Here is a 54,948-nt window from a genome sequence, read left to right as displayed (position 1 = left end):
GTCGATGGCCTGCTGAAACTGCTCAACGGCTGCTAATGTAAGAGGGACCGTTCGAGGCATGGTGTTCTTGGTTTCCAGCAAGGTAACTATGCGCTTTTTCAGATTGACCTGGCCCAGTGTCAGAGATGTGATCTCTGAGGAACGCATACCGGTCTCTATGGCGATTCTGACGATCCAGCCAAGCATCGGGTTGGAGTGAGCATCAACGGCGCTGAGAAGGCGCTGCTCTTCCTCTGAGGAAATGCGACGGTTACGGCCTGCGCCTGGGGCAGGGCGGCGTACATTAGTCACCGGGTTGTAGGTGAGGCCAATCCCCCATTCCTTGATAGCAGTGGTGAAGAGGTGGCCCAGCAACGCCATTTCCAAGCGGACTGTGCTCGCAGAGCGGGGGCGAGGATTGGCGTCTTTGTCCAGGCGGTCTTCACCTGCCAAACGTTTATCGCGGTACTCGGCGACCAATTCTGCGCTAATTGTGGCAAGTGAGTATTTGCCGAAAAATGCTTTTAGCGGCGTGGCACGAGTGCGCTCGGCTTGTTGGGTTTTGGGGCGTTTGGTGGGTGTGACTTCGCTCAGGTATCGATCCAGTGCAGCGTTGAAGGTCATCTTCTCAGCGGGTGCTCGTTGGATATAGATACCGCGCACCATTTCATCTTCTGTGCGGCGTGCCCAGTCTTCGGCGTCACGTTTGGTTCTGAAGGTTTTGACAGTGGTGGGAAAGCCTTTCTTCCGAATCATGGCTTTCCAGGTTTTGGACTCTGTTCTGACAATCGTTGCCATACTGTTTCCTCACACTTTCCCTGTACCTGACTGTACTGCTTGCGCATTGCCAGTGTACCGAAATTGTACCGAATGAGAATCCAGAGGTGACGCGGAACAAAATCCCTTTGGGTGTTTCAGCATAACTTGCTGAATCTAATGGGTTTTTGAGGGGTTTGTTGGTGGGCCCAGCAGGACTTGAACCTGCGACCAATGGATTATGAGTCCACTGCTCTGACCAACTGAGCTATAGGCCCTGAGAGGAGGCGCCAATGATAGCATGTCCTATCATTGGCGCAATATGATGAAAATAAACGATTATTCGTCGATGAAGGTGCGCAGGTGGTCAGAGCGGCTCGGGTGACGCAGCTTGCGCAGGGCCTTGGCTTCGATCTGACGGATACGCTCACGGGTCACGTCGAACTGCTTGCCCACTTCCTCAAGGGTGTGGTCGGTGTTCATGTCGATACCGAAACGCATGCGCAGTACCTTGGCCTCACGGGCAGTCAGGCCGGAGAGAATTTCGCGAGTCGCTTCGCGCAGGCCTTCGCCGGTTGCGGTATCCACCGGTGAGGACAGGGTGGTGTCCTCGATGAAATCGCCCAGGCTGGAGTCTTCGTCATCACCGATAGGTGTTTCCATGGAGATCGGTTCCTTGGCGATCTTCAGCACCTTGCGGATCTTGTCTTCTGGCATTTCCATGCGTTCGGCCAGTTCTTCCGGTGTGGCTTCACGGCCCATCTCCTGCAGCATCTGGCGTGAGATGCGGTTGAGCTTGTTGATCGTTTCGATCATGTGAACCGGAATACGGATGGTACGGGCCTGGTCCGCGATGGAGCGGGTGATCGCCTGTCGAATCCACCAGGTGGCGTACGTGGAGAACTTGTAACCACGGCGGTATTCAAACTTGTCCACGGCTTTCATCAGACCGATGTTGCCTTCCTGAATCAGGTCCAGGAACTGCAGGCCGCGGTTGGTGTATTTCTTGGCGATGGAGATAACCAGACGCAGGTTGGCTTCCACCATCTCTTTCTTGGCGCGACGGGCACGGGCTTCGCCGATGGAGAGGTTACGGTTGACCTCTTTGATATCCGCCAGGCTCAGGCCGACGTTTTCTTCGATCATGCGAAGGCGGCGCTGGGCGCGCTGCAGGTCGGGCATGCTGCGTTTGATAGCCGCTGAATAGGGCTTGTCGCTGTTGGCCAGACTGTCCAGCCATTCCTGGCTGGTTTCGTTGCCCGGGAAGGTCTTGATAAAGACCGGACGCGGCATTTTTGCGCGCTGGGTGCAGATGCGCATGATGGTGCGCTCCTGCTTGCGGATGCTGTCGATGCAGTCGCGTACTCGGTCAACCAGCAGGTCATAGAAGCGGGGTGAGAGTTTGATCGGCGCAAAAGCGCTGGCCAGAGACATGGCTGCAAACTCGATTTCATCCGCCGAACCGCCACGCTGTACGGTTGCGTACAGGTTTTCCAGGCTGTCCTGAATCAGGCCAAAACGCTGACGGGCTTCTTCGGGGTCAGGTCCGCGCTCCTTCTCGTCGCTGGAGTCGTCATCACTCTTGTTGTCGTCATCATCCTCGTCGTCGTCTTCGTCATCTTCGTCGTCCACGTCGACAGGAGCTTCCGTTTCTTCTTCCGGCACGTCTGCATCGGGGTCGATGTAGCCACTGAAGATGTCACTCAGGCGACCTTCTTCCTGCAGCACCTGGTTGTAGGCGTCCAGAATGATTTCGACGCTGCCCGGGAAGCGGGACAGGGCCATCATCACTTCGCGAATGCCTTCCTCGATGCGCTTGGCAATGTCGATTTCGCCTTCACGGGTCAGCAGCTCCACCGTGCCCATCTCGCGCATGTACATGCGAACAGGGTCAGTGGTACGGCCGGCATCGGACTCAACCGCAGCCAGTGCCGCAACGGCTTCTTCGTCGGCTTCTTCAGCAGAGTCGCCGCCGGTCAGCAACAGGTCTTCGGCATCGGGCGCTTCTTCAGCAACGCGAATGCCCATGTCGTTGATCATGCGGATGATGTCTTCGACCTGATCGGGATCGGCGATATCTTCCGGCAGATGATCGTTAACCTCGGCGTAAGTTAGATAGCCCTGCTCTTTACCTCGGGCGATCAGTTCCTTAAGTCGAGACTGCTGTTGGGATTTATCTGACATAGAGCCCCTGCAACGAATGAAAGCTGATGTGACTGGTGGCGGAAAAGTGAGCGCGATATTATACCGAATTAGGGTACTAACGGCTACTGCCGTGGGTATCGGATAAGCTCAAAAGCCGTATGTAGATACGAGAATAGACCAGAAATCAGATGTTTGCCGAAGATTCAGCGCTGGTTTCATCTGTGTCTGTCCAGCAGTAGCTGTTGCAGATCCCGCTTTTCCTCATCGGTTAATGGGGTCTGTCGTGATTTTTTCAACAGCTGGTCCAATTTTGCTTCCTGCCGTCGAGTCAGCAGGCGCTTGAGGGTGTCCTGAAGTAGTGCGCCTGCATCTACATCGCCCAGGATAGGATCCAGGTGGGCGATCTCGTTCAGCAGCATCAAGTCGGCCCGCCTTGCCGGGTCATCCTGCCAGTCTACCAGCAGTGTTCCCAGGGAGCTGTCGGGTGTTTGCTGCAGGTATTCCAGTACGTGGATGAGCACTTCGATGTTGGGCTCGTCCACCAGTGCAAACTGGCTGGCTTCCGGTGCAGCACTGGCCAGTGCCGGGCGGTGCAGCAGAATCGAAATGGCCTGGTTGACCAGGTTGCGAGAGGCGCGCTGGCCGCTCTGGCTGCTCCGGGGGGCGGGCATCGGAGAACGGTGCTCGGGAGCGGGTGGGGGTGCCTCCATCGGGCTGGGTTCGGAAGCCGTGTGGGTGACCTGGTGCAGGTCGATAACGCTGCCCAGTTGTTCCATGGACAGGCCGGTGATCTCGCAGATCCGGTCCATCATCATCTGTTTCAGCAGGCCGGGCTGCATGGCCTGTATCAGTGGCAGGGCGGTGTTGCTGAACCGGGCGCGCCCATCCATGCTGCTGAGGTCGGCGTCTTCTGTCAGAGACTTGAAGAAAAATTCGCTCAGGGGCAGTGCCTGACTGACGCGCTCGCTGAAGGCGGTTTCCCCTTCCTGGCGCACAAGCGTGTCAGGGTCTTCGCCGTCGGGCAGGAACAGGAAGCGCGCTTCCTGGCCATCCTTGATGACCGGGAGGGTCGTGTGCAGCGCGCGCAGCGCCGCCGTGCGGCCGGCCTGATCGCCATCGAAGCAGAAGATGACTTCCGGTACCAGCTTGAAAAGCCGCTCCAGGTGCTGGGCAGTGGTGGCGGTCCCGAGGGTGGCGACGGACCAGTGGATGCCATGCTGGGCCAGGCTGACCACGTCCATATAACCTTCTACGATCAGCAGGCGGTCAAGGTGGTTGCTGTGCTTGCGTGCTTCATACAGTCCGTACAGCTCACGCCCCTTGTGGAACGTGGGTGTCTCCGGTGAATTCAGGTATTTGGGCTTGTCATCCCCCAGTACGCGCCCGCCAAAGCCCAGTACACGTCCGCGTACATCACGGATCGGAAACATGATACGGTCACGAAAACGGTCGTAATGGCTCTGCTTCTCTTCGTTATGAATCACCATGCCGGCCTGTTCCAGTAGCTCGGTGGCGTTCTCGACATCATTGAAGTGGGTCAGGAGGTTGTCCCAGCCGGGGGGGGCGTAACCGATGCCGAATGCGGCGGCTATCTGGCCACTGAGGCCGCGCTGCTTCAGGTAGTTGACCGCTCTGTCGCGCTGAGGGGCGTGGCGCAGCTGTTGTTGGAAAAAGGCGTTGGCCTGCTCAAGTGCTTCAAACTGGCGCTTGATGCGCTGTTCCCGCTGGTGGTCGATCGGCCGGCCTTCATCACGGGGGACTTCCATGCCGGCGAGCTTGGCCAGCTCTTCAACGGCTTCGGGAAAATTGAGGCGGTCATACTCCATCAGGAAGCCAACGGCATTGCCTCCGGCACCACAGCCAAAACAGTAGTAGAACTGCTTGTCAGGGCTGACCGAGAATGACGGGCTTTTTTCCTTGTGGAAGGGGCAGAGGCCAGAGTAGTTCTTGCCTGCGCGCTTGAGCTTGACGCGACCGTCAATGACATCAACGATGTTGATGCGGGCCAGAAGGTCGTCAATAAAGTGTTGCGGTATTCGACCTGCCATCTTCGCTCCGTTGCGGACAGGTCTGCGTGGCGCGGACCCTTAGAGTTTCTGCTTCACCAGTCCCGAGATCCTGCCCATGTCGGCACGACCCTGAACCTGAGGTTTGACCAATGCCATCACTTTACCCATGTCCTGCATGGATGAGGCGCCGGATTCGGCGATGGCGGCGTCAATAATCTGAGCGATCTCAGCATCGCTGAGTGGCTGCGGCAGGAAAGTTTTAATCACCTCCAGCTCCTGCTGCTCCTTATCTGCCAGTTCCGGGCGCTCAGCCGCCTCGTACTGGGTAATGGAGTCTCGTCTCTGTTTGACCATCTTGTCCAGCACCGTCAGGATGCGGGCGTCATCGAGTTCGATGCGCTCGTCCACTTCAATGCGCTTCAATTCGGCCTGGATCAGGCGAATGGTGCCAAGACGGACTTTGTCCTTGGCGCGCATGGCATCTTTCATCTGTTCTGTAATGGTTGCTTTCAGATCAGACATGGGATGCTCCTTGGCAAGTGCTGCAGGTCAGATGTGCAGAGTCTTCAGATTAGTACAGGCGTACGCGGCGAGACTGCTCACGCTGCAGTTTCTTGGCGTGACGCTTTACGGCAGCAGCTGCTTTGCGCTTGCGAACAGCAGTCGGCTTTTCGTAGTGCTCACGACGACGAACTTCAGCCAGAATGCCGGCTTTTTCGCAGGAACGCTTGAAGCGACGCAGAGCAACGTCAAACGGCTCGTTATCTTTTACTTTTACCTGAGGCATGAAATGCTCCCTTAAGGTTGGTGAATGACCTCTATCACGAGGATAAAGAACAAGGCCGCATATTTTAGTGAGGCCCCTGCGTCATGTAAAGCGAAGAAGGCTGTATTTTGTGTGCTGCTGCAGGGATAATGTGCCCAGTTTTAATGGTGTTGAATTGAAGGGGCCGCTATGCGAGTGCTGGGCATTGAAACTTCCTGCGATGAAACCGGCGTAGCGCTGTATGACAGTGAGCAGGGGCTGCTGTCAGATGCGCTGTACAGCCAGGTGAAAATGCATGCCGAATACGGCGGTGTGGTGCCCGAACTGGCATCACGGGATCACGTGCGCAAGCTGTTGCCGCTGATCAGGGAAGTGATGGCCGAAGCCGGGCTGGAGCTGTCTGATGTGGATGCCGTTGCCTACACCTCGGGGCCGGGACTGATCGGTGCCTTGATGGTGGGCGCTTCCACTGGCCGTGCACTGGCGCTGGGGCTGGGAGTTCCTGCCGTGGGGGTGCACCACATGGAAGGGCACCTGTTGGCCCCCATGCTGGAGGAGAACCCGCCGTCGTTTCCTTTTGTTGCCCTGCTGGTATCCGGTGGCCACACCCAGCTGGTTCGCGTGGACGGCATCGGTCAGTATGAGTTGCTCGGCGAGTCACTGGATGATGCGGCGGGTGAGGCCTTTGACAAGGCGGCCAAAATGCTGGGACTGGACTATCCGGGAGGCCCCCTGATTGCGCGCCTGGCCGAGAATGGAACGCCGGGCCGTTATCGTTTTCCGCGTCCGATGACGGACCGCCCGGGGCTGGATTTCAGCTTCTCGGGGCTCAAGACCTTTACCTTGAATACGGCCAATGCCGAGCGCGACGAGGCGGGCCGGATTGACCCGCAGACAATGGCGGATATCGCATTTGCCTTTGAAGAAGCGGTTGTGGAAACGCTTGCGATCAAGTGCCGCCGTGCGCTCCAGCAAACCGGTCTCAAGCAGCTGGTGATTGCCGGGGGCGTCAGCGCCAATAAACGGCTGCGGGCCCGGTTGGATGAGGTAGTGCGCAAGGAGCGCTCGGGCCTGTTCTATGCGCGGCCCCAATTCTGTACCGACAATGGCGCAATGATTGCCTACGCGGGCTGCCAGCGCCTGATGGCGGGGCAGTCGGATGAGTTGGTGATTTCGGCGCGCCCACGCTGGCCTATGGATACACTTGAGTCGATCTGACCGGCTCAGAAGCGGTGTTCGCGACCGGCCAGCAGTTTGCGGATGTTGCTGCTGTGCCGAAGCACCAGCAGCACGGCCGTGATGGCAAAGGGCAGCAGCAGGTGCGGAATGAGCAGGTAGCAAAACAGCGGGGTGACGGCTGCCGTGGCAATGGATGCCAGGGATGAGATGCGGCCCAGCAGGAAGACCAGCCCCCAGAAAAGGAGCTGGCACAGTGCCAGTGGCCAGCTCAGCAGCAGGGTACAGCCCAGTGTCGTCGCCACCCCCTTGCCGCCGCGCAAACTGGAAAAGAAGGGAAACAGGTGGCCACAAACCGCTGCCAGCATGGTCCAGCCCTGCACCTCGGGCTCGGCTGAAACCAGAATCGCCAGCAGAATGGCGGCTGCGCCTTTGCTCAGGTCGCCCAGCAGTGTGAGCAGCGCTGCCTGGCGTCCCCCCAGCCGCATCACGTTGGTGGCGCCCGGGTTGCGTGAGCCGTTCAGCCGCGGGTCACCCAGGTTCATGGCCTTGCACACGATGATCGCACTGGGGATTGAGCCCAGCAGATAGGCGATCAGTAACAGCATCCATTCGGGCATAGTGAAGTCCGGGCCGTGCGCATGCCATGGCAGGCGTGATAAATTAATGACTCTGAAACAAGCATATACAAGCTGGGACCGGGTCACAATTGACCCTTACTGGAGGCAGGATGGATATCGTCTACATTCGTGAGTTGCAGGTTGAAACCGTCATCGGCATTTATGACTGGGAGCGTGAGGTACGCCAGACCGTCAGCCTGGACCTGGAAATGGGCACGGACATCCGCGCTGCAGCCTCCACTGAAGACATCGAGCAGACGCTGAATTACAAGTCGGTTGCCAAGCGCCTGATCGCCTTTATCAGCGAGAGCGAATTTCTGCTGGTGGAAACCATGGCCGAAGAAATTGCACAGATTGTGATGACCGAGTTTGATGTGCCCTGGCTGCGTTTGCGCCTGAGCAAGCCCGGTGCCGTCCGGGGAGCCAAGGACGTGGGAGTCGTGATTGAGCGCGGGGAGCGTGCCTGATGCCGCACGTGTACCTGAGCCTGGGCAGCAACCAGTCGCGGGAGCGGCATATCCGTGCCGCGCTGGATGCTTTGGCAGACCGCTTTGGAGAGCTGGAGATTTCCTCGGTCTATGAGAGCGAAGCGGTCGGGTTTGATGGCAGCAACTTCTACAATCTGGTGGTCGGGCTGGAGTGCTCAGTCTCGCTGGCCGAGCTGTCAGCCTGTTTAAAGCAGATTGAAGACGAAAACGGACGTGACCGGTCGGGACCCCGTTTCAGCGGGCGAACACTGGATATCGATATTCTGACCTATGGCGATCTGGATCATCCTCGAGACGGAGTGCAGGTGCCCCGGGATGAAATTACGCAGAACGCCTTTGTACTGCTGCCGTTGGCCGAGGTTGCGCCTGACGTTCAGCATCCTGTCCTCAAGCAGTCGTATGCCCATCTCTGGGATACCTACGACCGGTCGCAGAAGCTGTGGCCGATCGACTTCGAGTGGCGTGGCCGCTTAATCTCTTCAGCTGAACACTGAACGCCCCCCATCGACGGCCAGTACCTGTCCGGTCACATAAGGTGCCGTTGCCAGAAACAGTACGGCCTGGGCAATGTCGTCCGGCGTGCCGGTGCGTTTGAGCGGTATCTTGTCCACGATAGATCGACGCTCGGCGTCATCCAGCGCTGCATCGGCCTCCGGCCACAGAATGGCGCCGGGTGATACGCCATTCACTCTGACGTCCGGCGCCAGTTCGCGGGCCAGGCTCAGTGTCATCATTTTTACGCCAGCCTTGGCGATGGAGTAGACAGGGTAGCCCGCCAGGCCGCGTTCAGCATGAATATCAACCAGGTTGACGATGTTGCCACTGCTTTGGCGCAGCAGTGGCGCCATGCCCTGAGTCAGGAAGAAAGGCCCGCGCAGGTTGCTGTTGATCAGCAGGTCCCAGTCCTGTTGCGAGGCGTCGTCCAGTGGCGTGGGATAAAAGGTGGACGCATTGTTGACCAGCAGGTCCAGCCGCTCTGTGTACTGACCGATCTCGCTGATGAGTCGTTCAACATCGGCCGCCTGATTCAGGTCGGCCTGCAGCAGCAGGCAGCTGTCTGGCCTGGCCCGGTTCAGTTCGTCCGCAAGGCTGCTGGCCTCGGTGAGTGACTGTCGATAGTGCAGCAGAATACGATAACCCTGTGCGTGCAAGAGGCGTGCGATAGTGGCACCGATTCGACGGGCACCGCCGGTGATCAGGGCGCAGGGTGTAGCTGTTCCGCTCATAAAGGCGTCTCCCGATAGTACTCGCAGCAGACCAGTTGTTGCGCCCGGATGGCGTCGCCCAGTGCCTTGCCGCTGAACCCCTGCGCTTGCAGGGCGCGGTTGTCGACGGCGCCGATCCGGTCCAGCAGGGTGCGGGTGGCCTGAGCCAGCGCTGCCGTATCACGCTCAGGGGCAACAGCCGAGACCAGTGGCAACAGATGGTCCAGTCGGTCAGGCTGGCGCAGCAGGCTCAGGTTCTTGAGTACCTCCAGACGCCGCTCAGCCTCAAGCCCATCCATATCAACCAGCGCATCCAGCTCACTGCGGGTGTTCAAGGCCAGGTCGCGGTAACGGTTGGGCGTACGCCAGTGGGTGCAGAGCTCACGAATCTGTTTGAGCGCAGCTTCGGTCGACAGCTGCTCGGTCAGGGTGTAGGTCAGCAGGGCAAAGCCCTGTTCGCTGTCCAGCGTGTCGGCTGCCTCAAAGCGGGACTCGAGCCGGGTCAGGTCAAGCAGTTCAGATGCAGGCATCAACCGGGCCAGAGCGCCCACCTCCCGCAGCAGTCTGAAAAAACACACGGGCGAGCGGGTGCACAGTGCGCGTTCGCATTCCTGCCAGACACGCTCCGGTGTCAGGTGCTCCAGCTCATCGCCGGCACTGATTTCTTCCAGCAGCTGCCGGGTTTCGGGCGCCAATGTGAATCCCAGATGGGCAAAGCGGGCATAAAACCGCGCTACTCGCAGCACGCGCAGCGGGTCTTCCACGAACGCCGGTGAGACGTGACGCAGAATGCGCGCGTCAAGGTCGGCGCGGCCTTGGCAGGGATCGTGTATCCGGCCCTGCAGATCCTGGGCGATGGCGTTGATGGTCAGGTCGCGGCGCTGCAGGTCCTGCTCCAGGGTCACGTCCGGGCTGGCATGAAAGGTGAACCCCGTGTACCCCCTGCCGCTCTTGCGCTCGGTGCGGGCCAGCGCATATTCCTCGCCGGTATCGGGGTGCAGGAAAACAGGGAAATCACTGCCCACCGCCTTGAAGCCTTGTGCCTTCATCGCTTCAGGCGTGGCGCCCACCACGACCCAGTCACGGTCTTTGACATCCAGCCCCAGCAGCTGGTCACGGACAGCGCCGCCGACCAGATAGGTCTCCATCAGGACTCGCAGCGGTCAGGGCACTGGGCACGCCAGGCCTCAAAGCCGCCGTCCAGGCTGTAGACCTCCTCGAATCCTTGGTGCGCCAGGTAGTCTGCTGCGGACTGGCTGCTGATACCGTGGTAACAGCACACGATCAGGGGCGCATCGAAGTCGGCTGCGGCTACATAGTCGGGGAGGTTGTGGTTGTTCAGGTTGTAGGCATCGCGGATGTGCAGCGCTTGATAGCTGCCTTCGTCACGAATATCGACCACCTGGGCGCCCTGGTCGATCAGCTCGCAGGCCTGATCAATATTGATGCAGCGATAATCTGACATGGTTACTCTCCCGCTGTCGGCTTTGGCAGGCAAGCTTGCGTGAAAACGGCACCGTCTTCAAGCCGATAAGCTGTAAGGGTATTACCCCAAACGCAGCCGCTGTCGAGCCCAATGGCGTGGCCTTCCTGGTGAAAGCCCAGTGCTGCCCAGTGGCCGAACAGTTGGGTGCGTTTCATGGGCTGCTGGCGCGAATGGCGAAACCAGGGGGCAAAGCCCTTGGGTGCGTCGTCGGGCGGGCCGTTCCCCTTGAACTCCAGCTGGCCGTCTTCCGTTATAAAGCGCATCCGTGTGAAGTAATTGGTGATGGCGCGAAGCCTGTCTATCCCCGTCAGCCGGTTGTCCCAGCGGTCGGGGTGGTTGCCGTACATCTGGTGTAGAAACTGACTGCATTGAGTGCTCTGCAGTACCTGTTCCAGCTCGGCTGCAAGGGTGCGGGCCTGTTTGAGTGACCAGATATGGGGAATGCCGGCATGTGTCATGACAAAGCCCAGCGTCTTGTCGTCATGCAACAAGGGGCGGTGGCGCAGCCAGTGCATCAGTTCAGCTCGGTCCGGTGCGTCCAGAACCGGGTCCAGCGTTGGGTGGGACTTGCGGTTTACACCCGCGTCCAGCGCCAGCAGGTGCAGGTCATGATTGCCCAGTACGGTTATTGCCTGATCGCCCAGGCTGCGAATAAACCTGAGTGTTTCCAGTGAGGCGGGGCCACGGTTGACCAGGTCGCCGGTCAGCCAGAGGCGGTCCCCCGGGCCGAAGCTGATCTGTTCCAGCAGTAGTTGCAGTTCGTCATGGCAGCCTTGAAGGTCGCCAACAGCATAGGTCGCCATAAAGGGTCCTGAGTCGCGAATGTAATTGAATGATAACGAATCAGGCCGGGGCTGTTCTATTGGCGCAGGCGTAAAAAGAGGCTCCGGAGAGCCTCAAATCTTAGTATGTATGGAGCGAAGTGGAGCTTGATCAGAGATCGAACGTTTTGCTGATGGTGAAGACGAGTTCGGAGTCCTTCTCGCCGTCGCCATCCAGTTCTGTGTCCAGCTGCTTGATGTAGGCCAGGCTCATGTCCAGTCCCTGGAAGCTGGTGCCGTAACCCGCTTCTACATAATCCCCTTCGTAATCTTCACCGAATACACCGTAGGTCAGGTAGGCGCCTTCGTATTCGCCGCTCAGGCTGAAGAAGGTGTAGTCGGCATCATTGGCTGAGTCATCCGCGTCTTCGGTGCCCAGCACAAAGTCCGCACTCAGGAACTTGTAGCCAGCACTGAAAATCAGTTCGTGGTAAGTGGAAACGTCGCTGTCGGTGTAGAAGTAACCGGCATAGCCGACGCCGTAGCTGAGGTCTTCGTAGCTGCCGCTGTAACCACCATAGAGATCGTACTCAAGCTCGGCATCATCCAGCTGGGCTCCCCAGGTACCGACGTAGAAGCCGTTACCGAAATCGTAATCGGCACCGGCCATCAGACTGGCATTGTTTTCCGTCTGGTCGATGCCTCGGAACCAGTAGTCGCTCATGGCCCCTACGTTCAGTGACAGCTCGGCAGACGCGCTTGCTGAGGCGGCCAGTAGAGTGACAGCGATGGCGTTTTTAGTCAGTTTTTTCATCATCTATTCCCCTTCAGTGTCTTGATTGCCGTGTCCAACGGCAGCCATGTATCGGGACAGCTAAAAATGTGCCCAAAATGGATTTTTCTTTTAATTACAGATGCTTGTGATTATTGCGAGTCGAGCCGGTCAAAAACGTGCACCGCTTTGGGATCGGTAGTCACCGTTTTGGAGCACTACAGGCAGCCTGCAAACGAGGTGTGATGGGACGTCTGGCTTATTCGGGTATGAACTGAATCCTGGCCTGTAACGTAAATATCACTACTTTTCGTAAGGCTGTTGTCTGGATGGCAATACTAGAGTAATGTCGAAAACAGCCGTTTAAATAGTATTCGGTGGTTCAAAGTCGAGGGATCGAAATGAAGATCAATGAGCCGGTTACACAACAAGAACAAAACGTCTCTGACCACGCCAACATTTTATCCACAACCGACTTGAAGGGCGCGATTACCTACGTCAATCGTGACTTCATCGATATCTGTGGCTTTGAGCCTGACGAGCTCATGGGGCGCAACCACAACGTCGTGCGTCATCCTGATATGCCGCCTGCTGCTTTCGAAACATTGTGGGGGCGTGTGAAATCGGGCCAGCCCTGGATGGGGGTGGTGAAGAATCGCTGCAAGAACGGTGATCACTACTGGGTCGATGCGTTTGTTACCCCGATTGAAAAGAACGGTCAGGTCTGTGAATACCAGTCCGTCCGTCGTAAGCCTGAGTCAGACGTTGTGGCGCGTGCTGAATCCGTCTATGACCGCTTGAGTGCCAACCGCAAGCCGATGCCGAGTGCACTTCTGGGCCGGCTCGGACTGAGCGCACGTCTGCTGTTGTCTGTTCTTGTTCCTGGTGGCGCCGCACTGCTGGCCAGCAGCATGCAACCCCAATGGGCTCTGCCGCTGATGGCCTTGTCAATGCTGGTGATGCTGGCAGGCGTCCTGTTTTCTCTGCAGCCCTGGCGTCGTCTGGTACAGGATTGCGAACAGCAGATTGCAGACCCTGTGGCACGCTACGTCTATACAGGCCGTCAGGATGATATTGGGCAGGTGCGTCTTGTCATGCGGTTGCTGCGGGCAGAGCGTGACGGGCTTGTAGGGCGCATGCGGGACTCGGCTGGCCATTTGAAAGATGAAGCCTCTGCCCTGAGTGCCGCGGTCAATCAGTCACAGCATGGTGTGCGGCAGCAAACGGGCGAGCTCAACCAGTCGGCTGCGGCGGTCAGTGAAATGTCTGCCTCCGTTCAAGAGGTTGCCGGCAATGCACACAGCAGCTCTGATGCGGCTGAGGCAGCGGTTGAAGAAGTTGCCCATGGCAAACGAACCGTTGAAGCGACTACTACGGCGGTACATCACCTGCAGGAGCACATGGGCTCAACGGAATCCGTTATTGCCAAACTCGATGAAAGCAGCCGGGGTATCGCCAACATTCTGGATGTCATTACTGATATTTCCGAGCAGACCAACCTGTTGGCACTGAACGCGGCAATCGAGGCGGCGCGCGCCGGCGAAGCGGGACGCGGCTTTGCCGTTGTGGCGGACGAAGTGCGCTCACTGTCTCTGCGCACGCAAGACTCCACGGAGAAAGTGCGCAACATGATCGAGCAGTTGCAGACCTGTGCCAACGATGCGGTTGAGACGATCAACAGGGGACGTAACCAGGCTGATCGTTGTGTGGAGCTGAGTGACGAAACAGTGGTCGCACTGGACAATATTCTGAACTCAATTCGCCGCATTACGGATATGAGTGTGCAAACTGCCTCGGCCGTAGAGCAGCAAAGCAGTGTGGCCTCGGAGATTGACCGCAGCATCGTCTCCATTCAATCTATGTCCGAAGAGAACCTGGATGCCGCTGAGCAAAGTTCCACCGCCGGGCAGCATGTGCTGACGGTCGCAACGGAGCTTAGTGCGCTTGCCGATCAGTTCTGGAGTCGGAAGTCAGCGTAATTGTCAGCAAATGGATTGAATATGGACAGACAGCGTCAGTTTCTGGATTTGACCGGCGACTTCGTTGCCAGCCTGGATCGGAACCATCGTATCGAGTTCATGAACAGCTCTGGCCGTCGGATGCTGGATGTTCCGGCCAATCATGACTTCAATGTCACGCCCATGTATGTGCATCAGTTCCATGATGAGCATAATCTCGCCCTGCTCAGGGATGAGGTCTTCCCCAAGGTACTGTCGGAAGGCTACTGGCATGGCTCGATACATTTTCAAACGCTCAATGGTGAATCAGTGCCTGTCAGCCTGCGGGTGCTGGCGCACATGGATGAAAGTGGCCAGGTAACAGGTCTGACTGGCATTGGTCAGGACCTGAGGCTGCAGCATGCGTTGCAGGCGCAGGAAGCCATGGCCGAGCGCATTCTGGACAGTACCATCGAAGGGATAATGGTCACGGATGCTCATGCACGCATCCAAAGGGTCAACCCGGCCTTTACGCAGATCACTGGCTATAGCGCGGATGAGGTGAAGGGGAGAACTCCACGTTTCCTGCGCTCCAACCACCACGGCCAGGCTTTCTACGATGAGATGAATGCTGCGTTGGGGAATGACGGTATCTGGAAAGGGGAGGTCTGGAACCGGCGTAAGTCCGGCGAGGTTTACCTGCAATGGATGTCCATCAGTGCCCTGCGCGACGCGAAAGGGGAGATGACCCATTATGTCTCCGTTCTGCATGATTTGACCGAAATGCGAGCCAAGGAAGCGGAGATCGAGCAGTTGGCGTTTACGGACCCGCTGACCGGCATGGGTAACCGCCATAAGCTGATGCAGACACTTGCCGAGAAGCTGGGGCGTAACCCGCCTGCTCCCCTCGCGCTGATGTGTGTAGACCTTGGCCAGTTATCGCCCATTAACGACCGCTTTGGCATGCGCGGCGGCGATACGCTGATCAGGTGTCTTAGTAGACGCCTGCGACAACTGTCGGGTAGTGGGCAGCTGTTGTTCCGGTTGACCGGAGACGAATTTGTTATTTTGCTGACCAGTGCAGGCGACTTGACAGAGATTGCAAGGCACGCCGATCGCTGTATCCGTCTGTTGCACGAGCCAATGATCCTGGACGGCGATACCATCCGCATGAGTCCTTCCATTGGCATCTCACTGTCTCCCAAGGATGCTATGGACGCCGATACTCTGTTGTCCTCCGCTCAAACGGCGATGACCGCAGCCAAGCAATCTGGCCGAGAAAACTATCGCTTTTATGATGAAACCATCAGCAATGAGATGCGTCAGCGCCTGATGCTGGAGCAGCAGCTGATTCTGGCAACAGAGCCCAACGCGGACCTGGGGCTGCAACTCTATCTGCAGCCCAAAGTGGCGCTTTCAGACAGCCGGGTTATCGGTGCTGAAGTGCTTTTGCGCTGGGAACATCCGGAAAAAGGGCTGATTTCACCCGCTGACTTTATTCCGCTGGCAGAGGAGAGCCGGTTGATTGTGGCGCTTGACCGATGGGTCTTTGCGCGCAGCTGTCGCCTTTTGCGAGACTGTCGACGTGAAGGACGCCCAATGCCCAGAATCAGCATCAACCTCTCGGCGCGACAGTTTCAGGAACCTGATCTGGTGAGCTGGTGCCTTGAGACGGTCAAACGTTTTGGGGTTGAGCCGGGTGAGCTGGAGCTGGAAATAACGGAAACCGCGTTTATAGACTTTGCTGACTGTGTATTGGAGCGTTTGCATGGACTTCGTGAGGCGGGCTTCAATCTGGCGCTGGATGACTTCGGGACCGGCTACTCCAGTTTGACCTATCTGCGTCGCCTGCCGTTGGACGTTGTAAAAATTGATCGAGACTTCGTGGCGGACCTGTGCCGCGACGGCAAGGCGTCGACGCTTCTGCAGGGGCTAATTCAGCTGCTGGACAAGCTTGAGTTTGATGTCATCGCCGAAGGGATTGAGCAGGTCGAGCAGGTGGCGCTGCTGCAAGGCATTGGGTGCAAGAGCGGGCAGGGCTTCCTGTTTCACAGGCCGATGCCTGCAGAGTCTTTTGTGGCGCTGTATCAGTCCGAGCAGTAGGCTGTGCAAGGACGCAGTCTCTATGACCGCTCGCCCCGTTTCTGGCCCGGGGTTCAGAAACGAAAAAACCGGCACCTTTCGGTAACCGGTTTTTTCTGAATTTGTAGCGTGTGTTGGATTTGCACCAGCGATCTTCGCCCGGGGTTATGAAGAGCTGAGCCCGACGAGCTGCTCGTCAGCTCTCAATTTTTACCCATGTACATAAACGAAAAAACCGGCACCTTTCGGTAACCGGTTTTTTCTAAATTTGGTAGCGGGGGCTGGATTTGAACCAACGACCTTCGGGTTATGAGCCCGACGAGCTACCAGACTGCTCCACCCCGCATCAGATTGTGTGCGTATATTACGGACGCATTATGCTAACGTCAAGACTTTATTAAACTTTCTTCTTGGCGCGGCGGATGGCACGTGTTTGGCACCAGGTGATGAACTCTGACAGCAGCTTATGTTCTCGGGCCGAGAGTCCATCAATATCGGCACACCAGACCTGGCCGACCTTCCGAACCAGTATGAGCTGGCATTCGAGCATAATCGTACGACTATCAATACGAAACTTGATATGCGCCGGCACACGGGTGTCGGTCAGCGCCTGATCGGTGATAAAGGCGAGGCCCGTTTCGGACAGGTCACGTATGTTAACTTCAATATCACCAATATGAACCTCGATGGGGTCATCTTCGTCAACATGCAGACGATAGGCACGTCGGCCGCTGTCCTTAAGCTCCGGTATTTGGATATTCGGCTTCATGGTTCGACGGCTCGCTTCTCCAGTACGAATTCAATACGTCGGTTGATGGCTCGGTTTTCCGGGCTGATATTGGGTACCAGCGGGATGGCCGAGCCATAACCTGTTGCAGTCAGGCGTTTGGGGTTGATGCCGGCATCTACCAGGTAGCGCAGTACGGTGGTGGCACGCACGGCAGACAGCTCCCAGTTGGAGGGGAACTGGGCGGTACTGATCGGGATATCATCCGTATGTCCCTGTATTTCGAGCTTGTAACCCGGATTGACGATCAGGGACTCAAGCAGGGCATCAAGCATGGGGAGCATGGCCGGATTGAATTCGGCCGAGCCCGAGGTAAACAGGGCAGCGCCCTTGACGCGCAGGGACAGCTTGCCATCGCGCGGTGTGCCGATCTCGATGGCATCCTGCATCTGCATCAATTGAAAGGCGCGCTCCAGGTCCTGCGTCAGCTGTTGCCACTCCAGTGCCGCCACCTCCGATTCTGCCGCATCCTCGGCGTCATTCTCTTCAGCCGGCTGGCTTTGCTCGGGCGCTTGCATGATGGCGTCATTCACGGCTGAGGGCGTGCCCTGAGTACTTTCAAGGGGAACCAGTCTGTCGGGGGCACCGGAAACCGCCTGCTGGAAAGCACTCTTGAAAGACTGCATGGCCTCGGCAAAGCGCTCTTTCTCCAGATTGGACATGGAGAACAGCAGTACGAAAAACACCAGCAGGAGTGTCATCAGGTCTGCATAGGTCATCAGCCAGCCCGGCGCACCCGATTCCTGAGTCAATTCCCGTCGACGGCTGCTCATACTCACCCCCGTGGTGCCGACTGGGCCTTGGCGTTTTCGGTGGCTTTGCCCTTGCCGTCCTTCTTGCCTGCTTCATCCGCTTTGGGCTTGCCAATGCGAACAGGCTTGCGCTGAGCTTCGGGCAGGTAGGACGCCAGCTGCTCGTAGACATGCATGTAGTGGTCATTGGTCAGGATGCTGATGCAGCCCTCACGAATGATCTCCAGATTGGTCACTTCCGACAGGGTGCGAGCATGGAGCTTGCCGGCGATTGGCAGGAACACCATGGTAGCCAGCAGGGAACCGTAAAAGGTGGTTAGCAGTGCGACGGCCATGGCGGGGCCAATGGTCTCCGGCTCGGACAGTTGGCTGAGCATCTGAATCAAGCCGATCAGAGTACCAAGCATGCCGAATGCCGGTGCGTAGGAGGCCATCTTGCGAAAAACGTCCTGAACCGAATGATGTCGCGCCATCAGCGAGTCGATTTCGTTTTGCAGGGTGTTACGAATGACCTGCTCGGACGCGGCCTCGGCGAGCAGGTTACAGGCACGCTTGAGTACGTGCGAATCGCTCTCCACGTCCCCCAGCTTGAGCAGGCCGTGACGATGCGATACCCGGCTGAGTTCCAGCATGGTGTCGATCATCTCCTGGGGGTTCGTGTTGTCACGGGTGAAGACGATCCAGGCGGCCTTGAATGCGTTGAGCACGTCCTTGAAGCGAACGGTCAGCAGGGTGGCAGCCAGAGTACCGCCGGCGACGATCATGATGCCGGGCACGTTAACGAAGACGTCGGCGTTGCCGCCCAGGAAAATGGCGCTGATAATCAGGGCAATACCTGAAAAAATGCCGAGGAGAGAGGCGAAATCCATTGTGATTCAGTACCCTGTCAGCGTGGAAAGAACGAGTTGTAGTATAACAACAGAGTGGCCATGACGTCAGACTACTTTATTGGCTTGCCTCAATGGAAGCATCCCGAGTGGAATCGCTCGATCCTGCCGGACCCGGCACAGCCGGATCTGGCCCAGTACGCGGCCAGCTTCAGCTCGGTGGAGGGTAACACCACTTTTTACGGACTGCCCAGGCAGGAGACCATCAAGCAGTGGTGGCAACAGACCTCGGAGGATTTCCGGTTTTGCTTCAAGTTTCCACAGACGATCAGCCATCAGGCTGAGCTGAGGCACTGCGATGATGAGTTAAACCAGACCTTTAAGCACCTTGGCTTGCTTGAACAGCGCTTGGGGATGCTCTGCCTGCAGCTGCCGGCGCGCTTTCGACCGGACCATCTGGCTCAGCTGGCGGCTTTTTTACGGCGTCTGCCGGCCGGGTTTCGCTATGCCGTTGAGGTCCGTCATCCGGCCTTTTTTGACGGTGGCGAGGGGGAGCGACAGCTGAACCGGCTGCTGATGGAGATGGGGGTCAATCGCATCATGTTTGATACACGGTCACTGTTTGCAAACCCTCGTACTGACCGGGTAAGTCAGGAGGCCCTGCAGCAGAAGCCGCGTGTACCACTGCGCGTGTTGGCAACCGGGTCGGCGCCCATGTTGCGTTTTATCACGCCCCTGCACTGGCAGGAAGGCTTGCCCTGGCTGGAGCCCTGGGTCGACAAGCTGCTGGAGTGGATCGATGCCGGTAAAACACCCTTTGTCTTCATGCACACACCGAGCAACGCCGAAGCCCCTGAGCTGGCGCGCTGGCTGGCGCAGCGGCTGGAACAGAAGCGCCCCGGCCTGAAAGGGTTTGTGGATTGGGCGGGCAGGCCCCGGGCGGAACAGCCGGGGCTGTTCTGATTCAGTGCAGCGCGTTGGGCTGTGCCAGGGTAAAGGGTTCGATCGGAGTGTCGAATTCGCGCTCGTCCGGTGTAGTCATGCGGTAGCTGCCCTCCATGCTGCCCACCTCTGTCGCCAGAACGGTGCCGCTGGTGTATTCGTAGCTCTTGCCCGGTTCAATCACCGGCTTCTCACCGACCACACCTTCACCCTGAACTTCCTGCACGTGCTCATTGCCGTCGGTAATCCGCCACTGCCGGCTGAGCAGCTGAACGCTCTCGGCATTATGGTTGGTAATGCGGATACGGTAGGAGAACACGAAGCGGTGCGCCTCCGGCTCGGACTGATCCGGCAGATAGGCCGTGGTGACATCGATCTCGATATTGCGGCTGTACTCGGTGTTGTCCATCTGGGTTCGCTTATCCTCAAATTCGGGTTGCAGGCTGCGATTATTCCGCACTGGACTCTGGTGTCAATGCATCGCTGATACGCACAAACTCTTCCAGTGTCAGACGTTCCGGTCGCAGGCCGGGATCAATGCCCAGTGCCTCAAGCTGCTCGGCATCAATCAGTTGCTTGAGATTGTTACGCAGTGTCTTGCGACGTTGACCAAAAGCCGTGCGGACAACCTGCTGCAACTGCTTCACGTCTCGGGCCGGGATGGGCGGCGTGTCATAGGGAACCAGCCTGACGATGGCTGAGTCAACCTTGGGTGCGGGCGAGAAGGCACCGGGTGGTACGATGAACAGGGGCTCTACATGGCAGTAGTACTGCGCCATGATGCCAAGGCGGCCATAGTGGTTATCACCGGGGCCGGCGGCCAGACGGTCGACCACTTCCTTCTGCAGCATGAAATGCATGTCGTGAATCAGGCCGTTGAAGCTCAACAGGTGAAAAATCAGCGGCGTGGAGATGTTGTAGGGCAGGTTGCCTACCACGCGCAGGGGCCGTTCATCCTGCTGCAGGGGGCCAAAATCGAATTTCAGTGCGTCCGCTTCGTGAATGTTGAAGCTGTCTGCGTAGCGGAAGAACTGGGTACGCAGTATCGGAATCAGGTCGCGGTCCAGTTCGACAACGTCCAGCTCCCCGTTACAGGCATCCAGCAGTTCTTCCGTCAGCGCGCCCAGGCCCGGGCCGATTTCGACCAGGTGCTGGCCGGGCTGTGGGTTGATGGCTCGGATGATGCGCCCGATGACCCCCTGATCATGCAGGAAGTTCTGGCCAAACCGCTTGCGCGCCTTGTGACCGACGGGTTTCTTGCTCATGTTCAGTGTCCTGATTGATGCCGCGCCATATCAAGCGCGAACTGGAGTGCGGTGTGAAGGCTGCCGGCATCGGCCGTCCCGGTGCCGGCCAGATCGAGGGCGGTTCCATGGTCGACCGACGTGCGGATAATGGGCAGCCCCAGTGTGATATTGGCGGCGCGGCCAAAGCCCTTGTATTTGAGCACCGGCAACCCCTGATCGTGGTACATGGCCAGCACTGCATCCGCATCACGCAGGTGATGTTCCGTAAACAGGGTATCCGCAGGCAGGGGGCCCACCAGGTCGACGCCCTGCTGTCGGAAATCGTCCAGCACCGGGATGATGGTGTCGATTTCCTCATGTCCCAGATGTCCGCCTTCACCCGCGTGCGGGTTGAGTCCGGCAACCAGAATGCGGGGGGATGCAAGGCCGAAGGAGCGTTGCAGGTCCTGTACCAGTACCTGAATAATCTCCTCCAGCAAAGGGCGCGTAATGGCGGAGGGAACTTCCTTCAGCGGCAGGTGCGTGGTGGCCAGCGCAACCTTGAGCCCTTCGGTCGCCAGCATCATCACAACCTTGCGGCTGCCCGTCAGCGCTTCCAGAAATTCGGTGTGACCACTGAACGCAATGCCGGCATCGTTGATGATGCCCTTGTGCACAGGAGCGGTCAGCAGGGCCTGAAAATCGCCCGACATGCAGCCCAATGTGGCCTGACGCAGGGTTTCCAGCACATAGGACGCATTGGCGGTATTCAGCTGACCCGGTTCGCTTGGCGCGACCAGGTTAACCGGTTGACAGTAAAGCGCTCCCGGCGGCGCCGGTTGAGCCGTGGCTCCGGCCGTGAAAGGCAGAATCTCCAGCGGCAGGTCCAGCAGTCGAGCGCGCTGGCGAAGCAGGTCAGGGTCTGCGACCGCAATCAGCTGGCAGGGGGGTGCCTGCTGAGCCAGCTGGACGCAGAGTTCTGGACCGATGCCGGCCGGTTCTCCGGGGGTGATGGCGATACGAGGGCAGCTCACGGTCAAATCTTGCGCTCAATATAGGCTTGAGAACGGATTTCACGCAGCCAGTTGCTCAGTTCTTCATTGAACTTGCGCTGGCGGATGCTGTTACGTGCCTGGGACTCAAGCATCTCTTCACCCAGATCCTGGGTACGGCGGTCCTGCACCTGAAGAATATGCCAACCGAAGCGAGACTCGAACGGACGGCTGATGCTGCCTTCCGGAGTATTGTTCATGACCTGTTCAAATTCCGGCACCATCTGGCCGTTCTGTGTCCAGCCAAGATCGCCGCCCTGTGAGCCGCTGGCCGCGTCATCACTGTAGCGGCGCGCCAGTTCATCAAACGGCTGGCCTTCCTGCAGGCGCTGGTAGAGGTCGTCGATCAGGCGGCGTGTCTGGGATTCGCTGCGAATCTCGTTCGGCTTCAGCAGGATGTGTCGAACCTGCGTCTGCTCGACCAGCTGCACCTTGCCGCCGCGCTTGTCTTCCACTTTCAGCAGGTGGAAGCCACCGGGGGTCTTGATGGGGTCGCTGATTTCGCCCGGGCCCAGTTTTGAGATCGCGCGTGCGAGGGCTTCGGGCAGCTCGGTTTCCTTGCGCCAGCCCAGCTCTCCGCCCTGCAGGGCGTTGGGCGCATTGGACTCGGCGATGGCCAGCTCGGCAAAGTCGGCGCCCTGCTCCAGTTGCTCACGCAGTGCGAGGGCTTCCGCTTCCGCCTTCTGAATCATGGCTGGCGTGGCACCTTCCGGCAGTGCCAGCAGGATATTGCGCAAGCGGTATTCGGCCTGCACCTGCTGCTGACCCATTTCTGATTCAAGGAAGTTCTGCACTTCCTGTTCTGAAACGCTGATGCGGCGGTTGACGCTGCTCTGCTGAACCTGAGTCAGCAGCATCTCGCGGCGGATCTGTTCCCGCGCCTGGGCGTAGTCCTGGCCCTCGGCAATCAGCGCGTCACGAAACTGTGGCAGGGTCATGCCGTTCTGGGCAGCGATGCGGCTGATCGCCTGGTTCAGCTGGCTGTCGGAAATGCGCATGCCCTGACGCTCTGCAATCTGCATCTGGATATTTTCCAGGATGAGTCGATCCAGTACCTGCTGACGAAGGACATCTTCCGGGGGAAGTCGGGTTGAGTCCCGGGCCGCAACCTGCTGGCGCACCAGATCCATGCGCTGTTCCAGCTCGCTTTCCAGTACGATGTCCTCGTTCACCACTGCGGCAATGCGGTCAAGCACTTCGGCCTGAACGGCGTGCAGCGGGGCGGTCATCAGCAGCAGCCCCAGCAGGGGGCGTGCAAGTTTAGAAAGTGCCATCGTCGTCCTCGTCATATCCGGTGATTTCCTTCAGGTAATCGCTGCCTTCACCCTGGCCGAATGAGCCCAGGCCGCGCAGGACAAACTGCAGGAAGATGCCAGTATCGGTTTCAAATGCTTCATTGCTGCCCACGCTGTCCGGGTCAACCACCCAGCGTCGACCGGTCAGGCGGACCTTCCAGCAGCAGCTGGAGTACTCGATGCCCAACAGGGTATCGAGGTTTTCATTGGCGTCCAGGTCCTGCTGCCAGCGGCCATAGCCCGTCCACTGGTTGCTCAGGGGCCAGCGGAACGCCATATCCAGCTGCTGGTTACCATCGTTGGGGCGTTTTTCAATATTGTCGCGGTAGCTCAGGTAGAACAGGCGGCGGTCACCGGGGCGGTAGCTGAGCTTGTAGTTGTGCTCCAGAAACTCATAGCTGTCCCGGTCAACCTCGCCATTGTGTGTTAGGCGCAGGTTGCGAGTGAAGTTCCAGTTGGCCAGTGTGGCCAGGTTGGAGCTGCTGTTGGTGGCCGGGTTGCCCTGAGTCACGGCCGTGTCACCACTGTCCCCGGGGCGGCCTGCATACTCGCGGTCTGCAAAGTAGTGCGCCTGAGCAACGCCGACACGGAGCTTTTCAATGCCCTGTCGAGAATAAATGGCACTGGACAGACCCAGCGTTGCCTGAGTGGTATCAGCTACACGGTCGTTGCCACTCCAGCCGGTCTCGTGGAACAGGTTGGAGTAGGTGAAGCTCAGCTGTGACGAATCAAAGGTGGGCACCTCAAACTGCTTATCGGCTTCGGCGTGCAGCAGGAACAGGCGCGGCTCCAGCGTTTGGGTATAGGTGCCATCACCCAGTTCATAGTCACGCTCAAACACCAGCCCGGTATCCAGGCTGACAATGCCTGCGCTGATCGACTGACTGCCGCCCAGCGTGCTGTCCCGGTCATTCTCAAGATCATAGGAAGAGTGCCAGAGTGTGGCAGCAGAGCGCACGAAGCCCCAGGGCTGCTCAAGTGCGTAGCTCACACGCGGGCGCAGGTGAACGCGGCTGCCAACCGTATGGCCTGCGTCACTGCCGGGCGCATAGCGGCTTTCCAGGTTCCGCTCAAAACGGACATATTCGGCCTCGTAGGAGGCGTTCAACCCTCCGGCCAGATCAGGCTGGAAGCCGGTCAGGCGAATTTGTGGCAGGCGCTCGTACGGGGTGGTGCCGTCGATGGTCTGATAGCCCTGAGTGCGGAAACTGAGGGCCCAGTTGGGCTGACGGTAATTGAGTTCCAGCAGCTGATCCAGGTGGTCATCGCGTTGTACGTCCAGGCTGGTGCCCAGATCTTCAAAGTAGTCATCGTCACTGACACGGGTGAAGTCGATGCGGCTGGACAGGTTCTGCTTCAAGGTGCCCTGATGTTCAAAACCGAGCAGCCAGCGATCACCGTTGTACTGGCTGTCATCAGCCAGAATCGCGGTGCTGAGGCTGTTATGAGACCAGGCGTTCATGTAACGCAGCTCGTTTTCCAGCAGCAGGCCTCGTTCGCCGATATAGCGGGGAGTCAGAGTATCGTCCAGATTGGGCGCGATATTGAAATAGTACGGTACGGACAGGTCGATACCGTCGCTCACCGAATAGCGAATGCTCGGATAGAGGAAGCCGGACTGGCGGCGGTCGTCAATCGGGAATGACAGGTACGGGGTATACAGTACCGGAACTCCGGCCACGTCCAGCGTCGCATGACGGGCCACACCGCGGCCGGTCTCGGGGTCCAGCTCAATGGATTTGGCGGCCAGCTGCCAGGCGTTGCTGCCCGGCTCACAGTAGGTGACGGCACCTTCGTCCAGTCGAACACGGCTGTCACCAAAGCGGGTAATCTGCCGCGCCTGGCCGCGCATGTGCTCCTGATGCATCACGTACTGGGCATTATGGAAGCGGGTATCGCCACTGAGCATGTCGGCATCGGCCTGTTCGCCCCGGAGCAGGAAGCCGCGCTCACGGTATTTAACCTCGCCAAACAGGCGTGCCTGGCTGCTCTGGCGGTCATACTCGCCACGGGTACTGCTGATCAGGCGACCGCCACGCTGGATCTGGATACCCCCCTCAAGCGTGGTAATGCCATCCAGTACCGTCGATGAGCTCAAGGCATCGATATAGACCGGCTGCTGATCGAGCGGGCGTTCATCTTCCAGAAAAGCCAGTTCAGGCTCTACGTAGCGACCACGGCAGGCTCCGGGGGCCTCGCCCGGCGCATAGGCATACCAGTCAAGTGCGGCCGCCGATGCGGGTGTAAGCGGGGCGGTCGGTGACTGGACCAGTGGCTGTGCCGCGGGGGCGGCTCCGGGAACCTGTTTGCAGTCCCAGTCGCCACCACTGGCGGTGCAGTCCCATTCCGGCTTGCCGGCTGCCAGTGTTCTTGTGTTCGTGCTGCGAGTCGCGCCGGTCTGCTGTCCTGCCTGTTGCTGACAGTCCCAGCTATCCCCCTGAGCCACGCAGTTCCAGTCGGTGCCGTTGGCAGGGGCTGACAGGGCGGTCTGGGGTTTGGGCTGGACCTCTGGCGGCTTGGGCCAGTCCACAGCGGCTGGCGCTGCGATCTCGACAGGCGGGGCAGAATCCGCAGCCGCTTCCGGTCGGGGCTCTTGACGGGATGTCGGGGCTTCCGGCTGAGCGGCTACTGCACTCTCTGCAGGCTCAATCCGGACAGGCTCGCGTTCAGTGTCCGGTGCGACCTCCTGGTCGCCGTCCCTGGGCGTTTGAGCAGGCTGCCGGGCCAGGGCTTCGTTAACCTCGCAGTCCCAGTCTCCGCTGGGGGTGAGATTACAGCTCCACAGGCGTTCAGGGTTGTCCTCTGCACGCAGGGTTTGAGCACTGATTGCAGCGGCCACCGCCAGCGCAAGTTTGAATCCAGCTCGGGTGTTAAAGGGCATCAGAAGAGTCGCTTTCCGGTTGCGGTCGGGCCTGTTTCATGCGGACCCGCAAGTCGAGTACCATATCGAACCATGCATGATAAAGCATTCACAACTTCAAGTGCTAGAGGATAAGGGCGAATGGGGCAACGGCTGCAACAGCTTTCTTTGTGGGTACAACAGCAGGCTGCCGATCAGGATGTAAAACTGAATCAGAAACTGGTGCCTGTTTCGGGTGATGCGAGCTTTCGGCGCTATTTTCGGGCGACCGGTGAAGAGGGCAACTGGATCGCCGTGGATGCACCGCCCGAGCATGAAGATTGCGCCCCTTTCGTTGCCATTGCGCAGGGCTGGCTGGCGCAGGGGGTGCGTGTTCCCCGCGTGATTGCCAGCGATCTGGAGCACGGGTTCATGCTGCTGGAGGACTTTGGCGACGATCTGTTGCTGCCGGCACTGGACGCATCCAGTGTCGAGCAACATTACGCCCGTGCGTTTGAGTTGCTGCGTCAAATCCAGCGCACCACCAACCCTCAGCTGCCGCCTTACGAGCCGGTCATGCTGGCCAACGAGATGGCCCTGTTTCCGGAATGGTTCCTGACCCGTTTTCTGGGGCTGGAGTTGTCCGATGAAGAATACCGTCTGCTGGGGCTGGTCGGGCGACTGCTGATTGAGTCGGCACGGGCTCAGCCTCAGGTAAGCGTGCACCGTGACTATCATTCACGCAACCTGATGGTGCTGGAAGATGGCGAGCTGGGCACGATCGATTTTCAGGATGCCGTGCAGGGGCCGGTCACCTACGATCTGGTTTCACTGTTGCGTGACTGCTATATCGACTGGCCGGATGAACAGGTGCGTTTCTGGGTGGAAGCCTTCCGTCAGAGGCTGCGCAAGGATGGGGTGGATGTGGCTGAACAGGCGCTGTTCCAGCAGCAGTTCGACCTGATGGGTATGCAACGCCATATCAAAGTGCTGGGGATCTTCAGCAGGCTCTGGCTGCGCGATGGCAAGGAAGGGTATCTGGATGATCTGCCCCGGACGCTGATGTACCTCTATCGCGCGTCGGCACGCTATGAGGAACTGGATACGTTCACCCGCTGGCTGGAGCAGCGAGTTATTCCTGCTTTTGAGGCCCACCCGCGCTTTGCCGGTACCCTGCAGAAGGGGACATTGCAGTGAAAGCGATGATCCTGGCGGCTGGACTGGGGACCCGCATGCGTCCACTGACGCTGACGACTCCCAAGCCCTTGCTGCAGGCAGGCGGCAAATGCCTGATCGAGTACCACATCGAGCGCCTGGTGGCCGCTGGAGTCCGCGATCTGGTGATCAATCACGCCTGGCTGGGCGAACAGATCGAAGCCTTTCTGGGGGCGGGCGAGCGGTATGGCGCGCGTATCCAGTATTCGGCTGAGCAGGAGCCTCTGGAAACGGGGGGCGGCATCCGCAAGGCGCTGCCCCTGTTATGTGACCGGGGCGAGGAGCCGTTTATCGTGATCAACGGCGACCTGTTCAGCACCCATCCTCTGGAAACCCTGCTGAATGTGAGGCCGCCTGCCGGCGGTGCCCATCTGGTGCTGACCGAAAACCCCGAATGGCATCCGGAGGGTGACTTTGCGCTTAACGCCGAGGGGAGCGTCAGCGAGTCCGGGCCGGTCAGGCTGACCTTTTCCGGCATCAGCGTGATGACACCCGCGCTGTTTGAAGGAGTGGACAGCGAAAACTTTGCACTGGCACCCCTGCTGCGTGAAAAAATGCGGCACAACCGGATCAGCGGGGAGCGGCTTCAGGGCTACTGGGAAGATGTCGGGACCCCGGAACGGCTGGCCAATCTGGACCGCCTGTTGCGGGCCGGTTCAATCTGAGGAGAGCATATGGAATCCCTGTTGGGGCAATTGAAGCGCTATCGCACAGGTCTGGTGGTGGGCGGGCTGATTGGGCTGATGTCCGGTGGGCCAATGGGACTGTTGCTGGGGGGCGCGGTCGGTTTCCTGATTCAGCGCGGGCTGAGCCGAAAACTGAAGGACTATAACCCGCAACAGCTTTTTTTTCGCGCGACCTTCTGTGTCATGGGCAAGTTGGCCAAGGCGGACGGGCGCGTGTCCGAGCAGGAGATCGCCTTCGCCCGTGAGGTGATGACCCGTATGGGGTTGGGCGAAGTGCGCCGCCGTGAAGCGATCGACTGTTTCACGGAGGGCAAGGCGGAAGGGTTTGAGGTCGCGACGGTCCTACGTCCGCTCTCGATCGTGCTGCGCAACCGCTCCGCCGTAAAGCTGATGTTCGTGGAAATCCAGCTGCAGGCGGCCATGGCCGATGGCGAGATCAGCGCGGCCGAGCAGGCCGTTCTGCAGCAGGTCTTCACACAACTGCAGTTTACGCCGCGTGAGGTCGAGCTGTTGATGTCACGCATGCGCGCAGAGCAATCGTTCCGAGAGCATTCTTGGCAGGGGCATGCGCACCCCGGTGCCGACTCGGCGAGCCTGCTCAGCGATGCCTACGGCGTGTTGGGTGTCAGCCCTGAGGCCAGCGATGCGGAGGTCAAGAAGGCCTGGCGCAAACTGATGAGTCAGCACCATCCGGACAAACTGATGGCCAAGGGGGTACCCGAAGACATGGTGCAGCTGGCGAAAGAAAAGACCCAGGAAATTCAGGCCGCATACGACCGCATCAAGGCGGCCCGGAATATGCGCTGAGCTCTCAGATTGAGTCCGGCCTGCCGGCTGGTCGGGAGCCGGGGGGCTGGGGGGGTGACAGGTCAGGCTGCTTCAGCTCCTGCAGCGGCGTCAGCTGTTCCTGAAATACGCGCTCCAGAATGCCTCTGACCTGGCGTGTCAGCCAGGGCATGTCAGTCTGCCAGCCCCTGAAAACACCCGGCAGGCGGCTCTGGTGGTACTGAGCCATGCCCAGTCGGCGAGCCAGCAGGCGCCGTTGCTGCGCATCGGGCTCTGCATTCGGGTATCCGGGCAGGGGGTGGTAGTACAGGTCCACCACCTTGCGCTGGTCCAGCTTTTCCAGCAATGACTCCAGCGCTTCAGGTGCCTGTCGGGCCGGGCGGGGGTTAAGCATCACCAGGCTGATATCCTCCCCCTGAGACAACGCAAACTGAGCTGCCCAGCTGGCACTGCTGCCGATCCCCATTACCAGTTTCTGCTTGCCACTGCCGCGCTGCTCAAGCTCAGCCCATGCGCTCTGGAGCCGGTTGTTCAGGCGGTCCGGGTAGGGAGGTTCAGTTACAGGGTCTTCCGTGCTGTTGCCTTCGTTTGGTGCAGCGTCCTCAGAGGCAGCAGGCGGTGCGGCAGGGGGTGCGTCCGCTGCCGGAGGGGGCTCGCCTTGGCCTCCCGTTAGCCGCTTCATGACCGGCAGCGTTCGCTCGGGCAGTGCGGGGTCCGGTGGGGCCGGAGGCTGTGCAATCAGTACATTCCAGCCATGCTCGGGCAGGTAGTCGATAAGGGCCCGGGTCTGTTCCAGCCAGGCATCCGCAACGCCGGTGTCGGGTAATAAAAGCAGGTTGCCCTTGGCGGTGGGCGCCATCGCCGGTCGGAACAGAAGTGAAAACCGGTCTGAGCCGGTGTCCAGTTGCAGCAGTTCGTAGCTGGTGTCCAGCGTTTGCAGCAATTGTTCTTCCGGCGTCATGACACCAGCCGCTGTCCGCGAGGCGTCATCGGCCGCCTGGGCGAGCGTGACCGTCAGCAGAGCGGGGAGAATGAATGAGTGGGCAAGCATGCGCATGAGCCGATTATCGGCCTAAGTGATCAGCGCCGCAAGCACAGCTGAATCCATCGGCAGCCTTGGGTACAATAGGCGCATTGTTAACCATTAAATGAGTTCCCATGGCCGACTTCAAGATTGCTCCTTCCATTCTCTCTGCCGATTTTGCCCGACTGGGTGAAGAAGTTGAAACGGTGCTGGCCGCCGGTGCCGATATCGTTCACTTTGATGTGATGGATAACCACTACGTGCCCAATCTGACCATCGGTCCGATGGTGTGTAAAGCACTGCGTGACTACGGCATCGAAGCGCCGATCGACGCCCACCTGATGGTCAAGCCGGTGGATCACATGATCAGCGAGTTCATCAAGGCTGGCGCAAGCTACATCACTTTCCACCCCGAAGCATCCGAGCATATCGATCGCTCCCTGCAGATGATTCGGGATGGCGGCTGCAAGTCCGGCCTGGTGTTCAACCCGGCGACGCCGTTGCATTACCTGGACCATGTGATGGACAAGATCGACATGATTCTGCTCATGTCGGTGAACCCCGGCTTTGGAGGTCAGAAGTTTATTCCCTCCACACTGACCAAGCTGCGCGACGTGCGCCAGCGCATTGATGAGAGCGGCTTTGATATCCGCCTGGAAGTGGACGGTGGTGTCGGGGTTGGCAACATCGCCGAGATCGCAGCGGCGGGTGCGGACACCTTTGTGGCCGGTTCTGCCATCTTCAATACCGATGACTATGCCGCGACCATCGCTCAGATGCGGGCTGAACTGGCCAAGGTGTCCAGCTGATGCGTCGCCTGTTCAACGGTGAGCTGCCCGCCTGTGTCATCTTTGATCTGGATGGCACTCTGGTGGACAGTGCACTGGATCTGACCGCGGCTGTGGATAACATGTTGCAGGCGCTGGGGCGTGAGCCTGCGGGCGAGAGCCGGGTGCGCCAGTGGGTGGGTAACGGAGCACCCATGCTGGTCAAACGTGCCCTGACCGGAGAGATGTACCCGAATGATGAGGCGCTTGAGCCCGCGCTTTTTCAGGCGGCGTTCGAGGTCTTTCTGGCGGCGTATGCGCAAAGCAATGGCCGCTATGCCCGGCTTTATCCGGGCGTTGAAGAGCTGTTGATCCACCTGCAGCAGGCCGGTGTGCCCCTGGCGGTGGTCACCAACAAGCCGATGGCCTTTACCACGCCGCTGCTCAAGGCGATGAAAATCGATGGGTATTTCGAGCAGGTGCTGGGCGGCGACAGCCTGCCGGTGAAAAAGCCGGACCCCTTGCCCCTGCAGACCGTGATGGAAGGCTTTGGCAGCAGCCCCGAACGGTCTCTGATGCTGGGAGACTCGCGCAACGACGTAGATGCCGCTCGTGCGGCGGGTTGCCCGGTGATCTGTGTCAGCTATGGCTACAACCACGGTGAGCCGGTGGACGCCTGTGCGCCGGACCGGGTAGTGGACAGTTTTGCCGAGTTGCTGTGAAAGGGTATGGAATACCTGGCAGCTCAATGCTGGTTGTTGCCCGCTGCCTGTGACGGGGCCCGGGCACAAAAGGGCTGTTTCACCCAAACATGAGGAAAAAAGGAGTACGGTCCAATGCGCTGGTTCGTCACGTTTTTGCTGGCCATGGCTGTTCTGGGCTGTACAAGCTATCCACTGGGACTTGATGAAGACAGTTGGCGTGAGCTGTCGCCTCAGCAAAAGCTTGAGGCGAGCCAAAAGCAGGCAGAGTTGGATCAGGCGCGAGACCTCAGACTGGCACGAGAAGCTGAAGCACGCGCTGAGGCTGCCCGTGAGGAGGCTAACAGATTGATGTTGCTGCGGCAGCAGGCGAAATACGGTGAGCGTGTCCAGTGTGTGCTTGAGCCGATCAGTCATCATCGCTCAGGGGAATGGAGGAGACTCGAGCCGACCGCACTGGATCTGGTGTCAGGTGTGCCGGTGGAGGTCGAGTTCTACGAGCCGGGGCGTGCATCACGAGCCCGTGAGGCTGTTGCCCGATTTGATGGCCAGCGCGTGCAAATCTGCCCCGGTGAATATGCCGCTCGGTATCGCTCAGAGGCCTGTATCATTGCTGTTGGTCATTATCGAGACTATCACCGTGGCATGCGGCGTCAGATCGATTCAGAAGGATTTCTCAAGGGGCAGTTGGACTGCAGTTTCGTTGGGCGCGAGCCTCATTGATGCTTCAAGCTCGTTTGCTAAAGGCGTAACTGAAAAGGCCGGTCACCATAATGGAGACCGGCCTTCGGTGTCTGGCTCGTCCAGCGGTATCAATCGCAGAGCGCATCCAGTTTCTGTTTCAGAATACCGGTGACGGCGCCCGGGTTGGCCTTGCCGCCGGTGGCCTTCATCACCTGGCCCATGAAGAAGCCGATCATCTTGCCGCGCTTCTCCGGTTCAGCCGCCTTGTACTGATCAACCTGTTTGGTGCAGCTGGCGATCACGTCATCGACGATTTTTTCGATGGCGCCGGTGTCGGTCACCTGCTTGAGACCCTCGGCTTCGATGATCTCGTCAGCGCTGCCGCCCTTGCTCCACATGATCTCGAACACCTTCTTGGCGATGTTGCCGGAGATGGTGTTGTCCTTGATACGGACCAGCAGCCCGCCCAGCTGTTCGGCCGACACCGGACTCTGTTTGATGTCGGTATCGTTCTGGTTCAGATACTTGGCCAGCTCGCCCATCACCCAGTTGGCAGACAGCTTGGCATCACCGGACAGCTTGACGACCTGCTCGTAGTAGTCGGCCTGGGCGCTGTACCCCGACAGCACGCCTGCGTCATATTCAGACAGGTTGTACTCGCTCATGAAGCGGTCGCGGCGAGCATCCGGCAGTTCCGGCAGGGTCTTGCGGATCGCCTCGATATAGCTGTCGTCGATCACCACCGGCAGCAGGTCCGGGCAGGGGAAGTAACGGTAATCGTTGGCTTCTTCCTTGGAGCGCATGCTGCGGGTTTCGTTCTTGTCCGGATCGTACAGGCGTGTTTCCTGCACCACGGTGCCGCCGTCCTCGATCAGGTCGATCTGGCGTGCCACTTCGGTGTCGATGGCGCGCTCGATGAAGCGGAAGGAGTTGATGTTCTTCAGCTCGGTGCGGGTGCCCAGTTTCTCTTCGCCTTTCGGGCGCACGGACACGTTACAGTCACAGCGCATGGAGCCTTCGGCCATGTTGCCGTCACAGATGCCCAGCGTGGTCACAATCGCGTGAATCTTGCGCGCGTAGGCCGCCGCTTCCCTGGAGGAACGCATGTCCGGCTCGGACACGATCTCCACCAGCGGGGTGCCGGCACGGTTCAGGTCGATGCCGGACATGCCGTGGAAGTCTTCGTGCAGGGATTTGCCCGCGTCCTCTTCCAGGTGGGCATGGTGCAGGCGAACGCGACGCTGAACCCCTTCTTCGGTTTCGATATCAACATAGCCGGGGCCAACGATCGGCTCGGCCAGCTGGGTCGTCTGGTAGCCCTTGGGCAGGTCCGGATAGAAGTAGTTCTTGCGCTCAAACACGGAGCGTTTGCCGATCTCGGCGTTCACGGCCAGACCGAACATCACCGCCATGCGCAGCGCGTTCTCGTTGAATACCGGCAGGGTGCCCGGCAGCGCCAGGTCGACGGCACAGGCCTGAGTATTGGGCTCGGCACCGAAGGCGGTGCTGGCGCCGGAGAAAATCTTGGTTTTGGTGGCAAGCTGGACGTGGATCTCCAGCCCGATAACAACTTCCCATTCCATGATTACACCTCCACTCCGGCCGGGATCTGTTTATGCCAGTCAGTTGCCTGCTGGAACTGGTGAGCGATGTTGAGCAGCTTGGCTTCGGCGAAGTAGTTGCCGATGATCTGCAGTCCCACCGGCAGTCCCTGAGTCTGGCCACAGGGCACTGAAATGCCGGGCAGACCTGCCAGGTTCAGTGACAGGGTGAAGATATCTTCCATGTACATGGAAACCGGATCGCTGCTCTTTTCGCCCAGCTTGAATGCCGGGTGCGGCGTAGTCGGGCCCATGATCACATCCACATCATTCAGCGCGGCGATGAAGTCCTGCTGGATCATGCGACGGATCTGCTGGGCCTTGCGGTAGTAGGCATCGTAATAGCCGGCCGACAGGGCGTAGGTGCCCACCATGATGCGGCGCTTGACCTCGGGGCCGAAGCCTTCACCGCGGCTGCGTTTGTACAGGTCTTCCAGATCGACCGGGTCGGCACAGCGGTAGCCGTAGCGCACGCCATCAAAACGGGACAGGTTGGAAGAGGCTTCGGCCGGCGCAATGATGTAGTAGGCCGGGATGGACAGCTCGGTGTTGGGCAGGCTGACCTCTTTCACGGTCGCGCCCAGCTTCTCGAACTCCGTCACGGCGTTGCGCACCTGCTCGGCAATGCCGGCATCCAGCGTATCGGAGAAGTACTCCTTGGGCAGGCCGATTTTCAGGCCGCTCAGCGGCTGGTTCAGGTCGGCGGTGTAGTCTTCGGTATCGCGCTCGGCACTGGTGGAGTCCAGCGCATCAAAACCGGCCATGGCGTTGAGGATCATGGCGCAGTCTTCGGCGGTCCGGGCCATGGGGCCGGCCTGATCCAGTGAGGAGGCGAAAGCGATCATGCCGTAGCGGGAGACACGTCCGTAGGTCGGCTTGAGACCGGTGATGCCGCACAGGGCCGCGGGCTGACGGATGGAGCCGCCGGTGTCGGAGCCGGTGGCTGCAGGCGTCAGACGGGCGGCAACAGCTGCCGCCGAACCGCCGGAGGAACCGCCGGGTACGCGCTCGGTGTCCCAGGGGTTACGGGCCGGGCCGTAAAAGCTGCTCTCGTTGGAAGAGCCCATGGCGAATTCGTCCATGTTCAGCTTGCCCAGCATCACCGTGCCGGCGTTTTTCAGGCGGTTGACGATGGTGGCATCGTAGGGCGACACAAAGTTGTCCAGCATTTTGGACGCGCTGGAGGTGCGCACACCCTGAGTACAGAACAGGTCCTTGTGCGCGATGGGCAGGCCGCAGAGTGCGCCTGCGTTGCCGGCGGCGCGAGCCTCGTCGGCGGCTTTTGCCTGCGCCAGCGCCTGCTCTTCGGTCAGCGTGATAAACGCATTGTACTGGCTGTTGAGGTTCCCGATGCGCTGCAGGTAGGCCTGCGCCAGTTCGGTGCTGCTGAAGTCGCCGCGCTCAAGCCCCTGGGCCAGCTCGGCAAGTGTCTTGTCAAACATGCGTGTGTCCTTGAACCTGAGGGCGGATTACTCGATAACCTTGGGTACCAGAAAGAGGCCTTCTTCAGTGGCCGGTGCCACCGCCTGAAGGGCGTCGCGCTGGTTGGGCTCGGTCACCACGTCGGCACGCAGGCGCTGTACCGCGTCCAGCGGGTGAGCCAGCGGCTCCACGCCATCGGTGTTGGTGGCCTGCATCTGGTCTACCAGCCCCAGAATGCTGTTGAGAGATTGGCCGTAGCTGTCGATATCGGTCGCATCAATCTGCAGTCGCGCCAGATGAGCTATCTGTTCCACGTCGGATCGGTCCAGTGACATAGGTCCGCTTCTCGCTTTGATCAGTCTGTCCGCTTAAGGGTGGCTGAACGCCGGAAGCCCCGCAGCAGTTGATTTTGGAAAGGGTGAATGGCGCATAAGATAGCATGTTTGTACCTTGCTCAAAATCCCTGCCGTTGTTAGAGTTGTTTGCTTTCAGAATAGCCGCCACTCCGGCCAATCTCAGGGTATCTACAGTCAGCATGTTCAAGAAAATTAGAGGCCTGTTCTCAAGTGACCTTTCCATCGATCTGGGAACAGCCAACACACTGATCTACGTTCGTGATCGTGACATCGTTCTGGATGAGCCTTCAGTTGTGGCCATTCGGGTGAATGGCAATCAGAAATCCGTTGCCGCCGTGGGCTCCGATGCCAAGCGCATGCTGGGCCGTACGCCGGGCAACATCACGGCCATCCGACCGATGAAGGACGGCGTCATCGCCGACTTCCATGTCACCGAGAAGATGCTGCAGTACTTCATCAGCAAGGTGCACGATAACAGCTTCATGACGCCCAGCCCGCGTGTGCTGGTATGCGTACCCTGCAAGTCCACTCAGGTGGAGCGCCGTGCGATCAAGGAATCGGCGATCGGTGCCGGTGCCCGTGAGGTGTACCTGATTGAAGAGCCCATGGCAGCTGCCATCGGTGCCGGACTGCCGGTCGAGGAAGCCAGTGGCTCCATGGTGGTGGATATTGGTGGCGGTACTACCGAAATTGCGGTGATCTCTCTGAACGGTATCGTCTATGCCGAATCCGTTCGCGTCGGCGGTGACCGCTTCGACGAGGCGATTGTGACCTACGTGCGTCGCAACTACGGCAGTCTCATCGGTGATGCCACGGCAGAGCGCATCAAGCAGGAGATCGGCTCGGCCTACCCGTCAAGCGATATTCTGGAAATCGATGTGCGCGGTCGTAACCTCGCAGAGGGGATTCCGCGCAGCTTTACCCTCAACAGCAACGAAATTCTCGAAGCGCTGCAGGAGCCTCTGTCGGCAATTGTACAGTCGGTCAAGAGCGCGCTGGAACAGTGCCCGCCGGAGCTGGCAGCCGACATCGCCGAGCACGGTATCGTGCTGACCGGCGGGGGCGCTCTGCTGCGCAATATCGACCGTCTGGTCAGCGAAGAGACCGGCCTGCCGGTGATCGTGGCCGAAGATCCGCTCACCTGTGTGGCCCGTGGCGGTGGCAAGGCGCTGGAGATGCTGGACAAGCAGTCGTTTGAACTCCTCACATACGAGTAAGGCCATGCAGCTCAGGCTGTTTTTGACTGAATGCGGTCATGGATGCTGCCCGTGGGGCGAACAGGGGGTGAGGTATTAAACCGATCTTCCGGGGCGGACGCCCGCGACGACTGTTTCTGTTACTGACCCTGCTGGCACTGCTCCTGATCGTGGCTGACTTGAACTGGCCGCGCATGAAAGAGGGCCGTGCCTGGCTGTCGCTGGTGGTGACGCCGCTGCAGTGGGTGGTGGATATCCCGGCGCGCGTGGCGGACAGCCTTTCGGGCGTGGTTGTCGACCGAGCCAGCCTGGTGCGCGAGAACGAAGCGCTGAAGTCCGAAGCTCTGGTGCTCGAACGCAAGGTGCAGCAGATGGCGGCGCTGACCGCCGAAAATATTCGTCTGCGTGAGCTGCTGGCGGCGGATGCGCGGCTGGACCCCGAAACCCGGATGGTCGAGCTGATCGGCGTCAACCCGGATCCTTTCCAGCATCAGGTGATTCTCAATCAGGGAATTGAAGACGGCGTTTTCGTGGGCCAGCCCGTGCTTGATGCCGGTGGCGTGATGGGGCAAGTGGTCAACCTGTCGCACTACACCAGCCGGGTCATGCTGATTACGGATGCACGCTCCGCTGTCCCGGTTGAGGTCAATCGCAACGGTTTTCGTGGCATCGCCCTCGGCAAGGGGGTGCTGGGTGAGCTGGAACTGGAACATATTCCGGATACGGCAGACATTCGTCAGGGCGACCTGCTGGTGACCTCGGGACTGGGTGGGCGTTTTCCGCGCGGTTACCCGGTGGCACGGGTGACAGAAGTCGTTCGCGACCCCGGGCGCCCTTTCAAATTGATCAAGGCAGAACCGACAGCACGTCTGGATCGCAGCCGCTATCTGTTGCTGGTGGAATACCGCTCCGAGCTGTCACGGGTGCTGGCAGAGCCGCCACATGAATGAGGAATCCCGCGGCGGAGGCATGATCATCTTTGCCACCTTTATGGTCGGCATGGTCCTGAGTCAGATGCCGCTGCCGGATCTGCTGGTCTGGGCGCGCCCCGAGTGGGTGGTGCTGATCCTGATCTATTGGGTGATGGCCCTGCCGCACCGTGTCGGCATGGGCAGTGCCTTCCTGATCGGAGTGCTGCTGGACGTGGTGAGAGGTAGCGTGCTGGGTTTGAGTGCGCTCTCGCTGACATTGATCGCCTTCCTGGTGCTGCTGTTGTACAAGCGCCTGCGCATGTTCCCGCTGTGGCAGCAGTCCTTCATGGTGCTGGTGCTGGTCGGGATCAACCAGCTGCTGTTTCACTGGATGCAGGGCATCACCGGCACCACGGGGAGTTCGCTGCTGTTCCTGCTGCCCTCCGTGGTCAGTGCGCTGGTCTGGCCCTGGCTGTTTCTGCTGTTGCGAGCCGTTCGTCACACTTTCTACCTCAGCTGAGTGCTTATGTCGTCCCTGATTCTTGCGTCTGCTTCTCCTCGTCGCCGTGAGCTGCTTGAGCAGATCGGCGTTGCCTTTACCTCTGTCCCCGTTGATATCGATGAAACGCCCGCCCCGAATGAGCCGGCTGCTGAATACGTCGCCCGTTTGGCGCTGGAAAAGGCGCGTGCCTGTCAGCAGTTGCGGGGCGAAGGGCCGGTATATCTGGGGTCGGATACCACGGTGACGCTGGATGGGCATATTCTGGGCAAGCCCGCGGATGAAGAGGGGGCGGTGAGCATGCTGATGCACCTGTCAGGCCGTCAGCACCAGGTGATGACGTCGGTCGCGCTGGTACAGGGGGCGCATGAAGCCGTTGAGACGGTGGTAACCGACGTGAGCTTTCGCGCGCTGGACGAAGCCATCTGTCGTCGCTACTGGCACACCGGCGAGCCACAGGACAAGGCGGGTGCCTATGGTATTCAGGGCATGGGCGCCGTATTTGTCAGCCGTATGGAAGGCAGTTACTCTGCAGTTGTCGGTCTGCCATTGATGGAGACCGCGCAGTTGCTGGAGTCGTTCGGCGTTCCCGTCTGGCATGCCCCCGCAACCTAACAAGTTTTCAAGAGGACGATTGGATGGGTGAGGAAATCCTGATCAACTTCACACCGATGGAAACGCGTGTGGCAGTGATCGAAAACGGCATGCCCCAGGAAATTTACGTCGAGCGTGCCAAGCGCCGCGGTATCGTTGGCAATATTTATCAGGGCAAGGTGGTACGTGTGCTGCCCGGCATGCAGGCGGCCTTTGTGGATATCGGTCTGGAGCGCGCGGCCTTTATTCATGTGGATGAGGTGGTGGACCAGAGCCTGCCGACGGATCAGCGCAACGCGACTTCCATTGCGCATGTGCTGCGAGAAGGGCAGTCGCTTTTGGTTCAGGTGACCAAGGACCCGATCGGCACCAAGGGCGCTCGACTGACGACCCACATTTCCATTCCCTCACGCTACCTTGTGCTGATGCCCGGCAGCAGCCATATCGGCGTATCCCAGCGTATCGAAGACGGTACCGAGCGCGAGCGTTTGCGCACCCTGATGCAGACCCTGATTCCGGAAGATGCCGAGCAGCCGGAGTGGGGGGTGATTCTGCGTACCGTGGCCGAAGGCGTGACCGAAGTGGAGCTGGAGTCGGATCTGCAGTTCCTGCGGCGTTTGTGGGAGTCCATCCGGGTCAAGATCAAGCAGGTGAAGGCGCCGGCTATCGTGTATGAAGACCTGCCGCTGAACATGCGTGCACTCAGGGATATGGCCCATGCCGGTGTCGAGCGTATCCGTATCGACTCGCGTGAAACCTTCCAGCGTGCCAGCGAATTTGTAAAGGCGCTGGTGCCGGAGATCGAAAACAAGCTGGAGTACTACCCCGGTGAACGCCCCATCTTCGATATGTTCAATGTCGAAGAGGAGATGCAGAAGGCCCTGGGGCGCAAGGTGGAATTGAAGTCGGGTGGCTACCTGATCTTTGACCAGACCGAAGCGATGACCACCGTGGATGTGAATACGGGGGCTTTCGTTGGACACCGCAATCTGGAAGAGACGATCTTCAAGACCAACCTGGAAGCGGCCACGGCGATTGGTCGTCAGCTCAGGCTGCGCAACCTGGGCGGTATCATCATCATCGACTTCATCGATATGGAAGACTCCGACCATCAGCGCCAGGTGCTGCGGACACTGGAGCGCGTGCTGGAGAAGGATCATGCCAAGTGCAAGGTCACCGGCGTGTCGGAACTCGGTCTGGTGGAGATGACCCGCAAGCGGACGCGGGAAAGTCTGGAGCAGGTACTGTGTGAGCCCTGCAGCCACTGTCAGGGACGCGGTTCACTGAAAACCCCCGAAACCGTCTGCTATGAGATCTTCCGGGAAATCCTGCGGCAGCACCGAGCCTACGATACCGAGACCTATCTGGTTCTGGCCGCGCAGTCCGTGGTGGACCATCTGCTGGACGAAGTGTCCGATCATGTGGCAGAGCTGGAAGACTTTATCGGCAAGACGGTGCGCTTCCAGGTAGAGCCGCTCTACACACCGGAGCAGTTTGATGTTGTCCTGCGGTAAGACGGAGTAACCGATGCGCCGCCACCTCAGCCGTGCCTGGTGGGCCAGTATAGTTGTTCTGCTGTTGTTGGCACTGCTGCTGACGGCTGCACGGCTGGCGCTGCACAACATCGACCGATTCAGGCCTGCACTGCAGGACTACCTGTCCCGGAAGCTGGGCGTTGAGCTCAGCATCGATCAGTTGCAGGGGCACTGGAGTCGTGCGCTTCCGGTGGTGCAGATCTCGGGTATTCGCATGCGGGTGGGCGCCGAACACGGCCCTGAGGGGTATCTGGCGGTGGATGACCTGCTGCTGCGCTTCGACCCTTTCCGGTCTCTGTTCAGAGGCACTCCCATTTTCGAGCATTTTGAAGCGCGAGGCGTGGTGGGGCGCTGGCATCAGCGGGATGGGGCCTGGCTGCATCGTCCCGGTGCATCGCCACGCCAGCCCGAGTCGGGCATGAGTGATGCCGGCTGGCGGGCGCTTTCCGGGCTCCTGCTCAGTCAGCCCTACGCATTGATCGCGGATGTGGAGCTTCTGCTGATACCCGAGCAGGGCGGCCCTGTCGTGATTACGCCGGCGGACCTTGAACTGGAAAACACTCGGCGGGAGCATCGACTGAGCGGCTCTTTCCGAATGCCGCAGCTGGGTGACAGCACCGCTCTTTCGTTCGTGCTGGAAACCGGTGAGCTGGGCCAGCAGGACCCGCTGGCGGCCCATTACAGGGGGTATGTGGATATCCGCAACCTCGGGCCGCAACTGGCACAACTCTTGTGGCCCGAATGGCAATTGACTGCACTGGATGCGGACAGCCGGATCTGGGTGGATATCGGGCAGCGTCAGCTGCTTGCTGCTCAGGCAGAGCTGAACGTGAATCAGTTGCAGGTCGGCCACCAGGCCTTGCCTGTCCCCGAAACACTGGCAACCCGCCTCAGTATTCAACCCTGGAACGATCAGTATCAACTGCAGATCAATGATCTGACACTGACCCACGGTGAGCAGGTGCTGAGCCTCCCGCGCCTGCTTCTGAACGCACCCTTGCAACCTCGGCTGCCTGATGCCTTTGAGCTGGGGGTGGCGTCGCTTGATCTGAGTGCGGCAGCTGACTGGCTCAGAGCCGCAGGCGGTACGGAAAGTCCATTGGCGCGTGTACTGGAGCAGCTCGCGCCTGAAGGTGCCCTGCATAACCTGCAAGTTACCCGAAAGCCCGGTCAGCCCTTGCAGGATCTTGAGTTGATCGCGGATGTGGAAGATGCCGGCGTTGAAGCCTGGCATGGCGCACCGGCGCTGGAAGGGGTGTCCGGTCGGCTGCGAGCGGACCGACACGGGGGGGAGATTGATCTGGTCAGTCGGCAGTTTGGCATGCACTTTCCCAGGCTCTACCCGGACAAGTGGCGCTATACCCATGCCAGCGGTCGGGTCCGCTGGCAGCTGAGCCAGCAGGGGGTGCATGTCAGCAGCGAACGCTTACAGCTCAAGGATCAGGCCGTGCAGGCCTCGGGCCGCTTCAGTATTGATCTGCCGTTTGATCGGGAGCAGCAGTCCGAACTGATTCTGATGATTGGCATGACCGACAGTGATGGGCTCAAGGCTCCGGTCTATACGCCTGAACGTGAAGTCGGGGCCGGGCTGCATCGCTGGCTGAAAGGAGCCATTCGATCCGGACGCCTCAAACAGGGTGGTTTGGTGTTGCGGACGGGTACCCGTCAGCTGGATACCCCGCGACGCCCCGTGGTACAGCTGTTCTTTGATATCGAGGATGCCGCGCTGGCCTATCAGGAAGGCTGGCCTCAGATCGAGCAGGCAGACCTGTTCGTAATGGTGCGGGATGCAGGGGTGGCGATCAATATCGACCAGGGGCAATTGCTGGATACACGCATCGATTCGGGTTGGGCCTATCTGGCACCGGGCAGTCGGACACTGCAGATTGAAGCCCTGCTGCAGGGACCGGCGGACGACGTTGACCATGTGTTGAAGCGTACCCCGCTGGCAGATGCGCTGGGCCCGGCCATTCAGAGCTGGCAGCTGGCAGAGGGTAGCAGCACCTTGCACCTTGGGCTGGGGGTTCCGCTTGAGGCTGACAAGGTGCCGGAGGTCAGGGTGGCCGCTCAACTGGACGGCGCCGTGCTCCGTTCCGAATCGGCGGGTATTCAGGTGACGAATCTGCAGGGCGGGCTGGAGTATCAGACCGGTGTGGGCCTGTCTTCCGATCAGCTCAATGGCATCTTCCTGCGTCAGCCGGTGACGGCACAGATAGAGCCGTCCAGTCGGGGACACCAGATACATCTGATTGGCCGGACCGGGATATCCGACCTGGATCGCTGGCTGGATAGCGCGGGTCTGACGTTTGCCAGCGGTGACCTCAACTGGCAGGGGGAATTGACGCTCTGTGGTGAGGATGCGTGCAATCGCCTGGAACTGAGTTCGGACCTTCAAGGGGTCGAACTGTCGCTGCCGGGACGGTTGTCCAAGCCGGCCTCGGTCCCGGCGCCCTTGTCACTGGGATTTGAGCTGACACCCGAGCTGAACCTGCAGAAGGGGATGCTGCAGTTGCCGGTACAGGGCATGGCGTCACCCATGCAGGTCTCACTCTCCACACCCGAGCAGACCTTGCAGGTGGGGCTGCAACATGAATGGGTTGCCGGTACGCTGAAATTGCCGCCCGGTGCGCCCATTGGTGTCGACCTGGAGCATCTTCAGCTGGACCTGCTGCGTGCGCCGGAAAAGGATGCCGGAACGGGCGCTACCCCTGCTGAAGCCAAGGATCCACACTATTCCGGCATGCTGGAAGCGGCACGAGTGCCGGACCTGAATCTGCGCGTGGCCCACCTTGAACTGGGCGAAAAGCCGTTGGGAGACTGGCGTTTCCAGCTAAGACCGGATGACGACGGGTTGAGAGTGACGGGGCTGGAAGCCCATCTGGAGCAGCTTATCCTGAGAGGCGAAGCGAACTGGCACCAGCGGCAGGAAAGCCCTCAGACGGCGCTGACGCTGAAGCTGGCAGCAGATGATATAGGGCGGCTGCTTCAGCAGTGGGGCTACGGACGTATCATGGAAACCCGAGAGGTCACCGGTACTCTGCAACTGGACTGGCCGGGCGCGCCCTGGGATTTTGCGCTGGGCAATCTGGGAGGCGAGTTTCTGTTTGAGACCGGCCAGACACGCCTGATTGAAACCGCCGACAGCAGCAACCTGCTGAGGGTGTTTGGCATTCTCAACTTCAATTCACTGGCGCGACGGTTGCGGCTGGACTTCAGTGACCTGCTGCAAAAGGGCATCAGCTTCGATGCGATACGCGGCGATTACCGGCTCAAGGGTGGTGTTGCCGTTACACGCTCGCCGCTGGTACTGGAAGGGCCTTCGGCCGACATGCGCCTGACGGGTCAGGTCGATCTGACTCAGGAGCAGCTGGACCAGGAAGTGGAAGTGACGCTGCCATTGAGCAGCAACGCACCTTTTGCGGCCATCCTGCTGGGAGCACCGCAGGTGGCCGGAGCCGCCTTTGTGATCGATAAGCTGATCGGCGACAAGCTCCAGCGCTTCAGTACGCTCAAGTACACCCTGAAAGGCCATTGGGATGACCCGGAGATGAAGCTCCAGCCACCGGCGACGGAATAAGAGTCAAACTCAGAGGTCGTTCAGCTCTCGGATGTAGCGAAACAGCTTGCGAGCATGGGTTGGCGATTGCTCTCGGGCACGTTCGCGCTGGGCGTTGCGTACCAGCTGCCTCAGATGCTGGATATCCGCATTGGGGTGGCTTTCGATAAATGCCTGCAAGGCCTCGTTACCCTCCTCAATCAGGCGCTCACGCCAGCGCTCCATATCATGGAACAGCTGGTTGTGCAGCGCGCTGGCCGAGTCGAAGCGATCCACCACTGCCCGGATTGCCTCGGCGTCCGCATCCCGCATCAACTTGCCGATGTACTGCATGTGGCGGCGCTTGGCGCCATTGGCGCGAATGCGGCCATACTCCTCGATGGCAGCACGCAAGCGATCGTCGATGGGGAGCTTGGCCTGCTGGTCCGGGCGCAGTTCGGTCATGCGCTTGCCCAGTGCCTGCAGCTCTTCGGCTTCACGCTTGAGCTGGGACTTGCTGGGGCCCAGGTCGCCCTGTTCATTGTGGAAATCGTCGTTCTCAGTGTTCATGTTCAGTCTCGTCAGGCAAAAAACAGGGTTGCCAGCCCCAGAAAAGCGAAAAAGCCGATCACGTCCGTGATGGTCGTCAGCAGCACACTGCCAGCCAGTGCCGGGTCGATGCCCAGTGACTTGAGTACCATGGGCAGCAGTGTACCCGCCATGGCGCCGGCCACCAGATTGATCACGATGGCCAGTGCGATGACAACGCCCACGGTTGTATCCTGAAACCAGATGATCGCCACGATGGCCACGATCAGCGCCCACAGCAGCCCATTCAAAAGGCCAACCACCAGCTCACGGTTAAACAGCCAGCCGATATTGGAGCGTTCCACGTGTCCCAGCGCCTGACCGCGAATCACCAGGGTCAGGGTCTGGCTGCCGGCGATGCCGCCCATGGAGGCTACAATCGGCATCAGTACGGCCAGCGCCACCACCTTGTCCAGTGTAGCCTCGAACAGGCCGATCACTGCAGAAGCGATGAAGGCCGTGATCAGGTTAATGCCGAGCCAGACCGCACGACGGCGTGTGGTTTTGAAGATCGGGGCAAAGGTGTCCTCATCCTCGTCCAGACCGGCCATGCTCATGAGCGAGTGGTCGGCGTCTTCACGGATAACGTCGACCACGTCGTCAATGGTGATACGCCCAAGCAGTTGGCCTTCTTCATCGACGACAGGGGCTGACAGCAGGTCAAGCTGCTCAAACAGCCGAGCCACGTCTTCATCCGGCATGTCGGCCGTGATCGCATCCACGTCCGTATTCATGATCTCGCGCACCAGCACGTCCGGGTCGGTGGTGAGCAGGCGAGTCAGAGGCAGAACGCCGATATAGGAGCCCTTTCGGCTGACCACAAACAGGGTATCGGTGGTCTCCGGAATCTCCTTGTGACGTCTGAGGTAGCGCAGCACGGTTTCCGCGGTGATGTCCGGGCGGATGGTCACCGTATCGGTGTTCATCAGGCCGCCGGCCGTATCCTCGGGGTAGGAGAGGACCTGCTCCACGCGCGACCGGTTTTCCTGGTCCATGATCTGCAGCAGCTCTTTCATCACCCGGTCGGGGAGCTGCTGCAGAATGTCAGCCATGTCGTCTGTTTCCAGCGACTCCGTAATCGCCAGTACCTCAGTGGCTTCCATGCGGCTGAGGATTTCGGCCTGAGCATCATCGCCCAGGTATTGCAGGACTTCCCCTTCCAGCTCCTGGTTCAGCAGGTTCCACAGAATCTGGCGCTCACGCGGCGGTGTTTTTTCCAGCAGGTGTGCCACTTCAACGGGCTTGAGGCCCTTGTTCAGCATGAAGCGAAGCTGCTGCAGCTCGCCGACTTCGAGGGCGGCGCTGAGCGTTTCCAGGTTGGAAGGTTGGTCCTGCTGGCTCATGGGGTGTCCCGGTTGGCTGGTGGAGGCGGGAACCGGTTTATTCGGCTTCGTCGAAGCGGTTGTTGATCAGCGCTTCAAGTGCATCGAGGGCATGCTGCTCATCCTCACCCTGAATGCGCAACTCAATTTCAGTACCCTTGCTGGCCGCCAGCATCATGACGGACATGATACTCTTGCCATCGATCTCGCGATCGTCGCGAGCAATACGAATATCGGATTCGAACTGGTTGGCCGTGGTTACGAGCTTGGCCGCTGCGCGTGCGTGCAGGCCAAGTTTGTTGATGATGATGAGTCGCTTTTCAACCATGGGTGTTCAGTCCGACGCTGGCTGTCTCAGTTCCCTGTGCAATACCTGAACATTATCCATAAGCGTACGGAAATGGCCAGCCAGCTGCTCGGTCACGTAGACCGATCGGTGCTGTCCGCCGGTACAGCCGATCCCGACGGTAATGTAGCTGCGGTTATTGGCACGGAAGCGGGGCAGCCATTTTTCAACAAAGGCCTGTATGTCCTGCACCATTTCCGTGACGTCCTCGGAGCCTGACAGGAAGTCGATCACGGCCTGATCTCGCCCGGTGTACTGTCGCAGTTCCGGTACCCAGTAGGGGTTGGGCAGGGAGCGGACATCAAAGGTGAAGTCCACGTCGAGCGGAACACCGTGCTTGAAGCCGAAGGATTCAAACTGCAGTGACAGGGTTTGCTCGGTACGGCCGGCCACTCTGAGCTTGACCTCGTCACGCAACTCGTAGAGCGACAGGCGCGTGGTATCGATGCGCAGGTCCGCCTGGTTGGCGATGGGCTCAAGCAGCTGGTGTTCGGTGCGGATCGAGTCCTGAAGCCCCTGACTGTTATCACTGAGCGGGTGCCGTCGACGGGTTGCGTTGTAGCGCCGCAGCAGCGTTGCTTCACCCGCATCCAGAAACAGGGTCTCGATGCTCAGGTCATCCAGCTGGCGCAGCTGGTGCATGATCTCGGGAAACTGCTGCAGGTTGCTGGGCTGGTTGCGTGCGTCGATACTGACGGCGATCTTGTCCAGCGGGCGGTCATCCTTCAGCATCAGCCGTATCAGGTCGGGTAGCAACAGTGCCGGCAGGTTATCGATGCAGTAAAAGCCCACATCCTCCAGTACCTGAAGTGCAGTGCTCTTGCCAGAGCCTGAGCGGCCGCTCAAAACGACCAGACGCATGGGCTTACTGCTCCCGGCAGAGCTGCTGTACCCGGTCCAACAGATCATCGGAGCTGTTGCAGGCACGCAGGGATTCGCGGGTTTCGGAATGATTGAACAGTTCGGCCAGGCCCGCCAGTGTCTGCAGGTGCTCTTCGGCCCCTTCTTCGGGGACCAGCAGCAGGCAGACCAGATCGACCGGTCGATTATCGATGGCATCAAAGTCGATGGGTGCGGACAGTGTCATCAGCAGCCCGACGGCCTTGTGGACGCCAGCCATGCGGCAATGAGGAATGGCAACGCCTTCACCGATACCGGTGCTGCCAAGGCGCTCGCGATTGATCAGGCCGCTGAAGATCTCTTCAGCGGCCGGGCCATCCAACTGCTCGGCAATTGTCTGGCTGGCGAGTTCCAGGGCTCGCTTTTTGCTGACCACATCAACGTGGCAGAGTGTGCGGGATGGGGTCAGCAGTTCTGATAGTTGCATGTCGTGACGTGCTGCTACCGGTTATTTATGGGATTTCATTTTTTCTTTGTGCTTGATGATCTGACGATCAAGCTTGTCGACCATGCCGTCAATGGCTGCATACATGTCGTCATGCTCATGAGCGGCAAAGACCTCACCACCGGCAAGGTGGATGTTGGCTTCAGACTTCTGGCGCTGTTTCTCTACGCTGAGGGTGACCTGTGCATTGGTGATGTTGTCAAAGTGACGCTCCAGACGGTCGAACTTGGTACGAACATAGTCGTTCAGGGCATCGGTCAGTTCGACATGGTGGCCAGTGATGTTGATCTGCATAGGTTTTTCTCCTTCTCATAGGGGTGCAGCTGTAGCACCGCCTTCACTCTCATTAAACCAGACGCTTGCGCTCATTAGAAGGCGGAATGTTCATTGCCTCCCGATATTTTGCAACGGTGCGACGGGCGACATTGATTCCCTGTTCCTTGAGCAGCTGAGCAATCTTGTTGTCGCTCAGCGGTTTGGCCGCATTTTCGCCACTGACCAGCTTTTTGATCAGGGCGCGGATGGCGGTGGAGGAAGCGGCGCCGCCATCCGAGGTGCCTACGTGGCTGGAGAAAAAGTACTTCAGCTCAAAAATGCCACGGGGGGTGTGCATGAACTTCTGTGTGGTGACGCGCGAGATGGTGGACTCGTGCATGTCCACGGCTTCCGCAATGTCGTGCAGTACCATGGGTTTCATGCCTTCTTCGCCTTCCTCGAAGAAGTCGATCTGCCGTGCCACGATCTCGGTCGCGACCTTGAGCAGGGTTTCGTTGCGGCTGGCCAGGCTTTTCAGGAACCAGCGCGCTTCCTGCAGGTGGTTCTTGAGATAGGTGTTGTCGGCGCTGTTGTCCGCACGGCGAACCATCTCCGCATACTGACTGTTGATCTTCAGCTTGGGCGACGCCTCCTGATTGAGACTCACGTTCCACTGTCCGTGCTGCTTGCGCACAATGACATCGGGAATGACATACTGTGCCGCGTCCGGGCTGATGATGCCGCCCGGCTTGGGGTTCAGGCTCTGAATCAGGGTGATCACCTGCTGCAGGTCCGTTTCCTTGAGTCGCATGCGGCGCATCAGGGTGCGGTAGTCATGGCTGCCCAGCAGATTCAGATGGTCGCGCACCAGGCGGATGGCCGTGTTGCGCAGGGGCGTGTCTTCAGGCAGTTGCTGCAGTTGCAACTGCAGGCACTCGTTCAGGTTGCGAGCGCAGACGCCGGTCGGATCGAACTGCTGCAGGCGGTGCAGGACCGCTTCGATTTCGGCCAGCTCGGCATCGCCAAAGGTGTCGGGTTGCTGCTGCTGAAAGTGCTCCAGCAGGTCCTCGGTACTGGTCGTGAGGTAGCCGTCGTTGTCGACCGAATCGATGATGGCCAGCGCAATCTGATAGTCGTCGTCACTCATCGGGGTCAGGTTGAGCTGCCAGAGCAGGTGGTCCTGCAGGCTGTCCTCGACGGTGTCGTTGTCGCCGGGTGTCCAGTCATCATCACGAGTCGGCGCAGGCGCCGGCTGATGCTGGAAGGTGTCGTCCCAGCTGCTGTCGGTGGTCAGCTCGGCAGGGATCTGCTCATTCCAGTGGTCATCAGGCTGGTCATCGCTCCAGTTGTCGTCCTGATCTGAAGCGTTTTCACTCGTTTCGTTACTGCTGGCGCTCTCCCGGCTGTCCGCTTCGGCTTCGGCACCGGTGTCGTGCTCCTCATCGGCTTCCAGCAGGGGGTTGCTGTCCAGTGCTTCCTGAATCTCCTGTTGCAGATCCAGTGACGAAAGCTGAAGCAGACGAATAGCCTGCTGCAGCTGTGGCGTCATGGTCAGCTGTTGGCCAATCTTGAGTTGTAGTGACTGCTTCATATGCGAACTGCCAATTGGACTGCTTGGAGAACCTGTGGATACATGGCCTAAAGAGAGAACTGTTCGCCCAGATAGGCTTGCCGTACCTGGCGGTCAGCAAGAATGACATCCGGCGTGCCCTGCGCAAGGATGCCGCCTTCACTGACGATATAGGCTTGCTCACAGATATCAAGGGTCTCGCGCACGTTATGGTCAGTGATCAGTATGCCAATACCGCGTGACTGAAGGTGGCGGATGGTCTGCTTGATATCGTTGACCGAAATCGGGTCTACGCCGGCAAAGGGCTCATCCAGCAGGATGAAGTCCGGCTCGGTGGCCAGCGCACGGGCAATTTCAACGCGTCGGCGTTCGCCGCCGGAAAGGGCCATGCCAAGGCTGTCGCGCAAGTGCGTAATATGAAACTCTTCCAGCAGCTCTTCAAGCAGGGTTTTGCGCTGTTGCGCGCTCAACTCCGGACGCGTTTCCAGAATGGCCATCAGGTTGTCACGCACGCTGAGCTTGCGGAACACCGAGGCCTCCTGCGGCAGGTAGCCGATGCCACGGCGGGCGCGCTCATGCATGGGCAGGCGTGTCAGATCATCTTCATTGATGCGTATCTGGCCGTGATCTGCCTGAATCAGGCCGACAATCATGTAGAAACAGGTGGTTTTGCCGGCGCCGTTAGGCCCCAGCAGGCCCACGATCTGGCCGCTGTCGACCTGCAGGGAAACATCGCGCACGACTTCGCGTCCCTTGTAGCTTTTGGCCAGTTGAAGGGCTTCAAGACGCTTGGTTGTTGCTGTCATCAGTTACTGTCCGTCCGCGGCTGAATCACCATGCGTACACGTTCACCGTCTTCGCTGTTGCTGCCGAAGGCATTCACGATTGCCTTGTCCATGTTGTAGACGATGCGCTCGCCGGTAAAGGTGTCCTGTCCCTGATCGACACGTGCCGATTCGGTGATGGTGACTTCCTGCTGGGTGACGCGATAATCCATGCGCTTGCCATAGGCGCGTGTCAGGGGTGCGTCGGCCTGGGGCCGCTGCTGGAATTCAGCCGGCGAGCCGGTGGAGATGATACGTTCGACGCCGGCATCGTTGCGGTGCAGCTCAACACGCGCGCCCTTGATCAGCATGCTGCCCTGCTGAATTTCCACACGTCCGGTGTAGACGGTGACACCGGTGCGCTCGTTGATGCTGGCCCGGTCTGCACTGACACTGATGGGCTGGTTGCGGTCATCCGGAAGGGCGTATGAAAAGCCCGGCAGGCAGAGCAGCAGTGCCAGCCAGAATCCGCGTCGTTTATGGTGCATGGTAAAGGCCCTTTACATCCGATAGCAGTTCGATCCGCTGTTCCTTGAAATATACATCCATGCCGAGTGCCTCGGTGGTGTCCTGACCGCGCTGAATCAATACGCTCTGGTCGGTGTGGGCCCTGTCTTCCGAGGGGAAGAGTGTGAGCCGCTCGGTGCTGAGCTTAATCGCGGATCCGGAGTGGGGATTATCGTGAAGCAGTACGTTGCCTGCAAGCTCTACCTGCTGGTGTGAGTCAGGGACGCGGCCGGTATCCGCTCGCAGTCGATAGGGCGCCGTGCCGCTTTGCGCCGGTACCTGTACTTCGGGGGCGTCAAGGCGGGTCAGGCTCTGGTCCATCAGGTGGTGCATGCCTTGGGTCTGGATTCGATGCGCTTCAGCTCCGTTATCCTGCCAGCGGGTTACTTCGGCCTGGACCACAAAAAAGTCGATCCGCTCTCCGCTGGTGCTTTCGATTGGCGCCCTGGTGCGGTCGGATGAGCCCCAGCCCCACCAGATCAGCGGCGGGGTCAGCAGAGCGGCCGTGACCAGAAGTCGCCAGCGCTGGGTCAGCATCCACGGTACTCCGCGTACAGGTCGTCCAGTTTATCCTGCGCTGCCAGAATCAGTTCACAGAACTCCCGGGCTGCACCCTGGCCGCCGGCCGCCTGACTGCACCAGTCGGCCTCGCGCCGAACCAGCGGGTGTCCATTGGGCACCGTTGCACCAAAGGCAGAATGAATAATGGCAGACAGGTCGGGCAGGTCATCACCGATGTAAGCGGTCTGTTCGGCGTTGTGGCCGCTCTGTTCCCAGAGTTCACGCAGGGCGGTCAGCTTGTCTTCACGGCCCTGGCGCAGATAGGTAATGCCGAGTGCTTCGGCTCGCTGCTCCACCTGAGGGGAGCGGCGCCCGGTAATGATGGCGGTTTCAATGCCGCAGCGCTGCAACAGTTTGATGCCAAGCCCGTCCAGGGTGTGGAAGCTTTTGACCTCGCGACCATCGGCCAGAAAGTTCAGTCGACCATCGGTCAGGATGCCGTCCACGTCGAAGACAGCCAGGCGGATGGATTTCAGTGCGGCACGCAGTTGTGGCGTGAGTGATTCCAGTTGCATATCAGATTACCCCCGCCTTGAGCATGTCATGCATGTTGAGCGCACCCACCGGGCGGCTCTGTTCGTCGACCACCAGCAGGGCGTTGATCTTGCGTGCCTGCATCAGACTCAGGGCTTCAGCCGCCAGCTGCCCGGGAGGCACGCTGGTGCCGCCGGGGGTCATCACCTCGGTGATGGGAGTGCTGGTCAGGTCCAGCCCCTGGTCGAGTGTGCGTCGCAAGTCACCATCGGTGAAAATGCCCAGCAGTTTGCCGTCGGCATCGGTGACTGCTGTCATGCCCAGGTGTTTGCGGGTCATCTCCAGCAGGGCTTCGCGTACCGGTGTGTTGGTGTCAACGCGGGGGATCTCGTCCCCGGTATGCATGATGTCATCTACCTTGAGCAGCAGTCGGCGCCCAAGGCTGCCACCCGGGTGGGAGAAGGCAAAGTCTTCGCTGCTGAAACCGCGGGCTTCCAGCAGGGCGATCGCCAGTGCATCACCCAGTACCAGCTGAGCCGTAGTGCTTGATGTGGGTGCGAGCCCAAGCGGGCAGGCTTCGCGGTCCACCGGGATGTGCAGGCCGATATCTGCGCTGCGTGCCAGAGTCGAGTCTGCGTTGGCCGTAATGCTGATCAGCGGGGCGCCCATGCGCTTGATCAGTGGCAGAATGGTGACGACTTCTGCAGTCTCGCCCGAGTTGGACAGGGCCAGAACAACATCGTCACCGGTAAACATGCCCAGGTCCCCGTGGCTGGCTTCGCCCGGGTGCACGAAAAATGACGGGGTGCCGGTGCTGGCCAGGGTGGCTGCAATCTTGTTGCCGATATGACCCGATTTGCCCATGCCCGTCACGATGATGCGGCCGCGACAGGCGAACATCAGTTCACAGGCCTGGGTGAAAGCCCCGTCCAGGTGATTAAGCAGTTCCTGAACAGCCTCCAGTTCGAGCTGAATCGTCCGGCGGCCGGACGTCAGGTAGTCGGTAGCAGTCATGCAGGTGTGTCCGTCTCAGAATTGGCTCAAATAACTGTCTAGTTTACCCCATTGTCGGGCGGAGCACGAACCGTGACAGGTGCCCGGGTTGAATTCACGTTTGCGCGGGATGATGGTATATTGCCCAGTCATTTTTGCCCGGCTGAATGCGGGGCGCTTTATTGAATGGAAGCAGGAATGTGCCAATAGATGAAGCCTGATAACGATTGCATCATCGACATCCGTGACCTGACCTTTCATCGTGGAAGTCGTGCCATCTTTGAGCGCGTCAATATTCAGGTCCCGCGAGGCAAGGTGACCGCGATTATGGGCCCTTCAGGGACCGGCAAGACTACGCTGCTCAAGCTGATAGGGGGGCAGTTGCACCCCGATGAAGGTCAGATTCTGCTGGACGGCACCGATATTCCCGGCTTGGGGCGGCGTGAGCTGTTCGAGGCGCGCGAACGCATGGGCATGCTGTTTCAGAGCGGTGCCCTGTTTACGGATATGAGCGTGTTCGACAATGTGGCGTTCCCGCTGCAGGTCCATACCGAGCTGCCTGACGACATGATTCGCGACATCGTGTTGATGAAACTGCAGGCGGTCGGCTTGCGCGGCGCGCGTGACCTGATGCCCAGCGAGCTGTCCGGTGGCATGGCGCGGCGTGTGGCGCTGGCTCGTGCGATTGCGCTCGATCCGGATATCGTGATGTACGACGAGCCGTTTACCGGGCAGGACCCCATCGCCATGGGCGTGCTGGTGAACCTGATCCGGCGTTTGAATCAGGCACTGGGACATACCAGTATCATCGTGTCGCACGACATCAAGGAAACGCTGGGCATTGCGGATTACATTTACATTCTGTCCGACGCGCATGTGATTGCACAGGGCACGCCGGAAGAGCTGGCGGAAGTCGAGTCGGAACAGGTCAGGCAGTTCATGCAGGGGTTGCCGGATGGTCCGGTGCCTTTCCACTACCGTGCATCTGACCTGATGCAGGACCTGCTGGAGGGGCAGTAACAATGTTGGACATGCTACAAAGGCTGGGCCATCGAGGGCTTTCACGGCTGGCGGCGCTGGGGCGTGCCGGCCAGATTCTGCTGCTTTCGCTGCTGGCGCGCCCTCAGCCGCTGACGATGGCACCACTGGTGCTGCGGCAGATCTATTCGGTGGGTGTGCTTTCACTGGTCATTATCGTGGTATCCGGTGCCTTTATCGGAATGGTGTTGGGGCTGCAGGGGTATACCATTCTGGTCGATTACGGCTCGGAACAGGCGGTTGGCCAAATGGTTGCCTTGAGCCTGGTGCGTGAGCTTGCACCGGTCGTGGCGGCGCTGCTCTTTGCCGGTCGTGCCGGCTCGGCGCTGACGGCAGAAATTGGCCTGATGAAGGCGACCGAGCAGCTGGCGAGTCTGGAGATGATCGGTGTGGACCCCCTGCGACGCATTATTGCACCGCGGCTCTGGGCCGGCTTCATCAGTATGCCGTTGCTGGCGATCATCTTTGCCGTGGTAGGCATCTGGGGTGGCTCCCTCGTGGCCGTTGACTGGCTGGGTATTTACGAAGGCTCTTTCTGGGCCAACATGCAGCAGTCCGTGGATTTTTACGAGGATGTCCTCAATGGCATCATCAAGGCGGTCTGCTTCGGGATAGTGGTGACATGGATAGCCGTGTTTGAGGGGTACGACTGTATCCCCACTTCTGAAGGAATCAGTCAGGCGACGACCCGGACGGTGGTGTATTCATCACTGGCCGTACTGGGGCTGGATTTCATCCTGACGGCAGTGATGTTTGGAGAACTCTGAAAATGCGTATGCGAAACGTGGAAATCGGTGTCGGTGTCTTCATGCTTGCCGGTATCCTTGCGCTGGTGGTATTGGCGCTGAATGTCAGCGGGCTGAATCTTTCTCAGCAGTCGGACGGGTACAAGGTATATGCCCGCTTCGATAATATTGGCGGTTTGACACCCCGTGCCAAGGTGTCCATGTCAGGGGTGCAGATTGGCGAAGTGACCGCCATTCGCATTGATACGCGGATGCTGATGGCAGAAGTGGAGATGGAAATCTTCGACGACGTGGATTACCTCACCACTGACAGTTCTGCCAGTATCCTCACCGCAGGACTGCTGGGAGAGCAGTATATTGGTATTGTGCCCGGAGCCGAGGAAGAGACTCTGGCGGATGGCGATTACATTCAGGACACTCAGTCCGCACTGGTGCTTGAGGAACTGATCGGCAAGTTCCTGTTCAACGAAGTAGGTGATTAACATGATCAAGCAATGGATTCTGGCCGCGATGACGGCACTGGCCCTGGTGGCAACCCCGGCAGCCGCGCAGGCAAGCTGGCAGGAAGCCAGCACGGTGGTCGATGAGGCAACCCGAGACATGCTGGCGCTGATGGAGCGTGAAGAGTTCGGTAACACTGAAAACCTCGAGCCGCTGATGGCAGAGATCGAAAAGGTGATTTCACCGGTGGTGGACTTCCCCTACATCGCCAAGCGTGTCATGGGCAAGTATTACCGCCGTGCCACGGATGCTGAGCGTGAACGCTTCGCCGAGGTGTTCAAGACCACCTTGCTGAGAACCTATGCCAAGTCCATTGCAGGCTTCGAACTGGACCGCTACAAGATCCAGGCACCGGGTGCCGAGAGCCCCGAGCCGGAGAAGCAGGTGGTGACGGTTGAGGTCGGTTCCGGCAACGGCGAAACCTACTCGCTGGTATATTACATGCTCAAGCAGGGTGACCGCTG

Annotated in this window: 57 protein-coding genes and 2 tRNA genes (2 of these 59 only partly in view); 22 read left to right on the top strand and 37 right to left on the bottom strand. The window is 59.4% G+C overall.

What is annotated here, in order from left to right; genetic code table 11:
• The 6 genes from H9C73_RS08850 to rpsU all read right to left on the bottom strand — a co-directional run.
• On the bottom strand, positions 1-777 hold the 5' portion of the coding sequence (locus H9C73_RS08850; RefSeq protein WP_209287459.1) for a site-specific integrase. The gene continues 330 nt to the left of window position 1, outside the view; only the first 777 of its 1,107 coding nucleotides appear in the window; it begins with the start codon at positions 775-777; the stop codon falls past the left edge of the window.
• Positions 778-936: 159 nt separating this feature from the next.
• A tRNA-Ile gene (locus H9C73_RS08845) sits at positions 937-1,013 on the bottom strand.
• 61 nt (positions 1,014-1,074) lie between these two features.
• A complete protein-coding gene (rpoD, locus tag H9C73_RS08840; protein WP_209287458.1) occupies positions 1,075-2,919 on the bottom strand; it encodes an RNA polymerase sigma factor RpoD in 1,845 nt (614 codons plus the stop codon).
• A gap of 176 nt (positions 2,920-3,095) precedes the next feature.
• Positions 3,096-4,928: a DNA primase gene (dnaG, locus tag H9C73_RS08835; RefSeq protein ID WP_209287457.1), complete on the bottom strand. Its 1,833-nt coding sequence runs from the start codon at positions 4,926-4,928 to the stop codon at positions 3,096-3,098.
• 39 nt (positions 4,929-4,967) lie between these two features.
• A complete protein-coding gene (locus H9C73_RS08830) occupies positions 4,968-5,411 on the bottom strand; it encodes a GatB/YqeY domain-containing protein (RefSeq protein WP_209287456.1) in 444 nt (147 codons plus the stop codon).
• Between the two features lie 49 nt (positions 5,412-5,460).
• Positions 5,461-5,676, bottom strand: a complete 216-nt coding sequence (gene rpsU, locus H9C73_RS08825) for a 30S ribosomal protein S21 (RefSeq protein ID WP_209287455.1) — start codon at positions 5,674-5,676, stop codon at positions 5,461-5,463.
• A 168-nt stretch (positions 5,677-5,844) separates the two neighbouring features.
• On the opposite strand from rpsU, the gene tsaD reads away from it, so the two are divergent.
• Positions 5,845-6,873: a tRNA (adenosine(37)-N6)-threonylcarbamoyltransferase complex transferase subunit TsaD gene (tsaD, locus tag H9C73_RS08820; RefSeq protein ID WP_209287454.1), complete on the top strand. Its 1,029-nt coding sequence runs from the start codon at positions 5,845-5,847 to the stop codon at positions 6,871-6,873.
• Positions 6,874-6,878: 5 nt separating this feature from the next.
• Here the strand turns inward: tsaD and plsY are convergent, their stop codons facing one another.
• A complete protein-coding gene (plsY, locus tag H9C73_RS08815; protein WP_209287453.1) occupies positions 6,879-7,451 on the bottom strand; it encodes a glycerol-3-phosphate 1-O-acyltransferase PlsY in 573 nt (190 codons plus the stop codon).
• 110 nt (positions 7,452-7,561) lie between these two features.
• On the opposite strand from plsY, the gene folB reads away from it, so the two are divergent.
• Together folB and folK are read left to right on the top strand one after the other, a co-directional pair.
• Complete coding sequence (gene folB, locus H9C73_RS08810; protein WP_209287452.1) at positions 7,562-7,918, top strand: dihydroneopterin aldolase; 357 nt, start codon at positions 7,562-7,564, stop codon at positions 7,916-7,918.
• Positions 7,918-8,433 carry a 2-amino-4-hydroxy-6-hydroxymethyldihydropteridine diphosphokinase gene (gene folK, locus H9C73_RS08805; RefSeq protein ID WP_209287451.1) on the top strand — a complete coding sequence of 172 codons (516 nt, stop codon included), beginning with the start codon at positions 7,918-7,920 and terminating at the stop codon, positions 8,431-8,433. Before folB ends, folK begins: the two co-directional genes overlap by 1 nt.
• Here the strand turns inward: folK and H9C73_RS08800 are convergent.
• The 5 genes from H9C73_RS08800 to H9C73_RS08780 all read right to left on the bottom strand — a co-directional run bounded on the left by H9C73_RS08800 (position 8,419) and on the right by H9C73_RS08780 (position 12,205).
• Positions 8,419-9,165, bottom strand: a complete 747-nt coding sequence (locus H9C73_RS08800) for a pteridine reductase (protein ID WP_209287450.1) — start codon at positions 9,163-9,165, stop codon at positions 8,419-8,421. The genes folK and H9C73_RS08800 overlap by 15 nt on opposite strands.
• Positions 9,162-10,292 carry a hypothetical protein gene (locus tag H9C73_RS16235; RefSeq protein WP_209287449.1) on the bottom strand — a complete coding sequence of 377 codons (1,131 nt, stop codon included), beginning with the start codon at positions 10,290-10,292 and terminating at the stop codon, positions 9,162-9,164. Before H9C73_RS16235 ends, H9C73_RS08800 begins: the two co-directional genes overlap by 4 nt.
• A complete protein-coding gene (gene glpE, locus H9C73_RS08790; RefSeq protein ID WP_209287448.1) occupies positions 10,292-10,609 on the bottom strand; it encodes a thiosulfate sulfurtransferase GlpE in 318 nt (105 codons plus the stop codon). Before glpE ends, H9C73_RS16235 begins: the two co-directional genes overlap by 1 nt.
• Positions 10,610-10,611: 2 nt before the next feature.
• The gene (locus tag H9C73_RS08785) at positions 10,612-11,433 is read right to left on the bottom strand and encodes a symmetrical bis(5'-nucleosyl)-tetraphosphatase (RefSeq protein ID WP_209287447.1); all 822 of its coding nucleotides are present in this window, start codon (positions 11,431-11,433) and stop codon (positions 10,612-10,614) included.
• Between the two features lie 130 nt (positions 11,434-11,563).
• On the bottom strand, positions 11,564-12,205 hold the full coding sequence (locus H9C73_RS08780) for a TorF family putative porin (RefSeq protein WP_209287446.1): 642 nt from the start codon (positions 12,203-12,205) through the stop codon (positions 11,564-11,566).
• 359 nt (positions 12,206-12,564) lie between these two features.
• On the opposite strand from H9C73_RS08780, the gene H9C73_RS08775 reads away from it, so the two are divergent.
• Positions 12,565-14,142, top strand: coding sequence for a methyl-accepting chemotaxis protein (locus tag H9C73_RS08775; protein ID WP_209287445.1), 1,578 nt, complete (start codon positions 12,565-12,567; stop codon positions 14,140-14,142).
• A gap of 21 nt (positions 14,143-14,163) precedes the next feature.
• Complete coding sequence (locus H9C73_RS08770) at positions 14,164-16,203, top strand: putative bifunctional diguanylate cyclase/phosphodiesterase (RefSeq protein ID WP_209287444.1); 2,040 nt, start codon at positions 14,164-14,166, stop codon at positions 16,201-16,203.
• A 248-nt stretch (positions 16,204-16,451) separates the two neighbouring features.
• Here H9C73_RS08770 and H9C73_RS08765 read toward each other — a convergent pair.
• From H9C73_RS08765 to H9C73_RS08750, 4 genes are all read right to left on the bottom strand, one after another.
• Positions 16,452-16,528 (bottom strand) — tRNA-Met (locus H9C73_RS08765).
• Positions 16,529-16,579: 51 nt separating this feature from the next.
• Entirely contained in the window at positions 16,580-16,951 is a 372-nt protein-coding gene (locus tag H9C73_RS08760; RefSeq protein WP_209287443.1) for a PilZ domain-containing protein, read from the bottom strand.
• Entirely contained in the window at positions 16,948-17,742 is a 795-nt protein-coding gene (locus H9C73_RS08755) for an OmpA/MotB family protein (RefSeq protein ID WP_209287442.1), read from the bottom strand. The genes H9C73_RS08760 and H9C73_RS08755 overlap by 4 nt, the downstream gene beginning before the upstream one ends.
• 2 nt (positions 17,743-17,744) lie before the next feature.
• Complete coding sequence (locus H9C73_RS08750) at positions 17,745-18,590, bottom strand: motility protein A (RefSeq protein ID WP_236014180.1); 846 nt, start codon at positions 18,588-18,590, stop codon at positions 17,745-17,747.
• A gap of 60 nt (positions 18,591-18,650) precedes the next feature.
• On the opposite strand from H9C73_RS08750, the gene H9C73_RS08745 reads away from it, so the two are divergent.
• Positions 18,651-19,511: a DUF72 domain-containing protein gene (locus H9C73_RS08745; RefSeq protein WP_209287441.1), complete on the top strand. Its 861-nt coding sequence runs from the start codon at positions 18,651-18,653 to the stop codon at positions 19,509-19,511.
• Between the two features lies 1 nt (position 19,512).
• Here H9C73_RS08745 and apaG read toward each other — a convergent pair whose 3' ends face one another.
• From apaG to lptD, 5 genes are read right to left on the bottom strand one after another with little or no spacing between them, the layout of a single operon-like run.
• Complete coding sequence (gene apaG / locus H9C73_RS08740; protein WP_209287440.1) at positions 19,513-19,899, bottom strand: Co2+/Mg2+ efflux protein ApaG; 387 nt, start codon at positions 19,897-19,899, stop codon at positions 19,513-19,515.
• 40 nt (positions 19,900-19,939) lie between these two features.
• Positions 19,940-20,755, bottom strand: a complete 816-nt coding sequence (gene rsmA, locus H9C73_RS08735; RefSeq protein WP_209287439.1) for a 16S rRNA (adenine(1518)-N(6)/adenine(1519)-N(6))-dimethyltransferase RsmA — start codon at positions 20,753-20,755, stop codon at positions 19,940-19,942.
• A gap of 2 nt (positions 20,756-20,757) precedes the next feature.
• Positions 20,758-21,750: a 4-hydroxythreonine-4-phosphate dehydrogenase PdxA gene (gene pdxA / locus H9C73_RS08730; protein WP_209287438.1), complete on the bottom strand. Its 993-nt coding sequence runs from the start codon at positions 21,748-21,750 to the stop codon at positions 20,758-20,760.
• Between the two features lie 2 nt (positions 21,751-21,752).
• Positions 21,753-23,042, bottom strand: a complete 1,290-nt coding sequence (locus tag H9C73_RS08725) for a peptidylprolyl isomerase (RefSeq protein WP_209287437.1) — start codon at positions 23,040-23,042, stop codon at positions 21,753-21,755.
• Positions 23,029-25,944 carry an LPS assembly protein LptD gene (gene lptD, locus H9C73_RS08720; protein ID WP_209287436.1) on the bottom strand — a complete coding sequence of 972 codons (2,916 nt, stop codon included), beginning with the start codon at positions 25,942-25,944 and terminating at the stop codon, positions 23,029-23,031. The genes H9C73_RS08725 and lptD overlap by 14 nt, the downstream gene beginning before the upstream one ends.
• Before the next feature lie 120 nt (positions 25,945-26,064).
• Between lptD and H9C73_RS08715 the strand changes: the two genes are divergently transcribed.
• Genes H9C73_RS08715 through djlA form a run of 3 tightly spaced genes read left to right on the top strand, consistent with a single transcriptional unit; the run spans position 26,065 to position 28,610 of the window.
• Positions 26,065-27,099, top strand: a complete 1,035-nt coding sequence (locus H9C73_RS08715) for an aminoglycoside phosphotransferase family protein (protein ID WP_209287435.1) — start codon at positions 26,065-26,067, stop codon at positions 27,097-27,099.
• 5 nt (positions 27,100-27,104) lie between these two features.
• Positions 27,105-27,782, top strand: a complete 678-nt coding sequence (gene murU, locus H9C73_RS08710) for an N-acetylmuramate alpha-1-phosphate uridylyltransferase MurU (protein WP_236014187.1) — start codon at positions 27,105-27,107, stop codon at positions 27,780-27,782.
• Between the two features lie 9 nt (positions 27,783-27,791).
• A complete protein-coding gene (djlA, locus tag H9C73_RS08705) occupies positions 27,792-28,610 on the top strand; it encodes a co-chaperone DjlA (RefSeq protein WP_209287433.1) in 819 nt (272 codons plus the stop codon).
• Positions 28,611-28,614: 4 nt separating this feature from the next.
• Here the strand turns inward: djlA and H9C73_RS08700 are convergent, their stop codons facing one another.
• Entirely contained in the window at positions 28,615-29,646 is a 1,032-nt protein-coding gene (locus tag H9C73_RS08700; RefSeq protein ID WP_209287432.1) for a DUF3530 family protein, read from the bottom strand.
• Between the two features lie 101 nt (positions 29,647-29,747).
• On the opposite strand from H9C73_RS08700, the gene rpe reads away from it, so the two are divergent.
• From rpe to H9C73_RS08685, 3 genes are all read left to right on the top strand, one after another.
• Positions 29,748-30,422: a ribulose-phosphate 3-epimerase gene (rpe, locus tag H9C73_RS08695; RefSeq protein ID WP_209287431.1), complete on the top strand. Its 675-nt coding sequence runs from the start codon at positions 29,748-29,750 to the stop codon at positions 30,420-30,422.
• Positions 30,422-31,102 (top strand): phosphoglycolate phosphatase, encoded by a 681-nt coding sequence (locus H9C73_RS08690; RefSeq protein ID WP_209287430.1) that lies wholly within the window; start codon positions 30,422-30,424, stop codon positions 31,100-31,102. The genes rpe and H9C73_RS08690 overlap by 1 nt, the downstream gene beginning before the upstream one ends.
• 114 nt (positions 31,103-31,216) lie before the next feature.
• Positions 31,217-31,804: a hypothetical protein gene (locus tag H9C73_RS08685; RefSeq protein WP_209287429.1), complete on the top strand. Its 588-nt coding sequence runs from the start codon at positions 31,217-31,219 to the stop codon at positions 31,802-31,804.
• Between the two features lie 89 nt (positions 31,805-31,893).
• Here H9C73_RS08685 and gatB read toward each other — a convergent pair whose 3' ends face one another.
• From gatB to gatC, 3 genes are read right to left on the bottom strand one after another with little or no spacing between them, the layout of a single operon-like run.
• Positions 31,894-33,348 carry an Asp-tRNA(Asn)/Glu-tRNA(Gln) amidotransferase subunit GatB gene (gene gatB / locus H9C73_RS08680; RefSeq protein WP_209287428.1) on the bottom strand — a complete coding sequence of 485 codons (1,455 nt, stop codon included), beginning with the start codon at positions 33,346-33,348 and terminating at the stop codon, positions 31,894-31,896.
• 2 nt (positions 33,349-33,350) lie between these two features.
• A complete protein-coding gene (gatA, locus tag H9C73_RS08675) occupies positions 33,351-34,808 on the bottom strand; it encodes an Asp-tRNA(Asn)/Glu-tRNA(Gln) amidotransferase subunit GatA (protein ID WP_209287427.1) in 1,458 nt (485 codons plus the stop codon).
• Positions 34,809-34,835: 27 nt separating this feature from the next.
• Positions 34,836-35,123, bottom strand: a complete 288-nt coding sequence (gene gatC / locus H9C73_RS08670) for an Asp-tRNA(Asn)/Glu-tRNA(Gln) amidotransferase subunit GatC (RefSeq protein WP_209287426.1) — start codon at positions 35,121-35,123, stop codon at positions 34,836-34,838.
• A 200-nt stretch (positions 35,124-35,323) separates the two neighbouring features.
• Here gatC and H9C73_RS08665 point away from each other — a divergent pair, with 200 nt between their 5' ends.
• The 6 genes from H9C73_RS08665 (at position 35,324) to H9C73_RS08640 (ending at position 43,456) form a co-directional block, all read left to right on the top strand.
• Entirely contained in the window at positions 35,324-36,361 is a 1,038-nt protein-coding gene (locus H9C73_RS08665) for a rod shape-determining protein (protein WP_209287425.1), read from the top strand.
• A gap of 74 nt (positions 36,362-36,435) precedes the next feature.
• Positions 36,436-37,290: a rod shape-determining protein MreC gene (gene mreC, locus H9C73_RS08660; protein WP_209287473.1), complete on the top strand. Its 855-nt coding sequence runs from the start codon at positions 36,436-36,438 to the stop codon at positions 37,288-37,290.
• Positions 37,283-37,771 carry a rod shape-determining protein MreD gene (gene mreD / locus H9C73_RS08655; protein ID WP_209287424.1) on the top strand — a complete coding sequence of 163 codons (489 nt, stop codon included), beginning with the start codon at positions 37,283-37,285 and terminating at the stop codon, positions 37,769-37,771. The genes mreC and mreD overlap by 8 nt, the downstream gene beginning before the upstream one ends.
• Before the next feature lie 6 nt (positions 37,772-37,777).
• Positions 37,778-38,365, top strand: coding sequence for a Maf family protein (locus H9C73_RS08650; protein ID WP_209287423.1), 588 nt, complete (start codon positions 37,778-37,780; stop codon positions 38,363-38,365).
• A gap of 23 nt (positions 38,366-38,388) precedes the next feature.
• Positions 38,389-39,858 (top strand): ribonuclease G, encoded by a 1,470-nt coding sequence (gene rng, locus H9C73_RS08645; RefSeq protein WP_209287422.1) that lies wholly within the window; start codon positions 38,389-38,391, stop codon positions 39,856-39,858.
• A gap of 13 nt (positions 39,859-39,871) precedes the next feature.
• Complete coding sequence (locus H9C73_RS08640) at positions 39,872-43,456, top strand: YhdP family phospholipid transporter (RefSeq protein ID WP_209287421.1); 3,585 nt, start codon at positions 39,872-39,874, stop codon at positions 43,454-43,456.
• A 9-nt stretch (positions 43,457-43,465) separates the two neighbouring features.
• Here H9C73_RS08640 and yjgA read toward each other — a convergent pair whose 3' ends face one another.
• Genes yjgA through H9C73_RS08580 form a run of 12 tightly spaced genes read right to left on the bottom strand, consistent with a single transcriptional unit; the run spans position 43,466 to position 52,220 of the window.
• A complete protein-coding gene (yjgA, locus tag H9C73_RS08635; protein ID WP_209287420.1) occupies positions 43,466-43,984 on the bottom strand; it encodes a ribosome biogenesis factor YjgA in 519 nt (172 codons plus the stop codon).
• An 11-nt stretch (positions 43,985-43,995) separates the two neighbouring features.
• Entirely contained in the window at positions 43,996-45,345 is a 1,350-nt protein-coding gene (gene mgtE, locus H9C73_RS08630) for a magnesium transporter (protein ID WP_209287419.1), read from the bottom strand.
• Positions 45,346-45,382: 37 nt separating this feature from the next.
• Positions 45,383-45,652, bottom strand: a complete 270-nt coding sequence (locus tag H9C73_RS08625; RefSeq protein WP_209287418.1) for an HPr family phosphocarrier protein — start codon at positions 45,650-45,652, stop codon at positions 45,383-45,385.
• Between the two features lie 6 nt (positions 45,653-45,658).
• A complete protein-coding gene (gene rapZ, locus H9C73_RS08620) occupies positions 45,659-46,531 on the bottom strand; it encodes an RNase adapter RapZ (RefSeq protein WP_209287417.1) in 873 nt (290 codons plus the stop codon).
• A 4-nt stretch (positions 46,532-46,535) separates the two neighbouring features.
• Complete coding sequence (locus H9C73_RS08615; RefSeq protein WP_209287416.1) at positions 46,536-46,997, bottom strand: PTS sugar transporter subunit IIA; 462 nt, start codon at positions 46,995-46,997, stop codon at positions 46,536-46,538.
• Positions 46,998-47,018: 21 nt separating this feature from the next.
• Entirely contained in the window at positions 47,019-47,309 is a 291-nt protein-coding gene (hpf, locus tag H9C73_RS08610) for a ribosome hibernation-promoting factor, HPF/YfiA family (protein ID WP_209287415.1), read from the bottom strand.
• A 52-nt stretch (positions 47,310-47,361) separates the two neighbouring features.
• The gene (locus tag H9C73_RS08605; RefSeq protein ID WP_209287414.1) at positions 47,362-48,861 is read right to left on the bottom strand and encodes an RNA polymerase factor sigma-54; all 1,500 of its coding nucleotides are present in this window, start codon (positions 48,859-48,861) and stop codon (positions 47,362-47,364) included.
• Positions 48,862-48,908: 47 nt separating this feature from the next.
• Positions 48,909-49,646 carry an LPS export ABC transporter ATP-binding protein gene (gene lptB, locus H9C73_RS08600; protein ID WP_209287413.1) on the bottom strand — a complete coding sequence of 246 codons (738 nt, stop codon included), beginning with the start codon at positions 49,644-49,646 and terminating at the stop codon, positions 48,909-48,911.
• Positions 49,646-50,152 (bottom strand): lipopolysaccharide transport periplasmic protein LptA, encoded by a 507-nt coding sequence (gene lptA, locus H9C73_RS08595; RefSeq protein ID WP_209287412.1) that lies wholly within the window; start codon positions 50,150-50,152, stop codon positions 49,646-49,648. Before lptA ends, lptB begins: the two co-directional genes overlap by 1 nt.
• On the bottom strand, positions 50,142-50,708 hold the full coding sequence (gene lptC / locus H9C73_RS08590) for an LPS export ABC transporter periplasmic protein LptC (RefSeq protein WP_209287411.1): 567 nt from the start codon (positions 50,706-50,708) through the stop codon (positions 50,142-50,144). The genes lptA and lptC overlap by 11 nt, the downstream gene beginning before the upstream one ends.
• Positions 50,702-51,247 carry a KdsC family phosphatase gene (locus tag H9C73_RS08585; protein ID WP_209287410.1) on the bottom strand — a complete coding sequence of 182 codons (546 nt, stop codon included), beginning with the start codon at positions 51,245-51,247 and terminating at the stop codon, positions 50,702-50,704. The genes lptC and H9C73_RS08585 overlap by 7 nt, the downstream gene beginning before the upstream one ends.
• A 1-nt stretch (position 51,248) precedes the next feature.
• A complete protein-coding gene (locus tag H9C73_RS08580; RefSeq protein ID WP_209287409.1) occupies positions 51,249-52,220 on the bottom strand; it encodes a KpsF/GutQ family sugar-phosphate isomerase in 972 nt (323 codons plus the stop codon).
• 189 nt (positions 52,221-52,409) lie between these two features.
• On the opposite strand from H9C73_RS08580, the gene H9C73_RS08575 reads away from it, so the two are divergent.
• The 4 genes in view from H9C73_RS08575 to H9C73_RS08560 are tightly spaced (at most 2 nt apart) and all read left to right on the top strand, a layout consistent with a single transcriptional unit that may run on beyond the window.
• Positions 52,410-53,219, top strand: a complete 810-nt coding sequence (locus H9C73_RS08575; RefSeq protein WP_209287408.1) for an ATP-binding cassette domain-containing protein — start codon at positions 52,410-52,412, stop codon at positions 53,217-53,219.
• 2 nt (positions 53,220-53,221) lie between these two features.
• A complete protein-coding gene (mlaE, locus tag H9C73_RS08570) occupies positions 53,222-54,004 on the top strand; it encodes a lipid asymmetry maintenance ABC transporter permease subunit MlaE (RefSeq protein WP_209287407.1) in 783 nt (260 codons plus the stop codon).
• Positions 54,005-54,006: 2 nt separating this feature from the next.
• The gene (mlaD, locus tag H9C73_RS08565) at positions 54,007-54,465 is read left to right on the top strand and encodes an outer membrane lipid asymmetry maintenance protein MlaD (protein WP_209287406.1); all 459 of its coding nucleotides are present in this window, start codon (positions 54,007-54,009) and stop codon (positions 54,463-54,465) included.
• A gap of 1 nt (position 54,466) precedes the next feature.
• Positions 54,467-54,948, top strand: partial view of an MlaC/ttg2D family ABC transporter substrate-binding protein gene (locus tag H9C73_RS08560; RefSeq protein ID WP_209287405.1) — the 5' portion only. 181 nt of this gene lie beyond the right edge of the window; only the first 482 of its 663 coding nucleotides appear in the window; it begins with the start codon at positions 54,467-54,469; its stop codon lies off the right edge, out of view.

The organism is Marinobacterium alkalitolerans (assembly GCF_017776525.1).
In the GTDB taxonomy this organism is placed as follows: Bacteria; Pseudomonadota; Gammaproteobacteria; order Pseudomonadales; family Balneatricaceae; genus Marinobacterium; species Marinobacterium alkalitolerans.
This window is presented reverse-complemented; position numbering and strand designations above follow the sequence as displayed.

Bases quoted from the DNA above. Each gene is read 5' to 3' on its own strand.
- gatA (WP_209287427.1), bottom strand. From the start codon at position 34,808: ATGTTTGACAAGACACTTGCCGAGCTGGCCCAGGGGCTTGAGCGCGGC.
- glpE (WP_209287448.1), bottom strand. From the start codon at position 10,609: ATGTCAGATTATCGCTGCATCAATATTGATCAGGCCTGCGAGCTGATC.
- murU (WP_236014187.1), top strand. From the start codon at position 27,105: ATGATCCTGGCGGCTGGACTGGGGACCCGCATGCGTCCACTGACGCTG.
- H9C73_RS08830 (WP_209287456.1), bottom strand. From the start codon at position 5,411: ATGTCTGATCTGAAAGCAACCATTACAGAACAGATGAAAGATGCCATG.
- H9C73_RS08665 (WP_209287425.1), top strand. From the start codon at position 35,324: ATGTTCAAGAAAATTAGAGGCCTGTTCTCAAGTGACCTTTCCATCGAT.
- yjgA (WP_209287420.1), bottom strand. From the start codon at position 43,984: ATGAACACTGAGAACGACGATTTCCACAATGAACAGGGCGACCTGGGC.
- H9C73_RS08775 (WP_209287445.1), top strand. From the start codon at position 12,565: ATGAAGATCAATGAGCCGGTTACACAACAAGAACAAAACGTCTCTGAC.
- lptB (WP_209287413.1), bottom strand. From the start codon at position 49,646: ATGACAGCAACAACCAAGCGTCTTGAAGCCCTTCAACTGGCCAAAAGC.
- hpf (WP_209287415.1), bottom strand. From the start codon at position 47,309: ATGCAGATCAACATCACTGGCCACCATGTCGAACTGACCGATGCCCTG.
- mgtE (WP_209287419.1), bottom strand. From the start codon at position 45,345: ATGAGCCAGCAGGACCAACCTTCCAACCTGGAAACGCTCAGCGCCGCC.
- H9C73_RS08750 (WP_236014180.1), bottom strand. From the start codon at position 18,590: ATGGATTTCGCCTCTCTCCTCGGCATTTTTTCAGGTATTGCCCTGATT.
- mlaD (WP_209287406.1), top strand. From the start codon at position 54,007: ATGCGTATGCGAAACGTGGAAATCGGTGTCGGTGTCTTCATGCTTGCC.
- H9C73_RS08585 (WP_209287410.1), bottom strand. From the start codon at position 51,247: ATGCAACTGGAATCACTCACGCCACAACTGCGTGCCGCACTGAAATCC.
- H9C73_RS08690 (WP_209287430.1), top strand. From the start codon at position 30,422: ATGCGTCGCCTGTTCAACGGTGAGCTGCCCGCCTGTGTCATCTTTGAT.
- H9C73_RS08715 (WP_209287435.1), top strand. From the start codon at position 26,065: ATGGGGCAACGGCTGCAACAGCTTTCTTTGTGGGTACAACAGCAGGCT.
- gatB (WP_209287428.1), bottom strand. From the start codon at position 33,348: ATGGAATGGGAAGTTGTTATCGGGCTGGAGATCCACGTCCAGCTTGCC.
- rapZ (WP_209287417.1), bottom strand. From the start codon at position 46,531: ATGCGTCTGGTCGTTTTGAGCGGCCGCTCAGGCTCTGGCAAGAGCACT.
- lptA (WP_209287412.1), bottom strand. From the start codon at position 50,152: ATGCACCATAAACGACGCGGATTCTGGCTGGCACTGCTGCTCTGCCTG.
- H9C73_RS08650 (WP_209287423.1), top strand. From the start codon at position 37,778: ATGTCGTCCCTGATTCTTGCGTCTGCTTCTCCTCGTCGCCGTGAGCTG.
- rng (WP_209287422.1), top strand. From the start codon at position 38,389: ATGGGTGAGGAAATCCTGATCAACTTCACACCGATGGAAACGCGTGTG.
- H9C73_RS16235 (WP_209287449.1), bottom strand. From the start codon at position 10,292: ATGGAGACCTATCTGGTCGGCGGCGCTGTCCGTGACCAGCTGCTGGGG.
- rpsU (WP_209287455.1), bottom strand. From the start codon at position 5,676: ATGCCTCAGGTAAAAGTAAAAGATAACGAGCCGTTTGACGTTGCTCTG.
- H9C73_RS08580 (WP_209287409.1), bottom strand. From the start codon at position 52,220: ATGACTGCTACCGACTACCTGACGTCCGGCCGCCGGACGATTCAGCTC.
- folK (WP_209287451.1), top strand. From the start codon at position 7,918: ATGCCGCACGTGTACCTGAGCCTGGGCAGCAACCAGTCGCGGGAGCGG.
- H9C73_RS08760 (WP_209287443.1), bottom strand. From the start codon at position 16,951: ATGAAGCCGAATATCCAAATACCGGAGCTTAAGGACAGCGGCCGACGT.
- H9C73_RS08725 (WP_209287437.1), bottom strand. From the start codon at position 23,042: ATGGCACTTTCTAAACTTGCACGCCCCCTGCTGGGGCTGCTGCTGATG.
- H9C73_RS08605 (WP_209287414.1), bottom strand. From the start codon at position 48,861: ATGAAGCAGTCACTACAACTCAAGATTGGCCAACAGCTGACCATGACG.
- rsmA (WP_209287439.1), bottom strand. From the start codon at position 20,755: ATGAGCAAGAAACCCGTCGGTCACAAGGCGCGCAAGCGGTTTGGCCAG.
- H9C73_RS08575 (WP_209287408.1), top strand. From the start codon at position 52,410: ATGAAGCCTGATAACGATTGCATCATCGACATCCGTGACCTGACCTTT.
- plsY (WP_209287453.1), bottom strand. From the start codon at position 7,451: ATGCCCGAATGGATGCTGTTACTGATCGCCTATCTGCTGGGCTCAATC.
- H9C73_RS08700 (WP_209287432.1), bottom strand. From the start codon at position 29,646: ATGCGCATGCTTGCCCACTCATTCATTCTCCCCGCTCTGCTGACGGTC.
- gatC (WP_209287426.1), bottom strand. From the start codon at position 35,123: ATGTCACTGGACCGATCCGACGTGGAACAGATAGCTCATCTGGCGCGA.
- rpoD (WP_209287458.1), bottom strand. From the start codon at position 2,919: ATGTCAGATAAATCCCAACAGCAGTCTCGACTTAAGGAACTGATCGCC.
- lptC (WP_209287411.1), bottom strand. From the start codon at position 50,708: ATGCTGACCCAGCGCTGGCGACTTCTGGTCACGGCCGCTCTGCTGACC.
- H9C73_RS08685 (WP_209287429.1), top strand. From the start codon at position 31,217: ATGCGCTGGTTCGTCACGTTTTTGCTGGCCATGGCTGTTCTGGGCTGT.
- lptD (WP_209287436.1), bottom strand. From the start codon at position 25,944: ATGCCCTTTAACACCCGAGCTGGATTCAAACTTGCGCTGGCGGTGGCC.
- rpe (WP_209287431.1), top strand. From the start codon at position 29,748: ATGGCCGACTTCAAGATTGCTCCTTCCATTCTCTCTGCCGATTTTGCC.
- mlaE (WP_209287407.1), top strand. From the start codon at position 53,222: ATGTTGGACATGCTACAAAGGCTGGGCCATCGAGGGCTTTCACGGCTG.
- H9C73_RS08640 (WP_209287421.1), top strand. From the start codon at position 39,872: ATGCGCCGCCACCTCAGCCGTGCCTGGTGGGCCAGTATAGTTGTTCTG.
- H9C73_RS08780 (WP_209287446.1), bottom strand. From the start codon at position 12,205: ATGAAAAAACTGACTAAAAACGCCATCGCTGTCACTCTACTGGCCGCC.
- H9C73_RS08745 (WP_209287441.1), top strand. From the start codon at position 18,651: ATGACGTCAGACTACTTTATTGGCTTGCCTCAATGGAAGCATCCCGAG.
- H9C73_RS08770 (WP_209287444.1), top strand. From the start codon at position 14,164: ATGGACAGACAGCGTCAGTTTCTGGATTTGACCGGCGACTTCGTTGCC.
- H9C73_RS08755 (WP_209287442.1), bottom strand. From the start codon at position 17,742: ATGAGCAGCCGTCGACGGGAATTGACTCAGGAATCGGGTGCGCCGGGC.
- H9C73_RS08785 (WP_209287447.1), bottom strand. From the start codon at position 11,433: ATGGCGACCTATGCTGTTGGCGACCTTCAAGGCTGCCATGACGAACTG.
- tsaD (WP_209287454.1), top strand. From the start codon at position 5,845: ATGCGAGTGCTGGGCATTGAAACTTCCTGCGATGAAACCGGCGTAGCG.
- H9C73_RS08625 (WP_209287418.1), bottom strand. From the start codon at position 45,652: ATGGTTGAAAAGCGACTCATCATCATCAACAAACTTGGCCTGCACGCA.
- mreD (WP_209287424.1), top strand. From the start codon at position 37,283: ATGAATGAGGAATCCCGCGGCGGAGGCATGATCATCTTTGCCACCTTT.
- folB (WP_209287452.1), top strand. From the start codon at position 7,562: ATGGATATCGTCTACATTCGTGAGTTGCAGGTTGAAACCGTCATCGGC.
- H9C73_RS08800 (WP_209287450.1), bottom strand. From the start codon at position 9,165: ATGAGCGGAACAGCTACACCCTGCGCCCTGATCACCGGCGGTGCCCGT.
- apaG (WP_209287440.1), bottom strand. From the start codon at position 19,899: ATGGACAACACCGAGTACAGCCGCAATATCGAGATCGATGTCACCACG.
- H9C73_RS08615 (WP_209287416.1), bottom strand. From the start codon at position 46,997: ATGCAACTATCAGAACTGCTGACCCCATCCCGCACACTCTGCCACGTT.
- djlA (WP_209287433.1), top strand. From the start codon at position 27,792: ATGGAATCCCTGTTGGGGCAATTGAAGCGCTATCGCACAGGTCTGGTG.
- dnaG (WP_209287457.1), bottom strand. From the start codon at position 4,928: ATGGCAGGTCGAATACCGCAACACTTTATTGACGACCTTCTGGCCCGC.